General features: G+C 40.9%; 43 protein-coding genes (1 of these 43 only partly in view). 25 read left to right on the top strand and 18 right to left on the bottom strand.

Going from position 1 to position 57,671, the window contains the following annotated elements:
• Positions 1 to 146: 146 nt before the first annotated feature.
• A complete protein-coding gene (locus RMY31_RS13200) occupies positions 147 to 503 on the bottom strand; it encodes a hypothetical protein (RefSeq protein WP_322657558.1) in 357 nt (118 codons plus the stop codon).
• A 158-nt stretch (positions 504 to 661) separates the two neighbouring features.
• Here RMY31_RS13200 and RMY31_RS13195 point away from each other — a divergent pair, with 158 nt between their 5' ends.
• Both RMY31_RS13195 and RMY31_RS13190 read left to right on the top strand, forming a co-directional pair.
• Positions 662 to 850, top strand: a complete 189-nt coding sequence (locus tag RMY31_RS13195; RefSeq protein WP_322657559.1) for a hypothetical protein — start codon at positions 662 to 664, stop codon at positions 848 to 850.
• A gap of 234 nt (positions 851 to 1,084) precedes the next feature.
• Positions 1,085 to 1,717: a hypothetical protein gene (locus RMY31_RS13190; protein WP_322657560.1), complete on the top strand. Its 633-nt coding sequence runs from the start codon at positions 1,085 to 1,087 to the stop codon at positions 1,715 to 1,717.
• A gap of 55 nt (positions 1,718 to 1,772) precedes the next feature.
• Here RMY31_RS13190 and RMY31_RS13185 read toward each other — a convergent pair whose 3' ends face one another.
• The 3 genes from RMY31_RS13185 to RMY31_RS13175 form a co-directional block, all read right to left on the bottom strand.
• Positions 1,773 to 2,174, bottom strand: a complete 402-nt coding sequence (locus RMY31_RS13185) for a PIN domain-containing protein (protein ID WP_322657561.1) — start codon at positions 2,172 to 2,174, stop codon at positions 1,773 to 1,775.
• Complete coding sequence (locus RMY31_RS13180) at positions 2,171 to 2,371, bottom strand: type II toxin-antitoxin system VapB family antitoxin (RefSeq protein ID WP_322657562.1); 201 nt, start codon at positions 2,369 to 2,371, stop codon at positions 2,171 to 2,173. Before RMY31_RS13180 ends, RMY31_RS13185 begins: the two co-directional genes overlap by 4 nt.
• A gap of 267 nt (positions 2,372 to 2,638) precedes the next feature.
• Positions 2,639 to 4,042 (bottom strand): response regulator, encoded by a 1,404-nt coding sequence (locus RMY31_RS13175; protein WP_322657563.1) that lies wholly within the window; start codon positions 4,040 to 4,042, stop codon positions 2,639 to 2,641.
• Positions 4,043 to 4,218: 176 nt separating this feature from the next.
• Here RMY31_RS13175 and RMY31_RS13170 point away from each other — a divergent pair, with 176 nt between their 5' ends.
• The 23 genes from RMY31_RS13170 (at position 4,219) to RMY31_RS13060 (ending at position 33,485) form a co-directional block, all read left to right on the top strand.
• Positions 4,219 to 4,464, top strand: a complete 246-nt coding sequence (locus tag RMY31_RS13170; protein ID WP_322657564.1) for a hypothetical protein — start codon at positions 4,219 to 4,221, stop codon at positions 4,462 to 4,464.
• 496 nt (positions 4,465 to 4,960) lie between these two features.
• The gene (locus RMY31_RS13165; RefSeq protein ID WP_322657565.1) at positions 4,961 to 5,635 is read left to right on the top strand and encodes a vWA domain-containing protein; all 675 of its coding nucleotides are present in this window, start codon (positions 4,961 to 4,963) and stop codon (positions 5,633 to 5,635) included.
• Positions 5,636 to 5,683: 48 nt separating this feature from the next.
• A complete protein-coding gene (locus RMY31_RS13160; protein WP_322657566.1) occupies positions 5,684 to 6,466 on the top strand; it encodes a PP2C family serine/threonine-protein phosphatase in 783 nt (260 codons plus the stop codon).
• Positions 6,467 to 6,618: 152 nt separating this feature from the next.
• Positions 6,619 to 8,826, top strand: a complete 2,208-nt coding sequence (locus RMY31_RS13155) for a tetratricopeptide repeat protein (RefSeq protein WP_322657567.1) — start codon at positions 6,619 to 6,621, stop codon at positions 8,824 to 8,826.
• Between the two features lie 614 nt (positions 8,827 to 9,440).
• On the top strand, positions 9,441 to 10,214 hold the full coding sequence (rfbF, locus tag RMY31_RS13150) for a glucose-1-phosphate cytidylyltransferase (protein WP_322657568.1): 774 nt from the start codon (positions 9,441 to 9,443) through the stop codon (positions 10,212 to 10,214).
• Positions 10,215 to 10,408: 194 nt separating this feature from the next.
• A complete protein-coding gene (gene lhgO / locus RMY31_RS13145; protein WP_322657569.1) occupies positions 10,409 to 11,623 on the top strand; it encodes an L-2-hydroxyglutarate oxidase in 1,215 nt (404 codons plus the stop codon).
• 363 nt (positions 11,624 to 11,986) lie between these two features.
• The gene (locus RMY31_RS13140; protein ID WP_322657570.1) at positions 11,987 to 13,012 is read left to right on the top strand and encodes an SDR family oxidoreductase; all 1,026 of its coding nucleotides are present in this window, start codon (positions 11,987 to 11,989) and stop codon (positions 13,010 to 13,012) included.
• Positions 13,013 to 13,109: 97 nt separating this feature from the next.
• Entirely contained in the window at positions 13,110 to 14,135 is a 1,026-nt protein-coding gene (locus tag RMY31_RS13135; protein WP_322657571.1) for a glycosyltransferase family 2 protein, read from the top strand.
• 21 nt (positions 14,136 to 14,156) lie between these two features.
• Positions 14,157 to 15,026 (top strand): phytanoyl-CoA dioxygenase family protein, encoded by an 870-nt coding sequence (locus tag RMY31_RS13130; RefSeq protein WP_322657648.1) that lies wholly within the window; start codon positions 14,157 to 14,159, stop codon positions 15,024 to 15,026.
• A gap of 126 nt (positions 15,027 to 15,152) precedes the next feature.
• Positions 15,153 to 15,983, top strand: coding sequence for a phytanoyl-CoA dioxygenase family protein (locus tag RMY31_RS13125; protein WP_322657572.1), 831 nt, complete (start codon positions 15,153 to 15,155; stop codon positions 15,981 to 15,983).
• 72 nt (positions 15,984 to 16,055) lie between these two features.
• Positions 16,056 to 16,625, top strand: coding sequence for a dTDP-4-dehydrorhamnose 3,5-epimerase (gene rfbC, locus RMY31_RS13120; protein ID WP_322657573.1), 570 nt, complete (start codon positions 16,056 to 16,058; stop codon positions 16,623 to 16,625).
• A 142-nt stretch (positions 16,626 to 16,767) separates the two neighbouring features.
• Positions 16,768 to 18,081 carry an NAD(P)H-dependent oxidoreductase gene (locus RMY31_RS13115; protein WP_322657574.1) on the top strand — a complete coding sequence of 438 codons (1,314 nt, stop codon included), beginning with the start codon at positions 16,768 to 16,770 and terminating at the stop codon, positions 18,079 to 18,081.
• A 250-nt stretch (positions 18,082 to 18,331) separates the two neighbouring features.
• Positions 18,332 to 19,420, top strand: a complete 1,089-nt coding sequence (locus RMY31_RS13110; protein WP_322657575.1) for a glycosyltransferase — start codon at positions 18,332 to 18,334, stop codon at positions 19,418 to 19,420.
• A gap of 248 nt (positions 19,421 to 19,668) precedes the next feature.
• Positions 19,669 to 21,894: a GumC family protein gene (locus RMY31_RS13105; RefSeq protein ID WP_322657576.1), complete on the top strand. Its 2,226-nt coding sequence runs from the start codon at positions 19,669 to 19,671 to the stop codon at positions 21,892 to 21,894.
• An 855-nt stretch (positions 21,895 to 22,749) separates the two neighbouring features.
• Positions 22,750 to 23,514 carry a heterocyst development glycosyltransferase HepC gene (hepC, locus tag RMY31_RS13100; protein WP_322657577.1) on the top strand — a complete coding sequence of 255 codons (765 nt, stop codon included), beginning with the start codon at positions 22,750 to 22,752 and terminating at the stop codon, positions 23,512 to 23,514.
• Between the two features lie 161 nt (positions 23,515 to 23,675).
• Positions 23,676 to 25,526 (top strand): heterocyst formation ABC transporter subunit HepA, encoded by a 1,851-nt coding sequence (gene hepA / locus RMY31_RS13095; protein ID WP_322657578.1) that lies wholly within the window; start codon positions 23,676 to 23,678, stop codon positions 25,524 to 25,526.
• A 141-nt stretch (positions 25,527 to 25,667) separates the two neighbouring features.
• Positions 25,668 to 26,507: a hypothetical protein gene (locus tag RMY31_RS13090; protein ID WP_322657579.1), complete on the top strand. Its 840-nt coding sequence runs from the start codon at positions 25,668 to 25,670 to the stop codon at positions 26,505 to 26,507.
• 20 nt (positions 26,508 to 26,527) lie between these two features.
• Positions 26,528 to 27,652, top strand: a complete 1,125-nt coding sequence (locus RMY31_RS13085; RefSeq protein WP_322657580.1) for a glycosyltransferase family 4 protein — start codon at positions 26,528 to 26,530, stop codon at positions 27,650 to 27,652.
• Positions 27,653 to 27,734: 82 nt separating this feature from the next.
• Positions 27,735 to 28,736 (top strand): glycosyltransferase family 2 protein, encoded by a 1,002-nt coding sequence (locus RMY31_RS13080; RefSeq protein ID WP_322657581.1) that lies wholly within the window; start codon positions 27,735 to 27,737, stop codon positions 28,734 to 28,736.
• Positions 28,737 to 28,796: 60 nt separating this feature from the next.
• Complete coding sequence (locus tag RMY31_RS13075) at positions 28,797 to 29,813, top strand: glycosyltransferase family 2 protein (protein WP_322657582.1); 1,017 nt, start codon at positions 28,797 to 28,799, stop codon at positions 29,811 to 29,813.
• Between the two features lie 123 nt (positions 29,814 to 29,936).
• Positions 29,937 to 31,166: a glycosyltransferase family 4 protein gene (locus RMY31_RS13070; protein WP_322657583.1), complete on the top strand. Its 1,230-nt coding sequence runs from the start codon at positions 29,937 to 29,939 to the stop codon at positions 31,164 to 31,166.
• On the top strand, positions 31,084 to 32,019 hold the full coding sequence (locus tag RMY31_RS13065) for a glycosyltransferase (protein ID WP_322657584.1): 936 nt from the start codon (positions 31,084 to 31,086) through the stop codon (positions 32,017 to 32,019). The genes RMY31_RS13070 and RMY31_RS13065 overlap by 83 nt, the downstream gene beginning before the upstream one ends.
• A gap of 23 nt (positions 32,020 to 32,042) precedes the next feature.
• Positions 32,043 to 33,485, top strand: a complete 1,443-nt coding sequence (locus RMY31_RS13060; protein WP_322657585.1) for an O-antigen ligase domain-containing protein — start codon at positions 32,043 to 32,045, stop codon at positions 33,483 to 33,485.
• 303 nt (positions 33,486 to 33,788) lie between these two features.
• Here the strand turns inward: RMY31_RS13060 and RMY31_RS13055 are convergent, their stop codons facing one another.
• The 14 genes from RMY31_RS13055 to RMY31_RS12990 all read right to left on the bottom strand — a co-directional run.
• A complete protein-coding gene (locus tag RMY31_RS13055; RefSeq protein WP_409877903.1) occupies positions 33,789 to 35,477 on the bottom strand; it encodes a fasciclin domain-containing protein in 1,689 nt (562 codons plus the stop codon).
• A gap of 1,407 nt (positions 35,478 to 36,884) precedes the next feature.
• A complete protein-coding gene (locus tag RMY31_RS13050; protein ID WP_322657588.1) occupies positions 36,885 to 37,913 on the bottom strand; it encodes an NF038130 family PEP-CTERM protein in 1,029 nt (342 codons plus the stop codon).
• Between the two features lie 701 nt (positions 37,914 to 38,614).
• Positions 38,615 to 39,844 (bottom strand): hypothetical protein, encoded by a 1,230-nt coding sequence (locus tag RMY31_RS13045; RefSeq protein ID WP_322657589.1) that lies wholly within the window; start codon positions 39,842 to 39,844, stop codon positions 38,615 to 38,617.
• A gap of 183 nt (positions 39,845 to 40,027) precedes the next feature.
• Positions 40,028 to 41,794: an SBBP repeat-containing protein gene (locus RMY31_RS13040; RefSeq protein ID WP_322657590.1), complete on the bottom strand. Its 1,767-nt coding sequence runs from the start codon at positions 41,792 to 41,794 to the stop codon at positions 40,028 to 40,030.
• A gap of 75 nt (positions 41,795 to 41,869) precedes the next feature.
• Positions 41,870 to 43,021, bottom strand: a complete 1,152-nt coding sequence (locus RMY31_RS13035; protein WP_322657591.1) for a beta-ketoacyl-ACP synthase III — start codon at positions 43,019 to 43,021, stop codon at positions 41,870 to 41,872.
• Positions 43,022 to 43,097: 76 nt separating this feature from the next.
• Positions 43,098 to 44,015, bottom strand: a complete 918-nt coding sequence (locus tag RMY31_RS13030) for a hypothetical protein (RefSeq protein WP_322657592.1) — start codon at positions 44,013 to 44,015, stop codon at positions 43,098 to 43,100.
• Positions 44,016 to 44,207: 192 nt separating this feature from the next.
• Positions 44,208 to 47,225: a peptidase domain-containing ABC transporter gene (locus RMY31_RS13025; protein WP_322657593.1), complete on the bottom strand. Its 3,018-nt coding sequence runs from the start codon at positions 47,223 to 47,225 to the stop codon at positions 44,208 to 44,210.
• Between the two features lie 112 nt (positions 47,226 to 47,337).
• Positions 47,338 to 49,773 carry an SBBP repeat-containing protein gene (locus RMY31_RS13020; RefSeq protein ID WP_322657594.1) on the bottom strand — a complete coding sequence of 812 codons (2,436 nt, stop codon included), beginning with the start codon at positions 49,771 to 49,773 and terminating at the stop codon, positions 47,338 to 47,340.
• 23 nt (positions 49,774 to 49,796) lie between these two features.
• Positions 49,797 to 51,332 carry an MFS transporter gene (locus tag RMY31_RS13015; protein ID WP_322657595.1) on the bottom strand — a complete coding sequence of 512 codons (1,536 nt, stop codon included), beginning with the start codon at positions 51,330 to 51,332 and terminating at the stop codon, positions 49,797 to 49,799.
• Positions 51,333 to 51,337: 5 nt separating this feature from the next.
• On the bottom strand, positions 51,338 to 52,558 hold the full coding sequence (locus RMY31_RS13010; protein ID WP_322657596.1) for an MGDG synthase family glycosyltransferase: 1,221 nt from the start codon (positions 52,556 to 52,558) through the stop codon (positions 51,338 to 51,340).
• A gap of 124 nt (positions 52,559 to 52,682) precedes the next feature.
• A complete protein-coding gene (locus tag RMY31_RS13005) occupies positions 52,683 to 54,248 on the bottom strand; it encodes a GMC family oxidoreductase (RefSeq protein WP_322657597.1) in 1,566 nt (521 codons plus the stop codon).
• Between the two features lie 57 nt (positions 54,249 to 54,305).
• Complete coding sequence (locus RMY31_RS13000) at positions 54,306 to 55,139, bottom strand: SDR family NAD(P)-dependent oxidoreductase (RefSeq protein WP_322657598.1); 834 nt, start codon at positions 55,137 to 55,139, stop codon at positions 54,306 to 54,308.
• A gap of 151 nt (positions 55,140 to 55,290) precedes the next feature.
• The gene (locus RMY31_RS12995; RefSeq protein ID WP_322657600.1) at positions 55,291 to 57,579 is read right to left on the bottom strand and encodes an NAD-dependent epimerase/dehydratase family protein; all 2,289 of its coding nucleotides are present in this window, start codon (positions 57,577 to 57,579) and stop codon (positions 55,291 to 55,293) included.
• An 87-nt stretch (positions 57,580 to 57,666) separates the two neighbouring features.
• Positions 57,667 to 57,671: the 3' portion of an MGDG synthase family glycosyltransferase gene (locus RMY31_RS12990; protein ID WP_322657601.1), read on the bottom strand. 1,174 nt of this gene lie beyond the right edge of the window; 5 of the gene's 1,179 nt are visible here — the last part of the coding sequence; the start codon falls outside the window, past its right edge; its stop codon occupies positions 57,667 to 57,669.

The following is a 57,671-nucleotide window of genomic DNA, read 5'->3' as shown; positions in this document are numbered from 1 at the left end:
TCAGCACTGGACTACCGATTATTTTGGGCAAGAATTAATTATAATATGTCTCTCTATGCCTCATATTCTCTAAGTTATTAGAGTAATACTCATAATCCATAAAAAAAGGGGATATCCCCTCTTGTACGCTCCACAGTTTTAATTGCCTATTGGGAACTCAGAAAATCTATCACCTGTTCTAGATGATTCTTGGCTTTCCAGATTGCAATCAATTTTTCTTGGTTGTATCTGTCTGGATATCGCTGTATTCTTCTACCCTCAAGTGAGATTTTAATCAGTGCTGATTGTTCATCTGTAGGTGTAGCAATCTCATCTAAGCAAGTTCCTAAATTCTGAACACAAGCAAATGAAGGTGATTTTAACCCTCTTCCTTCTTCTAGTTGTTGTAGTGCTAGCGCTGGAAATGCCATTAGAGATGTAATCCAGCTTGTCTTGTATCCTGGGTTCCCGGTTGGTTTCAGTCCATACCTCAAGCACAAAACTTTTAAATCTTGAAGTGTCATAACTTCAAGTTCAGACCTTGTGAACATAAAATAGAGATTGCCTCTTTTCAAAAGTGGTATCAGTGGTGAACTAGTTTGTCAGACGGGTCTCACCACTGAATAAATACTCTATTCGATTGCTAGCAATCGATTCAATCGATGTTTATGTTTCTACACAAATGCCAAATCCGAGGGGAACACCTGAGAATTTAGAACCGGGAAAGAGAAAAGGTGAGGAACCATTGACCGAACAAGTTAATCTTCGTGTCACCAAAGCTATGAAGGAGGAGATACAGCAAAAAGATGACCCTCCTGAATTTTGTAGACGTGCTATCCAGAAAGCGTTAGATGAGGATAAGCAGAGGTAGTTAAAAAAACTACAGAAATAGGATGACGTAAATCAAGATGCCTAGTGGTGCGATCGCAGCATCAAAACCCCATACCATACAGCAGTTGGTAAATGAAGTATGGGCATCTTTCATATTTCGGAATTGATATAAATCTTTTGTTTCTTAATCCTAATACAGTAAATTCTAGAAAACTTTAAAGAGAAACCTAGCTTATACCTGCATAATTCCTATTATTATGCAATTTTAAATACCATGAAACGAATTCTTCCACTTCTCATCTGGGCATGTTTCACACCCCTAAGCGCATCTGCTCAATGTGCATCACCCATAGAAGATCCCAGCTTTTTATTTCAACCGAGTTCTAAAGTCTCAGGGTATTGGGTAGGCGAGGGCAAAACTGGTATTAACCAAAATCCAAGTAAGAATGTTTGGTTAGGAACTAACCCTCAACGTGCTACTTCGCAAAACGAGAATGTGAGAACTGTGGTTGGATTTCCTCGCATCCTAAACAGGGTTGACGGCAGCTCTGTTGAACCACGAAAATATCCCCAATGGAGCGCAATCCGACAAACGGTTCAGCTTCGCCCGAATACTAACTATACTCTTACAGTCAGTCTAAATACTTCCAGTGAGATTGATAATCGCAATGCAAGTGATATTAGTGATGGGTATTTTGGCGTGCGGAGTGCCGACCAAAAAGTCTATCAGGAGATGAAATTTGATACGTATCTAGTTAGGAATTTATCAAGAAAACTAACACTTCGCTTTCGTACAAATGATGCTACAACATATAACGTATTTGCAGGATTTTGGGCAAAAAGTGCAAAAGAATGGATAAAAATATATGAGTTCCGTATGAGCAGCTCCTGTCCCGATACTGAATAAAGTAATGAGTATTGATCTTAGTCTTTCTTGCTTGAGATAAGATGAAAAATTTGATTTATTGAACTAACTTGATCGGAATATATTGACTAAAGTTCTCAAAATCTTTGTCTATAGTCAGGATTCTGTAATTTCTACGAACGGCTGCGGCACAAATGAGGAAATCAGTGTTTGTACCTGAAATACTATGGTGATGGCAAGTGTTATAAAACTCAGAAGCAAGTTCGTAGTCTTCGACATCTAACTCAAGATTAGGAAATGCGTGAAGATAGTTTTTCAGCATATTGTATTGGTCGATGTGACGAATCCCTGAAAGTATTTCTTGCCGGACAGCACCTAGCAAGGCAACTCGACCATCCGTAATTAAATCTCGAAACAATACAATATGGGAGGAATTCTCAACTTTGGAATTGTTTCTGAGAGCTAAAGACCAAACTGATGTATCAACAATGACTTTCACATTCTTTGGCGCTGTTCCTTAAAGTCATAATTATCATCGTATTCAATCGTGCCGAATAGCTCCATAATTTTTAACTGCTTTCGACGCTGCACATACTCTCGTAGTGCCTCTTCAATAACGGCACGCTTAGTAGTCTGACCGCCAAGTTCTAGGGCTTCTAGAATTAAGTTTTCGACAACTTTTAGATTAGTATCCATGAAAATATTCTCCCATACAATGTGCATGGGGAACGATGTCTCTTGACTCATCGCTCCACGTACGTACCTATGAAATCCTAGAAGTTTCCTATATAAAGAAATAATTGACGTTACTTATTACCTTTAAAAAAGCTATATCTCTCCAAGTTTGTGCAGGCGAACTACCCTGCGGTAAGCCGCAAAGCGTCTACGTTTGTATAGCCGCGATTTCCAATCGTCATAGCAAAGCAAGATAATAGTTTAGTTATGTATTAAACAAAAGTTTCATCAAGTCAAATGCATAAAGACAATCTTTAATAATTCCGCTCGCGTAAAAGGTTTAGTTAAATAACCAGATGCTCCGACTAATCTTGCTTTCACCTTGTCTACAATTCCTTTATAACCAGTGACAAAAATAATAGGAGTATTTTGAAACATTGAGTTATTTCGTATAAGGCGACATAACTCATAGCCATCAATGCCTGCCATGTTAAGATCCAGTAAAATTAAATCTGGTTTATGTCTAATAATTGACATCACAGCTTTTAACGGGTCATCAATAGCAACCACAGAAAAACTTTCACTCTCTAAGAAACGACTAATTTCTTTAAGAATTGTGGGGCTATCATCGACAGAAACAATTTTATAGACCTGTTTGGCGGGTACGGTAGCAGCCGTTACTCTTTCAGGAAGAAGATTTATGTTATTTGATATTGTTAATTCCTGAATATTGTCTCTTGGAGGAGTAGAAATCTGTGCTAACTCCCGTACAGTGGCTATATGTTCTATAGGAATGTTGGCAAAAGTTTGAGCAACATTGTTACTTACTTCTACCACTACTGTGTCAACTAATTCTCTATCAAGTAATGCTGTTGTATATCTAGGAGATAATAACAAGTCTGCCAAATTCTTTGGTAATTTATCAAAGGGTGGATCTGGTTCGTGCAATATAATCCCGCCTTTGATAATGTAAGGGTATAAATTTTTAGCCAGTTGTATTTCATCTTGATTCATAATGACAGCAAGATGACGCAGGCTGAAACCTTTCATCCAACTAGTTAAATTTGGCTGGATATCTGGAAAATGTTTGCTGTGCATCTCACTACTAATCAACAGGTATGGACGCTGATAGGGAGAAGAAATGTGGGGCGATAAAGACTGCCAATGCTGTATTTGCATTTGACAGCGGTCTATGAGTTTTTCTACATCTAGCCTGCAAATTTTTGGTACTGTCTGCTGTGAATTGCTTAATGAAAAGGTGCCTGTTTTGATTAACAGAAATGATTCCATCACTTCTTTAACCAATTCCTGAATCAGGGCTGTAGCTTGTGTAGTGTCTAAATATCCTTCATTAATCAGCCAGTGAATAGCTTGATATTCAGAAGGCTGACTCATTTCATTAGTACGGTCTTCTGTCAACTGATGTGAGTCAGTTTCAAACACCAAACGCAGTTGGACACGAGTTTCACTGGTAAGTCTAGGAATTTTATCGCTAAGGCGACGCAGATGGCGTTCAAGTCGATCGAAAGGTTCTACCGAATGGGTGGCATAGGTTATTGTCCCTTGCTCTAAGTAAATAGACCAAGTAACTAAGTTACTCAAAGCTTGCAAACAAGTAGTTTCAGAACAACTAGATAACTGTCTTAACAAACTCTGGGGACGTAGTACCGTGAATGTACCAAAATTATTCATGTTTTGGAGTTGTTTTGAGAAAAATTACAGGAGATAGGTATGAACATGCGGTATTTTATTAGTTGTAATTTTTATATAGAAAAAAAATATTCTGATTTTGAAGAATATGTACATATATTAAAAGCTATGACAATTACAGCCAAAGTAGCCATCATGAACTGCGTACACGAGAACAAATGAAAGTCTACCTGACTGACTCATTGACTTTATCCTTAGCAATGTCGTTTGACGGCATTTGCTACAAAGGCAGTCCGTTCGGTCGCCAGACTTGTAGACGCGCTCTAAGTGGCTACTTTACTCTTCTTTTAAGGTCGCCGTTGGGCGTAACTTGCTTCCTCGCAGGGGCACGAGAACAGCTTTGCCGAATGAATTTTCCGTTCGCGTTAGCGTCTCTGTTAGGAGAAGCAGTACCCGCAGGGTAGGAACCACCGTTAAAGCAACTGGCGTTTATTAGTCCCTATTTTCAAGCTAATTAGTTGTATGTAGCGCGATCGCTGTAGACAGATATCTTTTTTCGGCTAAAGTTCTTAAGGGAAGACGCTGAGAGTTTTCATGGTGATGAGGTTAATTTGGATCGATTTGTTTTATACAAAAAATAAATTCTCTACATAAAATCTTTAAGATTTTGCTTACGTAAATCTGCCTATTATTGATTTATGTTCTGTGTTTTCTCTATATATAGGTTAGTAAATTTACTCATTTAAGTAATATTAACCCTTGATAAATTATCTTACGGCTAGACTATGCTCAAAAATTTCTTAAATATTGTAAAAAATTCGCTAAGAAAAACAACATTAATAAAGATTCCAACAGCTACGACCAAACATCTACCTTTAGGCTCGTAGGCTCCGGAAACTAAACTATATACTTTGAAAAAAGGAAAATAAAGCTTTGGACTATAACATAACACAAAAAGTTATGCATGATACCTTAAGACTTGATGAAGTAGTAGAGTTTGCTGAAAACCCAGAACCACGTTGTCCTTGTGTGCTATTGCTAGACACATCCGGTTCGATGCAAGGAGATGCCATAGAGGCTTTGAATCAAGGGTTGTTGACCTTAAAGGATGAATTAGTGAAAAATTCCTTGGCATCCAGACGGGTAGAGGTAGCGATCGTCACGTTTGATAGTCATGTGAATGTAGTGCAAGACTTCGTGACTGCCGATCAATTCAATCCTCCAATCCTGACAGCGCAGGGATTAACGACTATGGGTATGGGGATTCATAAAGCTTTAGACATGATTCAAGAGCGCAAATCCCTGTATCGTGCCAACGGCATTGCTTACTATCGTCCTTGGGTATTCATGATTACTGATGGAGAGCCGCAGGGTGAACTAGAGCATGTAGTAGAACAAGCGTCACAGCGCTTGCAAGGAGATGAGGCGAATAAACGCGTAGCTTTTTTCTCCGTGGGTGTGGAAAATGCTAATATGGGTCGCTTAAATCAAATAGCTGTGCGTACGCCTCTAAAGCTCAAAGGACTGAACTTTATTGAGATGTTTGTCTGGTTATCGGCTAGTATGTCAGCGGTTTCGCATTCCCAAGTAGACGAACAGGTAGCACTACCACCTATTGGCTGGGGGTCTATTTAAATGCGATCGCGGCCTCATACTCACACAGCTAGCTGTTGGAACATATCTATGAACACATCAAAACAGATTTCTCATTGGCGGGTAGTCGCCGCATCTGTCTGTGGTACAAGCCACATCAAAAACAAGCAGCTGTGTCAAGATGCCCATCACTGGCAGGTATTGCCGGGTAATGTGTTAGTGGCCGCCGCAGCCGATGGTGCAGGTTCCGCCAGCCAGGGAAAAGTGGGAGCAATGGTGGCTGTGGAAGCAGCAATAGAAAACTTATCAATTCAAGAAATCACTAGAGACTCCCTCAGCGATGATGCGATTGTGCAATCGCTGTTACATGAGGCCCTACTAGCAGCCAGAAAAGCGGTGGAAGATGAGGCGGCGGCTTGCAGGAAACAGCCTCAAGACTTAGCAACTACCTTAATTATTGCGATCGCGACACCAGACATGGCAGCAGCGGCACAGATTGGTGATGGGTTGGCAGTCGTAAAGGATCGTAAGGGTAACTTAGTGGCGCTGACCGTACCTAACAATGGCGAATACATCAACGAAACGACTTTTTTGACTTCACTGGATGCCATAGATACAGCTCAAATGAGATTGTGGCGCGAAGCAATAGTCAATGTTGCTGCTCTGACTGACGGTCTACAAATGCTGGCTTTGAATATGGTTGTTGGCGAACCTCACAAACCGTTCTTTTTTCCTTTATTCGACTTTGTCGAGAATACCGAAGATAGGACACTCGCAAAAGAGCAGTTGGTGAAGTTTTTAAATTCCGAGCGGATTACGCAACGTACCGATGACGATTTGACGCTCATTATTGCTGCCTTCAACAACACATAAACCTTTAGGAGTGATAATTACTGAGTGCTGAGTGCTGAGTAACAATAGCTCCTCTGATGCCACCGATTCCGAATCCTCATACCACTCAGCAATCTTTTGAGGATTCTGTAAATCTAGTCTTTTAAATAACTCCCGTTAAGTGTAATTCTATCATGCAGGTACTTCGTTGTCTTCCTAAAGAAATTATCAATCTCAGCGTCAGTCTAGGGCGTGGCGGTGAAGCTTGTATCTATGCTGTGCCGTCTGATGGTGACTTAGTAGCCAAGGTTTATCACAAACCAACAGTTGCTCATGCTTACAAACTCCAGGCGATGCTGGCTAACCCACCAGAAAATCCGACAGCTAGCTTAGGACATATTTCCATCGCTTGGCCACAGGATTTATTACTAGCAGCAGATATCAACGACACCTCTGGCGATGACAAAATCAAGGGCGAACGCATCATCGGCTTTTTAATGCCACGGATTCGGGGAATGCGTCCGATCATCGACTTTTACAACCCCAGAACCCGTCGTCAACACTGTCCTTTATTCAATTATCAGTACCTACTCCGGACTGCGCGTAATTTAGCAGCAGCATTTGCAGCTTTGCACAACAGTGGATATTGCGTTGGCGATGTGAATGAGTCCAATATCCTCGTCAGCGACACAGCATTAGTCACCTTGGTAGACACAGACTCCTTCCAAGTACGCGAGCCAGACAATAATGTTGTTTATCGCTGCCCAGTAGGTAAACCAGAGTTTACCCCACCAGAACTACAGAATAAGATTTTTGCTCAACACGATCGCGAAGTCACCCATGACTTATTTGGCTTGGCAGTGTTGATATTCCAATTGTTAATGGAAGGCACCCACCCCTTCTCTGGCATATTTCAAGGTAATTCTGAACCACCGCCCTACGAAGCGCGCATTGCTGGCGGACATTTCACTTATAGTCAAAAGCGGCAAGTCCCTTACCTGCCTACACCCATTGCACCCGCTTGGGAAATTCTGCATCCCAAATTACAAGAACTGTTTGTACGTTGTTTTGAGGAAGGTCACAACGATCCACAATTACGCCCCAGTGCCCAAAATTGGCTATCGGCAGTAGCTGAAGCCGAAGATAGCCTAATTACCTGCATCACCAATCCCCAGCATCGCTATAACAACCACCTGCACGGCTGTCCTTGGTGCGAACGCGCTTTGCGATTAGGCGGACGCGATCCGTTCCCATCACATCGAGCAATAGAAAATAGAGAACATCTCAAGCCGAGAATTCAACCAAAGCGGCGTTACACCCAAGTTCCTGGTTTACCACAGCCAGTAACACCATTACACCAATTTAATTATTGGCAGCAAGCAAACACCGCTACCTATTCTCCACGCAAACGTTCCCGGAAGGCGAAGTTTTATCCAGTGGTTTTTGGCTTGCTGGGTTTTGGGATGTTGGGATATCTGGACGTAATGATTAAATTTACGCGTCCGTTTGTTTCCCAAAATGCATACACTCAACAATCGTTGATGACTCGTTCCAAAACTAACAATCCCAATGCCAACTTCGCTGATTACTACAAGCAGGGTCATGCTGCTTACCAAACACGAGACTACGAGCAAGCGGTTGAAAATTTTAGCCAGGCCATAAAACAGCAACCTACATATGCCAAAGCTTTTGTGAACCGAGGCAATGCTCGCTACAATCTCAAAGACTATGAAGGTGCGCTTGTAGACTATAACCAAGCTGTGCAAATTAATCCTAATGAAGTCAAAGGTTTTGTAAATCGAGCCAATGCTCGCTACATGCTTGCTGAGTATAGTAACGATCCCGATCGCGAGTACAGACAAGCGATCGCCGATTACAATCATGCCCTAGAGCTTAACGATAAAGAAGTCGAAGCTTATTTGAGAAGGGGTGTTGTTCGTTCGCAAATGGCTAAATACAGTGGCACAGCTATAGAAGATTTCAAACGAGCAATTGCGGATTTGACAAGGGCGATCGCACTCAATCCATCTAAAGGAGAAGCTTATTTTCAGCGTGCTTCTGTGCGCTATCAAATGGCACAATATAGTGGTGATTACAGTCAAGAATATCAAAAAGCACTTTCTGACTTTGACCAAGCGTTACTGATTAATGACAAACTACCGAAAGTTTATCTCAAACGAGGTATGCTACGGTATGAAATTGCCCAATATATTAGTAGCAAATCAGACCAAAATCATCAGCAAGCCATTCAAGATTTAAACACAGCTGCTAAACTTTCCCTAGAACAAGAAGATACAGAAAATTACCAACAAGCACTTAGCAGTCTTTGTGTCATAGAAGAAGATAAATGTAATAATTTATTCCAAGGTTCTAGTATGTGGAATAATATCAAATCACACTAGATGGCTGGGGACTGGGGAACTCGGGACCCCCTCTGGGGATTAGGGGCAATGGGGATTTATTTCATCTCCTTCATCTCCCCCTACCTCCCCGAAGTTTGCTTGGAGGGAAACCCTCCGACGCTCGTGACGCTCGTTCGCGTAGCGTCTCCCCTTGGGAGAAGACTCGCGCTTCGCTACACTATGGCAACTTCTCTTCCTGCTCCCCTTGTCTTTGGTAGACCTCCCTACGAATTCGCCAATAATATCATTTATTTGTTGGAGTTACTCTACTTGAAAGTTAGTAATTTTTGCCACAATTTATTACTAGTATTATTGGGCTAGTAATTGTAAAAAAACCTTGCATAATAGGGTTAGCTTTCGCTAACCCTAATTATTTTTTAGGTATTATTTTGATTTATTTAAATTATGCAATTTTTGCTTTTTAGATATTCATAAATATTTTACACATAAAAGATTTTTATTTACCTGCTCTTTACATTCTTGTGATGAATTTTCGTTAGATTATGTACGGAGAAAAATACATTTGAAGAAAAAATTTTCTCCCTACCACGTGCATCTTCCTCATATCGAGAAATTCAAATAATAATCTCCCTGCAAATCTCCGAGGTAATTGCATGAAAGCGGTGATTTTGGCTGGAGGGCTTGGTACGCGCCTCAGTGAAGAAACCAGTATCAGACCCAAGCCGATGGTAGAAATTGGTGGTAAGCCAATTCTCTGGCACATAATGAAAACTTACTCTGCCCACGGTATTAATGACTTCATCATCTGTTGCGGCTATAAAGGTTACATCATTAAAGAGTATTTTGCTAACTACTTTTTACACATGTCAGATGTTACATTTGACATGCGTTTTAATCAGATGAATGTGCATTCTGGGTATGCCGAACCTTGGCGTGTCACCTTAGTAAATACAGGCGACCACACAATGACAGGCGGACGCTTAAAGCGAGTTTGCGAGCATCTTGGCAATGATACTTTTTGCTTCACCTATGGAGATGGTGTGAGCGATATAAATATCACAGAGCTAATTAACTTTCATAAAGAACAAAGGAGCTTGGCGACTCTCACAGCCGTTCAACCAGCAGGACGGTTTGGCGCGATTTCCCTAGGACAAGAGCAAACTAAAATCAATAGCTTTCGGGAAAAACCTGAAGGTGATGGAGCTTGGATTAACGGCGGTTATTTTGTGCTAGAACCGGAAGTACTCAACTTAATTGCTGATGACTCCACCGTTTGGGAGAAAGAACCATTAGAAAAGCTAGCTGATATGGAACAGCTATCTGCTTTCAAGCATAATGGTTTTTGGCAACCAATGGATACTTTACGAGATAAAAACTATCTAGAAGACCTGTGGAAGAGCGGTGAGGCTCCTTGGCAGGTGTGGTAATAAGTTATGAGTTATAAAAGTGGTAAGTAATGAGTTATAACTTGAATTTAACTACTAACTGTACAGACGCGTAGACGCTCGTAAGAGCGGCTTCTCGTAAGAGTATAATCGCTTCTCTTAAATATTGTACAGACGCGATTAATCGCGTCTCTACTCCTAACTTTTTTGTCGTCGTTTCGAGTGCAATAATACCAATGTATGATTTTGCTATTGTCGGTGGGGGAATAGTTGGCCTGTCTACAGGGATGGCTTTAGGCAAACGCTATCCCAATGCCAAAATTTTAGTACTAGAAAAAGAGAGCAACTGGGCATTTCACCAAACCGGCAATAATAGTGGAGTGATTCACTCTGGCATTTACTATAAGCCAGGCAGTTTCAAAGCTAAATTCTGTCGTGACGGTAGTCGCTCAATGGTAGAGTTCTGCCAAGAGTATGGCATTGAACACGAAGTCTGCGGTAAGGTAATTGTTGCAACAGAGGAACAAGAACTACCGCGCCTAGAAAACCTCTACAAACGTGGCTTAGAAAATGGCATAGAAGTCCAGAAAATTAGCCCAGAAGAAGTTAAAGAAATTGAACCTCATGTGAGTTGCGTAGGTGGAATTAAAGTATTTTCGACTGGTATTGTTAATTACAAACAAGTTTGTTTAAAATACGCTGAGTTAATTCAAAAGCAGGGGGGAGATTTACGTCTGAATACAAAAGTCCTGAAAATCTCCCCCAGTGGTAAAAATCAGGTACTGGAAACCAACAACAGCAGCTTTGAAACACGATTTGTCATCAATTGTGCCGGATTGCACAGCGATCGCGTTGCTAAGTTAGGTGGGGTCGAACCCGGTGCGAAAATCGTACCCTTCCGGGGAGAATATTACGAACTCACCCCAGAAAAACGTTATCTAGTCAAAACTCTCATTTATCCGGTTCCCAATCCCGATTTTCCTTTCTTGGGTGTCCACTTTACCCGCATGATAGATGGTAGCGTCCATGCCGGGCCGAATGCAGTTCTTAGCCTCAAACGCGAAGGTTACAAAAAAACCGACTTTAACTTGGGCGATTTTGCTGAAGTCATTACCTACCCTGGTTTTTGGAAATTGGCAGCCAAACACGCCCCTGAAGGCATTCAAGAAATCATTCGTTCCTTTAGTAAAGCAGCCTTCACGAGAAGTTTGCAACAACTAATTCCCGAAGTCCAAGCAGAGGATTTAGTCCCCACCCATGCAGGAGTCCGCGCCCAAGCATTGATGAACGATGGTTCTCTGGTGGACGACTTTTTAATCGTTCCCGGTGAAAATTCCATCCATGTTTGCAATGCGCCTTCCCCAGCTGCCACTTCTTCTTTGGAGATTGGCAAAGCGATCGTCGCACAAATTCCTCAACAATCGCATCTTGAGGCTGTAGTAACTGCATAGATAGGAGGGCAGGGGACGCGGTGAGGAAGTCGGAGTCTTGGATGCCACTTCCTCCACTTGGGGAAACCCCAAGACCGCGCTGCCTCCCCGTTGTAGCAACTGTCCTCCTCGTAACTCTTTCCCTGCTTTGGTCAAGTAGAGTCTCGACACATTAAACTGCTGCTGTCGCCCAATCAGTAAGCTTGCAAAAAGTTTCAGTCACTACGCATATGACTCAATCCTCACTAGTGCAAGGATGTCTCTCGTTGAGATGCGTCATAGTTCGTTGCGGCGTTCATGAAGGGCCTTACTGTATTGACTTATAAGGTAGCAGTAATCTTAGTGTGACTATTAATCGCAACAATCAACATTTTTTAAACACAAATGAAAGTATTAGTAACCGGAACAGAAGGCTATTTAGGTTCTTTATTACCTCCTCTGTTAATCGAACGAGGACACGAAGTTATCGGTGTAGATACAGGTTTCTATAAAGTTGGTTGGCTGTACAACGGTACTGAAGTCACAGCCAAAACTCTCAACAAAGATATTCGTCACATCACCCCTGAAGATTTGCAAGGTGTCGAGGCAGTGGTTCACATGGCGGAACTCTCCAACGATCCTACCGGACAATTAGCACCCAATATCACCTACGAAATTAATCATCTAGGTTCTGTTCGTTTGGCTAATCTAGCTAAGACAATGGGTGTGCGTCGCTTCGTATATATGTCTTCGTGCAGTGTCTACGGCATTGCAACCGAAGGTGATGTTACAGAAGATTCTCCTATTAATCCTCAAACAGCCTATGCAGAATGTAAAACTCTCGTAGAAAGAGATGTCAAACCGTTAGCTGACGATGATTTTTCTCCTACGTTTATGCGGAATGCCACTGCCTTTGGCGCTTCCCCCAGGATGCGGTTTGATATTGTCTTAAACAATTTGGCAGGGTTGGCATGGACTAGCAAAGAAATCAAAATGATAAGTGATGGTACACCTTGGCGACCATTAGTTCATGCACTAGATATTTGTAAGGCAATTGTCTGTGCTTTAGAAGCACCCCGCGACATTGTACACAACCAAATTTTTAATGTAGGAGATACAACGAACAATTATCGCGTTAAAGAAATTGCAGAAATTATTGCTGATATTTTCCCAGGCTGTAAATTGTCCTTTGGTGATAATGGTGCAGACAATCGCAGCTATCGAGTATCTTTCGAGAAAATTAACGCTATCTTACCCGGATTCAAGTGTGATTGGAATGCCCAACGTGGTGCCCAGCAATTATTTAATTTATTCAGTCAAATTGATATGACTGAAGATACTTTCCTATTTAGAGGATTTACACGGTTAAAACAACTAGAGTACCTGATTCGTACCCAGCAAATTAACCAAGACTTTTTCTGGAATAAGTAGATTGGCTATCTAAACAGCATCCCACACTGTATTTTATATTCCGAATCAAAAATATTTGATTCGGAATTATCACACCTAATAAGTGATGCTTTTAACAATGAATAAATTACTGACCATTGCCCTTCCTACTTATAACCGTGCCGATTTACTGGATAAACAGTTAGCATGGTTAGCTCAAGCTATCAAAGGATTTGAATCTGAGTGTGAAATTTTAGTCTCTGATAATTGTTCTACTGACAATACTCAGTGTGTAATTAAAAAATGGCAAGAAATTCTCAGCGATTTTACTTTTAAAGTCAATAAAAATCCGGAAAATTTAGGCGTAATGAGAAATATTATGTACTGCCTAAATTCAGCAACAACAAAGTATGTCTGGACAATTGGCGATGACGATCCAATCCAGCATAGAGCTATTACTTATGTCATTGATAAAATTAAACAACATGAAGATTTATCATTATTATTTCTTAACTTCTCTGGCAGAAATAAAATTACTGGTGAAGCAGTACATCCACCGACAATAGTCGGAAACCGCTGGTTTGATGCTGACAGTGAAGATGCTTGTGGCGATGGCAAAGCCATATTTGAACATTGTTTTTCAAAAAGTGTCGGTGCAGTGATTTTCCTAACTGCTACTGTCTATCGTACTGACTTAGTAAAACGTGCGCTACAAATTTGGCCAGATGCTGCCACTAATTGGATATCTTTAGCATACTTAGCTGGCTATTGTGCCGCTAATGGCAGCGTAATTGTCACCAAAGAAACCTATTTAGAATGTATTGTGGGTGTGAGTTATTGGCAGAAAGAACCAAAATCTGCCCTGTTAATGCAATACAAACATATACCCGAAGTGATTTTAAAACTTGAGGAAAGTGGATATTCTAAGCAGTTTTGTAGGCGAATGCTTTTGCAAAACTCTAAAGATGTTAGCTGGAAAGTTTTCTTAGGTGCTTTAAGAAGATGGCCTGTATATGCCATCAAGACAGTAGTACCTTTTGTGGCTTTGGTCAGCATTTCTGCTTTTGATGTCGGAGTTTTTAAAGAGTTGAAAGTTGCCGAAGCCAATGAAACATCTACTCAAGAAGTGCGAGCAAATAACAATAATCGCTCCATCAATCTATAATCACAATTAAGTAATCATATGATGATTAACAATATTCAAGAAAAGGTTTCATCGTTAAATTATGAGTTAGATTATCGAGTTAAACTTAGGCAACATGTAAAAAAATTACCTCCATTGGAAGAACGCGATCGCCGAATTCTTAAGTCTCTCAAGAACGAAGGTATTTACATTACAACCATCACAGAACTAGGATTTACATCAACCTCACAAATGCTTGATGCTGCTCGCAGTCTATTACCAAGCATGGGAACAGCTAACTATAACGATTTAGTCGAAAATCCGCCTGAAATTTGCATAGTTACAGATTTACCAGAATTTTATAACTGGGGAAAAGAACAAAGACTGCTCAACATCATTGAAAATTACATTGGTCTTCCTATTGCTTATCATGGCGTACATCTCCGCAAAGATTTTGCCAACAAAAATCAGTTTGCCACACTGCTATGGCATAGAGATATAGAAGACCGCCGAGTTCTGAAAATCATGATTTACTTAAATGATGTAGAAGAAAAGCATGGCCCTTTTGAATATGTGCCGTCGCATCTTACCTCCAAATATCAACTTAACTATTATCGAATTAAATATAAGATTAAAAATTCCGGAGGAATCAATGATGAAACGCTAAATCAAATTATCCCCAAATCAGCTTGGAAGCCTTGTCCGGGAAAAGCAGGTACAGTCATTATTGCTGATACAAGAAGACTTTTGCATCATGGCACTCTTCGCACGCAGGAACGGTCAGTGCTATTTTTTGCCTACACTGCTAACCCTCCTAAACAACCACAACTTTGTACTCATTTCTGGGATAATTCTTATCCCAGACCGGAGTTTTATCTAAAATCTGATGAAGTTAAATTGGGTACACTACCCACCTTAGGGACTTCCAAATAAAAAAATAATCAATCGCTTGGGTGAGCAGGGGAGGCAGGGGGAGAAGAAATTGGATACTGGTATTGGATGCAGGAACTGAGTAATTTAATTATTGGATGTCCCTTAACAAAATAAGTTAGCTATACTGTGCTGAAGATGCTTGAAGATAAAATATTGGCATTGAAATCTGAGTTAGGTTATAGATTAGCACTTTGGCAGTATAGGAAAAATTTACCTGCATTAGCAAGACGCGATCGCCTGATTCTTGATTCTCTTAAAAAAGACGGAGTTTACGTTACCACACTTGCTGAGTTAGGATTTCCATCTAACTTAGAATTGCTCAAGGCTGCTAACGATCAAATGTCTGGAATGTTAGTAACCGATAGCGACCGAACCCAAAAACTGCCGGAAATTTACACAGTTACAGATTTACCAGAATTTGTTGCTTGGGGAAGTGAAAAAAGACTGCTGCATATCGTTGAAAATTACATCGGTCTTCCCGTTGCTTTTCAAGGCGTACATCTACGCAAAGATTTTCCCAATCAACATCAGTTTGGGACGCTGCTATGGCATAAAGATTCTGAAGATCGCAAGATGGTTAAAGTAATCATTTATTTGACCGATGTAGAAGAAAAGCACGGCCCTTTTGAATACGTTCCGCTATCTTTAACCTCTTTCCCAGCTTTAAATTCTTATCGAATTAATTACAAGCTATGGCAGTCTGGATATTTAGGTATCAACGATGCACAACTAAAAGAAATTATCCCAGAATCAGCTTGGAAATCTTGTCCTGGGCCAGCAGGTACAGTGATTATTACAGACCCCAGAACTACTTTACATCACGGCACTCTGCGTTCACAAGAACGGTCAGCGCTATTTTTTGTATACACTGCCAATCCTCCCAAGCGACCAGAACTTTGTACGCAATATTGGGACGATACTTTCGCCAGACCAAAAGTAGTTAAAGTTCCTGTTTAATGCATTTTCTAGTGTAAATACTAAGCAGTTGTCGACTATTTTCTCTACTCAACATTCATATTAAAGGTATCCATGATTTTTACCTCTACAGAACTCCAAGACGCATTCATCATTGACTTAGAAGAAAAACGCGATCGCCGTGGTTTTTTTGCTCGTGCTTTTTGCGCTAAAGAGTTTGAAGCACATGGTTTAAAGCCAATAGTTGCTCAATGTAATCTGTCTTATAACTACATCAAAGGCACATTACGAGGAATGCATTATCAACTAGCACCAGCAGCAGAAACAAAATTAATTCGCTGCACCAAAGGTGCTATTTATGACGTAATTATTGATATGCGTCCTGAATCACCCACCTTTCTATCACACATTGGTGTGGAATTAACAGCAGCAAATCGTCGCGCTTTGTATGTGCCTGAAATGTTTGCTCACGGTTATCAAACACTCACAGATGACACTGAGGTTGTGTATCAAGTTGGTGAATTTTATACACCAGGATATGAGCAGGGGCTACGCTATGATGACCCATTTTTTAATATTGAATGGCCCCTAGAGGTGACTGAAGTTTCTGAGAAAGATTTAAATTGGCCTTTGTTGGAAACAATTCCTATTGGCAGTCCCGACCCTGTAGAAGTAACCATTTAATTGAGGATTAGGTGATTGGTATCACCTAATAATAGTTAATTAATATTTGGTAAAAGAACTGCCAAAGACGTAGAGGAAGAGATAGCCCCAAACTTCTGGCGGTAAATCCGAAAAATAAAGAACTAATAGAGGAATCTAGCTAATGATTATTATTGATAACGCCCTACAAGCACGCGCCGCAGCAGGTAATCCTATCAAAGTGGGGATGATTGGTGCTGGTTTTATGGGTCGAGGTATTGCTAATCAAATTATCAATTCAGTTCCGGGAATGGAATTGGTTGCTATCTCCAACCGTCAGATTGATGCTGCTAATAGAGCTTATGTAGAGGCTGGGATTGAAGATATTCAAGTTGTAGCGACTGCCAGCGAATTAGAAGATGCGATCGCAAAAGGCAAATACGCAGTCACTGAAGATGCCAAATTATTATGCCGCGCCGAGGGCATTGAAGCCATCATTGAGGTTACAGGCGCAGTCGAATTTGGCGTTCATATCGTCATGGAAGCGATCGCCCATCGCAAGCATGTAATTATGATGAATGCCGAACTCGACGGCACGATTGGCCCCATCCTGAAAGTGTATGCTGACAAAGCAGGAGTGATTCTCAGCGCTTGTGATGGCGACCAGCCAGGCGTGCAAATGAATCTTTACCGATTTGTCAAAAGTATTGGTCTGATTCCGCTATTGTGCGGTAACATTAAAGGACTCCAAGACCCCTACCGCAATCCGACGACCCAGGAAGGATTTGCGAAACGCTGGGGTCAAAAAGCCCACATGGTGACAAGCTTTGCCGATGGGACGAAAATTTCCTTTGAGCAAGCGATTGTTGCCAACGCCACAGGAATGAAAGTTGCCAAGCGGGGAATGTTGGGATATGACTTTACCGGTCATGTCGATGAGATGACCCAAATGTATGATGTAGAACAACTCAAGCAGCTAGGTGGCATTGTTGATTATGTAGTTGGTGCAAAACCCGGCCCTGGTGTGTTCGTATTTGCCACTCACGACGACCCCAAGCAACGCCATTACCTCAACTTGTACAAGTTAGGTGAAGGCCCCCTCTACAGCTTCTATACTCCTTATCATCTCTGTCATTTTGAAGTCCCACTGTCTGTTGCTCGTGCTGTACTGTTCGGTGATGCCGTTATGTCTCCACTAGCAGGCCCGTTAGTAGATGTAGTCACCACAGCCAAAATCGACTTGAAAGCAGGAGAAACTCTCGATGGCATCGGCTACTACATGACCTATGGACAGTGTGAAAATTCCGATATTGTCCAAGAGCAAAAACTTTTACCAATGGGTTTAGCCGAAGGATGCCGCCTGAAACGAGATATTCCTCGCGATCGCGTTCTCACTTACGATGATGTACAGTTGCCTGAAGGCAGACTGTGCGACCAACTCAGAGCTGAACAGGATGCTTATTTTGCTCCAGAGAAAATTCTGGCAACTGTTGGATAGTATCCAATACTTTTTCGATAAGCACTAACAACTCTCGTTAATTTGGGGAAAAATAGGGTGGGCATCACAATGCCCACCCTACAAACAACGAACCACTCAGTCATCCGTCATCCCTCAACAGATATTTCTAGGGATTATTTTTGTCAAATAATCTCTATAAAAAGAATATTTATACAGAACACTGAAATTTCTCATAATAACTTGCTGGGAAGTGTTCAAACAAAATTCTGACGCACATTAGATCGAGCCTATGAAAATTGCTCTAGTCCATGATTACTTGACCCAGCGCGGTGGGGCTGAGCGCGTATTTGAATTGCTTTGTAAGCGCTACCCCCAAGCGGATATTTTTACCTCTCTATACGATCCGCAAAAAACTATTGATATGGGTGAGCGGATAATTAAAACGACTTGCTTGCAAAAAATTCCCGGTGCAGCAAAGTATTTTAGATTAATGGCTCCTTTTTATTTTCCTGCCTTTCGTGCCTTGGATTTGCAAGACTACGATTTGATTGTTAGCAGTAGCACCAGCTTCGCCAAAGCAGTACGAAAACGCCCGGATGCACAACACATTTGTTTTTGCCATAATGTTACCCGTTTCTTGTGGGATACAGCAACTTATTTACGGGAGTATGGAGACTATAGATATTTTGCGCCTTTAATCGAAAAGATTTTTCAAGTAATGAGAAAGGTAGACCTAAAATACGCGCAGGAACCTGACCTTTACATTGCTAATTCCAGCGTTGTTGCCCGTCGCATTCAAAGTATTTATGGTAAACCAGCAATTGTAGTTAACTATCCAATTGATACCAGTAACTTTGTTTTTTCGGAGATAAAAGACGAATATTATCTGGCCTCAGCCAGAATGATTAGCTATAAGCGTCTGGATATAATAGTCGAAGCTTTTAATTGGCTGGGTTGGCGGTTATTAATATCAGGTGATGGGCCAGAAAAAGAACGCTTAAAATCCAAAGCATTAGATAATATTGAATTCTTAGGACATGTCAGCGATAAAGCGCGCAAAGACTTATTTTCTAAAGCCAAATCCGTCATAGTCGCAGCCTTAGAAGACTATGGATTAGTTCCAGTAGAAGCAAATGCTAGTGGAACACCAGTCATTGCCTATGGAGCAGGTGGCGTATTAGATACACAGATACATGGTCAGACAGGAGTGTTTTTTAAAAGACAAACACCCGAATCTTTGCAAGCTGCACTACTAGAGTCCGGACAAATAGCTTGGGATTATGAAAATATTCGTAATCATGCAGTGAACAATTTTTCGGAGCAAGTATTTTTTAGCAAGGTTGAGAAAATTATTAATCAAACCTGTAGCGTCGCTTAAAGAGAAGTCAGAATTCAGAAGTCAGAATGCAATTAGTGAGGATTTATACTTACCACTAATTGAAGATTGCCCAATCTTCGATTTGGTGAAATAGTACTGGTTCACTCTTTAGGTGACGCTAGGAGTGTCGCTAACACCAGTTACCTACAGAGGGAAATTCTTCTGAATTCTGATTCCTGACTCCTGAATTCTTTCTTGTCAAATTTGTTAGCTGTTCGCGGAGCGTCTCGCCCAGAAGGATAATAAACGTGGTTCAAACTAGTCTAAATCCCAGTCCAAATTCAGTTTCTGATTCAGAACCTAGTTATGGGCAACTGTTTACAGTATTTATTCGCAGATTTCCTTGGTTCTTAGCTGTATTTATCGCTTCAATTGCGATCGCAGCTTTTGTAACTGCTAGAACAAAGCCTACATATAAAAGCTCAATGCAGTTGCTAGTAGAACCTAATTATCAAGGCAAAAAAGAAGGAGCGGGGTTAGAAAGTCAGTTTATAGAACCTGATGTTCAAATAGACACGGCAACCCAGCTGAATCTGATGCAAAGTTCGGGACTTATCCAAAAAGCTGTTGATAAACTTCAGTCTGACTATCCCGACATCACAGTAGATGAAATTAAAAATGCTTTAGCCTTAAATCAATTAAGGACAAAAGAAGATAATGTTGCTACGAAGATTTTCCATGTAGACTATACCGATACAGATCCAGAGAAGACACAGAAAGTTCTGACTGCCATTCGGCAAGTTTATGTGGAATATAACAAACAACAACAGGATTCGCGTTTACAAAAAGGTCTGCAAGTTATCAGGGAACAGTTAAGCAAGGCTAGTGACGAAGTAAACGCAGCTGAAACAAACCTCCAACGATTTCGCAGAAACCAAAATTTAATCGATCCGGAGTCACAAGCAAAAGCGCTTGAAGAAGCTTTAAACAAGATTGAGCAGGATCGCCGTGCAACTCGTTCTGAATATGAAGAAGGTGTGGCACGCCAAAAATCATTACAAGAACAACTTAACCGTTCTCCACAAAATGCTCTAGTTGCTTCGCGGTTGAGTCAGTCTACTCGCTACCAAGGCTTACTCAACGAAATCCAAAAAACAGAACTAGCCCTAGCTCAAGAGCGCTTGCGCTTCACGGATGCGACTCCGAGCGTGCAAAAGCTTAAAGAACAACTTCAGAGCCAGAAAGAACTATTACAACAAGAAGTAGGCAGGACTTTAGGTATACAGTCTGCTAACGTATTCGGTTCCAAACAACCTTTGCTCGAACAAGGACAGTTTGGTGAAATTGACCTCACCCTTGCTAGCCAGCTAGTAGAAACGCAGACATCTCTAGTTGCTTTAAGTGCCCGCGATCAAACTTTGGCACAGAAAGAGAGTCAACTGCGTTTTGAAATCAAACGTTTCCCGCCTTTGTTGGCTTATTACAATCGCATACTACCGCAGTTGCAATTTAGCCGTGAAAGGTTAGAACAGCTTTTGCGGGCAGAACAACAATTGCGACAAGAACTTGCCAAAGGTGGATTTAATTGGGAAGTTGTGGAAGAACCTCAAAAAGGCGCACAGTTAGGGCCTAACCTCAAACAAAACCTCTTGTTGGGTGCGGTAGTTGGGTTAATGTTAGGAGGCATTGCCGCCTTCATTCGGGAAGCATCTGATGATTCTGTTCATACCACTGCCGAGTTAGAGAAGCAGGTTCCCTTACCTTTGTTGGGTACGACTCCCAAGCTACCACCAGCCAGAACCAGAGAATCAACGATCAAGTTGCCTTTTGGTAAGCCAGAAGTGTTAGCTCCTTGGACAGTTGAGGTGTTGCAATCTCCACCACGTTGGGAATCGCTGGATCTGATTTATAAAAATATTGAGCTTTTGAATTCTGTTCCCAGCTTGAAATCTTTGATGATCACTTCAGCTTTGGCTGATGAGGGTAAGTCAGCTCTGGCATTGGGCTTAGCAATGAGTGCTGCTCGTTTACACAAACGGGTACTACTAATTGATGCCAACTTACGCGACCCTAGTCTACACGAACAACTCAATCTTCCTAACGAACAGGGACTTTCAACTTTACTAGCCAGTGATGTCACTCTACCCAATCAGATTGGTATTCATTCTCTAGGCTCAGCTTACATCGATATTTTGACCGCTGGACCAAAGCCTGCTGACCCAGCAAATCTTTTGAGTTCGCCACGGATGAAGCAATTGATGGCAGCATTTGAGGAAAACTATGATTTGATACTCATAGATGCCTCGCCTGTTCTTGGGTTGGTGGATGCCATGCTCACAGCATCATCTTGTCGTAGTGTGGTACTAGCAGCAAGCATTGGCAGAGTAACTCGCAGCCAAATTGTTCAAGCTACAAGTATGCTCAGCAAGTTAAATCTCATTGGGGTTGTGGCAAATGGTGTATCTAATGGTAGTACCTATGTACAGTATCCTAAGCAATATCGATTTGCCCTACCGCAAGCAGTGGAAAAATAGCTAGCAGGCAGGAGGCAGGAGGCAGAAGGCAAAAGGCAGAAGAAAAATTTTGCAATCTTGCTACTTAACTTCATCCTTCACCCTTTAATTGGTTTGTGGATAGTGCGATCGCCTGACTAAAGATGCGATCGCACATATACTTTTTTGTAGATTTCAAAACAACACTCTATAAGAAATTATGTCTCTACAGCTTATTAGTTGGAATTAAATACAATACGTAGTCACTCTTTACTTATAGCTTTCTTTTTAATTTGTTTAATTATCTTGTTTGTAATTATTAAACTATTTTAGGGTAAAATTTAGTCATGCTCTTATCATCTATAAGATCAGTATATTTATGTTAACTTTATAATTACTCAGAAAAGCCTTGGCTATTTAAAGAGTAAATAAAGAATCGTCTGAACGTATCATCATTTCTACAGAGTCTTATATCCTTAATATTGAAACTCCTTACAAACAACTAAAAAGTAAGAGTGAACTAGTTCTGTCAGATTTATCCAAACAATAGGTAGGTAGACACAATCAAACGTATGTACGGAGTTATGGGGCTATAGAGTAACGGGATGACTTCCACTTTCCTCTGCATCTCCCTACTGACCCTAATCCCCATCCTAGCAAGCTTTAGATATAGTTTTTTTGCTAACTATCTACTTCGTATATTTGTAGTTTGTACGTCTTTCAGCAACATAATTCTAAAAGATGTCTACTTGCCTGGATAGCAAGTAAAAATTGTATATTTTTGCACGCAATTATCTACAGATTGTGTCAGCAAAACAGAATTCAAATCCGAGTCTTTGGCATTAATAGCCTTTGATATCAGCCCAGCAATTCACTATTGTGTAAATCCAAAGACATATGACAATTGCAATAATTCCTCCTCTACAGAATTACTATACCGCGACCCCCCAACACCACAACAATCACTCTCCATACTGTACGCTCCAGTGGCGACAAAATCAACTTTGGGTGAAGTCTAGCACTGAAGAAAAACAACCGTATCTCCCTTCTCTAGATAACGAGCAATTATTAGTAGAATGCTTGAAACATTCCCCAGTCAAATTAGTAAGCATAGATCCAAAACTGGGTGAAGCTTCGCTGCGGTTTTGGGCTAGGGCGTGCGAACAAGCTCATAAGCCAACATTTCTCCGCACATCTTCAGGCAATCAACTATTCAAACAAAGTAGCCAACCTTTAGGATGGTTGCAGCGCACAATTGACTGGATTATAGCTTTAGTGTTGTTGCTCTTAGTTAGTCCATTAATGTTGGGATTGGTTGTACTGACGCAAGTTTACTCGCCAAAATCACTTTTTTCTTATGAATGGTATGTGGGAGAGCAGGGTAAACTCTTTCGGGCTATCAAGTTTCACACAACTGCAAACCATAACATTACACCCTTGGGGCATTGGATGTGTAAATATGGTTTGGATGGTCTGCCGCAGTTATTGAATGTGCTGCGAGGTGAAATGAGTTTGACGAGTTCTCGGTATTGGACTTTAGAAGATGCAATACAGCTAAGTTTAGAAGGACAACATCAGCTCAATAAACTACCCATAATTCAGAATTCATGGGAAGTACAAACAGATTCTGAACTGTTGCATTTGGATAGCCAAACACTGTAATTTGCCACCTACATATTTTATTTAACTAGTAGGGGCGCAAGGTCTTGCGTTCCTACAGATTTAAACCGGAAACCACAGATAGAATCTAAATTTATTAATTACGAATTAGTATTAGCTATAGCTATCTATCTGAATTGTCAAAATATTGTTCAAAATTACTCATGATTTTTCAACTTCCTGAACCTCTAAGTAATCCAATCAAAGCTACTAATTTTTGGCAAAAAAACTATTTGATATTGCGGGAATTTCAATATTTCAAAAAAATTGCCATTTTTGCTTTGGTATTCTCATTTTTAGCAGCAACATTTGAAGGGTTTAGTATTGGTTTTCTCCTTTCCTTCTTACAAAGTCTAACTACTCCCAACGCTGAACCAATTCGCACAGGATTTGAGTGGTTTGATATCTGGATATTAGCTGCTAATACTTCAGCCATTAATAGACTATATCGAATATCTTTTCTAATTTTATTGAGTACTTGGATGCGTGCTGGCTTCAATTACTTAGCACAGGTGTACACGGAAATGACCCAGCTACATCTAGCCGATCGCTTGCGTAAACGAATTTTTGAACAGTTGCAAGGATTGCCACTAAGTTACTTTGCTAAAATTCGTTCTGGTGAGCTAATTAATACTATTACAACTGAAATTGAGAGAGTAAAGCAGTTATTCAGTGGTTCAGCATTTTTGATGACTAGGGCAATGACAGCCACTGTCTACTTCATCTCTATGTTTTTGCTATCGTGGCAGCTTTCAGTTACTTCTTTCTTCCTATTTACACTTATGGGAGTAGGATTATCAACACTAAATAAACGGGCTAGGGAAACGAGTTTTAGCACTTCAATCGCTAACGGTCACTTTACCTCAATAGCAATAGAATTTATTAACGGAATTCGGACAGTTAAAGCATTTGCTACTCAAGAGTTTGAGCGGCAACGTTTTTATAGTGCCAGCGATAAAGTAGTAAGCACTTCAACTAAAGTTGTATTGACCTGGGCACTTGTCAGACCTTTAGCTGAAAGTATAGCTAGTACAATTCTCATTGGCATGATTATTTTTGCGTTTACTGTTTTTGTTGTCAATGGAACTTTACAAGTTGCTTCTTTGCTGACATTCTTTTTTGTACTTTTTCGGGTTGTACCAATTGTCCAAGATATTAATGGTACTAGAGCGCATTTGAGTACATTACAAGGAGCGGCAGATAATATTAAAGAACTGGTAAGAACTGACAATAAAAAGTATTTATCAAATGGCAAACTTAAATTTACCGGGTTCAAGCATTCCATTGATATAGTATCTGTGGATTTCGGCTATGAACCTCAGAATTTAGTGCTAAATAATGTTACCCTGAGCATTGAAAATGGCAAAACGACGGCCCTAGTTGGAGCAACTGGTGCAGGTAAAAGTACATTAATTGATTTAATTCCCCGATTTTACGATCCCACAGAAGGTAATGTATTGATTGATGGAGTTGATGTGCGAGAATTTGACATCAATTCGCTGCGACGCAGAATAGCTGTTGTCAGTCAAGATACATTTATTTTCAACACTTCTGTCACGAATAATATTGCTTATGGGACACGGGGAGCGCGTGAAGTAGAAATTCGAGAAGCTGCTCGACTAGCAAACGCACTCGAATTTATTGAACAAATGCCCGAAGGCTTTAATACCCAATTAGGGGATAGGGGCGTGCGATTATCTGGAGGTCAACGCCAGCGAATTGCGATCGCGCGGGCTTTACTACGCGACCCAGAGATTCTGATTTTGGATGAAGCCACAAGTGCCCTGGATTCCGTAACCGAGCGCTTAATTCAGGAGTCATTAGAACAGCTTTCCGTAGGTCGAACAGTAATTGCGATCGCTCACCGTCTTTCTACCATCGCCAAAGCAGATAAAGTTGTAGTCCTAGAACAGGGACGAATAGTAGAGCAAGGCAAATATCAAGAGTTACTAGACTGTCAAGGTAAGCTCTGGGAATATCACAAAATGCAGTACGAAATGGGTCAAGCGAGTTAGTCATTAGTACAGACGCGATTAATCGCGTCTGTACAGTAGTCATAGAGACGCGATTAATCGCGTCTGTACAGCGATCAGTAGTTATTCTCTGCGTCGGGAGCGTCTACTCATCCTCCTAATAGTTTTGCAAGGTAAAAATCAATGGTAAATGTAAGTTACCACTCTGCTAGAGTTCAAGGAAGAGTTAATCGTCAACTATACAAAGCAGTACTAGCTCAGATAGCTAGTTTCCCCATCCAAACAACTCGGAAAGTGCCGATTAGTGTCTACACTTTTTCATGCGAGCGAGATTTACCAGAACAAGTAGCAAGTATTCGCTCATTCCTCAGCCATGTTGGTATTCCAGATACATTCACTGTAATTTCTGATGGAAGTTACACTGCATCTAGCTGTAATTTACTATGCCGCATCCATCCTTGTGTTGAAGTAATTCCCTTAAAGAAACTGCTGATAACAGATTTGCCGCAATGTGTTTCTGATTATGCCCGACTTCATCCTATGGGTAAAAAATTAGCGGCATTGATGTCAATTCCTGTTAATGGTACAACCATCTATACAGACTCAGATATTTTATTTTTCCCAGGTGGAACTGACTTAATTAATTTAGCTGATTCAAATACTAAATATTCTTTTTATCTACCTGATTGCTCAGTGTCAGTAGACGAACGAATTATTTATGATGATAGAGAAAAATCGAATCCGGTCAATGGAGGATTTATTGTATTTAGGCACAAATTAGATTGGAGTTTCGCTATTGAACGTTTAGCAAAACTTCAAGAAATTCCTAGTTATTTTACGGAACAAACAATAGTACATTTAACAATGCACCACAATCAGGGGATGCCTCTCTGCTCAGAGCAATATGTGCTGAATGTAGACGATCAGTTCATTTATCCAGATAGATTTGCTGGTAAAAATATTGCTTTAAGACATTATGTTAATGATGTCAGACATAAGTTTTGGATGAATGTAGGTCTTTAAGTTAAGTAAGCAAATTCAATATGAATTATCAACTACTCGATCGAAAAATGATTTATCACTGCTCTCAAGCTGATATTAGAGGAGGCGGTGGTATTGAGACTTATGTAGCTTCTTTAGTATTTTCTCAAATTCCTGAAGTTAGCCATCGCACCATCACTGACTTGAAAAATGTTGACCAGAGTCAGTTTCAGTTGCTTCACGTTCACGATTCAGATATGTTAATGGATCTGCGCTTAGAATGTCCGGTAATATTTACTCTGCACAATCACTCTAGTTACTGTCCCAGTGGTACAAAATATTTAGCAGATCGCGGCAGACTTTGCGATCGCCCTATGAACCCCTTAGGATGTACTTGGGGCCATTTAATAGATGGCTGTGGTAGCCGCCGACCGCAAAATATTCTTCAAGACTGGTGGAACGCTTATCATCCTTTAGATATACTCAAAAAACTAAGAATTCCCGTAATTGCTAATAGTGATTATGTGCGGGAACAAGTCATAATGAGCGGTTTATCACCTAAGCGGGTGTTTACACTTCGCTGTGGCGTTCAACCACCCAAGAGCGCTACTACATCTTTAAGCTGGGAAAACCATCAAAATCAGCGAATTTTGTTTGCAGGTCGTATCGTTCCTTACAAAGGCATTGAATGGCTAATTAAAGCTCTAGCAAAAACCGATTCACAAATCCATCTTGACATAGCTGGTGAGGGTTGGGGTAGGCCAAGTATGGAAAAATTAGCACATAAGATGGGGTTAAGCGATCGCATTACTTGGCATGGTTGGTGTAATGGCGACAAGTTAGAAGCACTCTATCAACAATGCTTTGCTGTGGTTTTTCCCAGCGTCTGGCCTGAACCAGCCGGTCTTGTGACTCTGGAAGCTTACGCTCGTTATCGACCTGTAATTGCCAGTGCAGTAGGAGGAATTCCAGAACATGTGCAAGATGGCAAAACAGGTATTCTCGTACCACCAAATGATATTCAACAATTAGCTGCTGCTATTAACGAACTAGCATCAAACTATCAAAAAAGCCGACATATGGGTGAAGAAGGTCAAGCTTGGTTCCAGGAAGAATTTACTATTGATATTCACATTCGGCATTTAGAGAAAATTTACGAAAGAACTATCGCTGAGTTTCATGCTTGATATTTTAAGGGATTGAAGACTGAGAACGAATTCATTTAATCCCAATCCCTATTTTTTATTTATTGAAATATCAAAATCAAAAATGGAAAGCCAAACACCGAAAATTGTAGTCATTACTCCTGTAAAAAATGAAGCCTGGATTTTAGACCGCTTCTTATCTGTTACTAGTGAATTTGCTGATTACATCATTATCGCTGACCAAAATTCAACTGATAGCAGTCAAGCTATTTGTAAAAAATATCCCAAAGTTATCTTAATTGAAAATAAATCAGAAAAATTCAACGAAGCCGAACGACAGTTGTTATTGATTCAGACAGCAAGAGATTTAATATCAGAACATAAAATTATCTTGGCTTTAGATGCTGATGAAATATTAGCTGCTAATGCTATGAAAACCCAAAGCTGGCAAGCAATGCTCAAAGCCAAGCCAGGAACAGTATTATTTTTTGAGAAGCCAGATTTATTTGTAACGACGCATCAATGTATCAGAACTGGTATTCTTACACCTCTTGGTTATGTTGATGATGGAGCCGAACATCAACCGCAATCTATTCATAGTGTGAGAATTCCAGTACCGGAATATGCTACAAGGTTGCATATTCATGACATTAAAATTCTGCACTATGCTGTAACTCGCTTAGAAGCACATGCTTCCAAAATTCGGATGTATAGTGTCATAGAGAATGTATTAGGGGTTGGTAATGCTATTGCTAGGAGGTCTCGCTATACCTCAAAACAGGATTACTTGAAGCTTGGCAAAGTTGAAACTGCTCCTAAAGAGTGGTTTACTGGCTGGGAAGAAAAGGAAATTGATATGCATACAGTTATTAAACAAAAATATTACTCTTACGATTTTGAAGTTCTTCATTACTTCCATAAATACGGATTGCATCGCTTTTGGATGGAAGATATTTGGAAATTTGATTGGGAAGCTTGTCGTCAATATGCTAAATCACAAGGGATGCTTGATATACCTGATTATAAAATTACCAAACAATCTAAATTCTTGAATTTAATTGCGGATATTAGTGCTAAATCATATGCTCAAACCAGAGCAATATTAAGCCTTTTACAGCTGGTTTAAGAAGCAATTATTAATTAAAAACGGACAAATATAGTAAATATTAGCAATAATGCAGACAATATGTTTGAGAGTAGTAAATTAAACGAACCACTGGTTAGTGTTATTATTCCTACCTATAATAGACCAGAGTATTTGCAGCAAGCGATCGCTAGCGCTATTAAACAGACTTATCAAAATATCGAAATTATCGTTTCTGATAATTGTAGTGCCGAAAATCCAAGAGCGATTGTCGAATCTTTTGGCGATCCGCGTATCAAATTTTGGCGGCAAGAACAAAATATTGGGATGCTTGCTAATCAGGTACATGCCTGCAAAATGGCGCGAGGCAAATACATTGCTAGCCTCCACGATGATGATATGTGGAACGAAGACTTTTTAGTAAAGCTTGTACCATATCTCGAAGCAAATTCCGAATTAATTATTGCTTTTTGCGATCAATATATCATCGATGCACAAGGCGAAATTAATCATGGTCTAACCGAAGAAAATACAAAGGCTTACAAGCGAGACAAATTAGCACCAGGAGTTTATCAAAATTTTAACCAAATTGGCTTAGTAGCTAAAAGTATACCCACCGCCGCAGCTTGTGTAATTCGCAATGATTTTATTGATTGGGATAGTATTCCCCCAGAAGTTGGTGGAATGTGGGATTTATATTTAACCTACCTTTGCTGTATATCTGGTCGTGGTGCGTACTATTATCCTGAAAAATTGACGCGATATCGCACCCACGAGCAAACTGATACTATGCTCAGTGGTAGTAAGGACGCTCAAGCAAAAATTCGTAAAGCTAAAAGCGAAATGTTTTGCTACAAAATATTTAGTCAAGACCAGCGTCTAAAAGAATTCCAACCATACTTTCAACAAAAATGGTTAGAAGCTCATACAACTTTAGGTATTGGTTTATTACGAAGTCAACAAACAGCAGCAGCACGTCCCTATCTTTGGTGGGCACTAAGCCAACAAAAACTTAACTTGCGAACTCTAGCAGCACTTACTCTCAGTTTTACTCCGCGACCTTTAGCAAATAAATTACTTGGAGTGTCGAAATATGAAGGTAAGGATTTCCTCACGTAGAAACCAGATAGGTATAAAGTGTTTATACATCAAATTCTTTCTTTGTATCTTTGTGGGTCATTTATGCCAAGTATTTTTCACAAAAAATATATAACTGCTATATCACTACAATTTCATCAATAAATGAAACTTTGCATTGTTACCCACAAACTTAAAAAAGGCGATGGTCAAGGTCGAGTCAACTATGAAATTGCCCAACAAGCAATTCGTCGCGGTCATCACCTAACATTATTAGCAAGTGAAATAGCACCAGAACTAGAGCAAAATAGTGCCGTAAACTGGATTTCAATCCCAGTCAAAAACTACCCCACAGAATTTATTCGTAATTTCATATTTGCTAAAAAAAGTAGTGATTGGTTACATCAACATCGCTCTGAACTTGATTTAGTAAAAGTTAACGGAGCAATTACTACAGCTGCTGCCGATGTAAACGCTGTACATTTTGTCCACAGTTCTTGGTTGAACTCGCCTGCTCACACTTCCCGCGTCCGCCGAGATTTTTACGGCTTTTACCAATGGTTATATACAGCTTTAAATGCCCATTGGGAAAAACAGGCATTTCAAAAAGCAAAAGTCGTTGTCGCAGTATCTGAGAAAGTCGCCCAGGAATTAGTCAACATTGGCGTACCTCGTTCTCACATCCGCGCGATCGTCAACGGCGTTGATTTACAAGAGTTTGCTCCCGGTGTAGCCTCCCGACAACAATTAGGTCTACCGAAAGACGTAACTTTGGCCCTATTTGCCGGAGATATCCGCACGCCAAGGAAGAACTTAGATACGGTGCTGTACGCCTTAGCCAAAGTTCCCAATTTACATCTAGCAGTGGTGGGTGCAACCGAAGGTAGCCCCTTCCCACAGTTAGCAGCCTCTCTAGGGTTAACTCAACGAGTGCATTTTCTCGGATACCGTCGTGACATCGCCGAAATCATGCGGGTAGTGGATTTATTTGTTTTCCCTTCCCGATACGAAGCTTGCACGCTGGTATTGTTAGAAGCCCTCGCTTCTGGATTGCCCGTAATTACTGCCACGGCAACCGGCGGTGCAGAAATAGTCACACCGGAGTGCGGCATCGTTTTGCCAGACACGGACAACATTGATGCTTTAGCAGCAGCTTTGTTGTCTTTAGTGGGCGCAGACACAGAGGGGCTTGTCGTTAGACATCGCCCATTAATGCAACGCATGGGTAAAGCAGCGCGTACAGTAGCAGAACAACATAGCTGGACAATTATGGCACAAACCTATGTGGATCTATTTGAGGAGTTAATCAAGCATGAGGAATACCGTTCTCATACCAACCTATCGCCGTCCTCTGGATCTATCACGCTGCCTTTCGGCGCTACAGGTACAAACTAAACCAGTCGATCGAGTGATGGTGGTTGTCCGCGATACGGATGCTGAAACTTGGCAATTCCTCTCAGAATTCAACCCACAAAATCTACCACTACATATTGTAAAGGTGACACAACCGGGGGTAGTAGCAGCCCTGAACGCCGGACTGGCAGCAGTAGAAGGAGATATTGTTTCGATTACTGATGATGATGCCGCACCTCATGCGGATTGGTTAGAACGAATTAACGCTCACTTTGTCTCAGATAGTTGCATTGCTGGAGTCGGTGGACGCGATTGGATACACCGCGACACCAAAATCGAAGATGATTCCCGCCAAGTCGTTGGGAAGTTGCAGTGGTTTGGACGAGTAATTGGCAACCATCACTTGGGAGTGGGAAAACCTCGCGAAGTCGATGTTCTCAAGGGCGTAAACATGAGTTTTCGTACCCAAGCAATTGGGCAACTATGCTTTGATGAGCGGATGCGCGGTACAGGAGCGCAAGTACACTTTGAAATGGCGTTTACTCTGGCTTTAAAGCGGGCTGGTTGGAAGATGATTTACGATCCTAACGTTGCGGTAGATCACTATCCAGCACAACGTTTTGATGAAGACCAGCGTCATAACTTTAATGAAATTGCCTTTATTAATTTAGTTCATAATGAAACTCTCGTTTTATTAGAACATTTGCCACCTCTACGTCGGGCTGTATTTTTGTTCTGGGCCGTATTAGTAGGCACAAGAGATAGTTTCGGCTTAGTACAATGGCTGAGACTTTTACCTAGCCAAGGCCAACTAGCAACTAAAAAGTGGCTGACATCATGGCGTGGGCGTTGGCAAGGATGGCAGACATATCAACAATTAAAAATTCAAAATTAAAAAATCTAAAATCCAAAATTGGTATGATTTCCAATCAGGTACTTTTTAATAGTTTTTTAAAAGCACATTTTTCTCCTAAAGAGCGATCGCTACAGGGTTGGATAGTCATCCTCGGCTTCGTATTTCTGTCAGTAGCTTGTTATTTCGCGGGTGCTGCTGCCATGCTCCGCCTCCTCTATCCAGCAGCAGCCCTCGTAGTAGCCGTATTTTTATACTTACGACATCCTATCTTATACATCGGCTTTAACTGGTGGGTATGGTTTCTCACACCTTTAGTTGTGCGTTTAGTTGACTATCGAGTTGGCTGGGATCCCACCCGTCAGATGCTCATAGCACCATATTTAGTGTCTTTTGTGAGCATAGCCACCTTCTTGCGATACCTTCCCAGTGCTGCTCGTCAAGGAGGCTTACCTTTTATTTTGGCTGCTTTAGGGGTTTGCTATGGCTTTCTAGTAGGTATAATTTATAATCAGCCCATCCCTGTAGCACGCAGCTTGCTGGACTGGCTTAGCCCAATCATCTTCGCTTTTCACTTATTTATTAACTGGCGAGATTATCCCAGCTATCGCCAAAACATGCAGCGCACATTTTTTTGGTGCGTGTTACTTACAGGAGCTTATGGTGTATATCAATTTGTAGTAGCTCCTGAGTGGGATCGTTACTGGCTGATAGAATCAAAACTATTTACAAGTTCTGGAGATCCCGTACCCTTTGGGATGCGCGTGTGGAGTACAATGCACTCAGTCGGGCCATATGCAACTGTGCTGCAAACTGGTCTATTGTTAATGTTCACTAGTCGCCAAGCGTTTTTAACTTTCCCCGCTTCAGCATTTGGCTATTTGTCATTCTTACTTACCCAAGCACGTAGTAACTGGGGAGGCTGGTTACTCGGTGTGATTATGATTTTCGTGTCAGCGAAGGCACGTATTCAAATGCGTTTAATAGGAATAATTTTGGTAATGGCCATGTGCGTTGTGCCATTAACAACCATTGAGCCAATTTCTGAGGTTGTGGCAGATCGGATGGAAAGTTTTTCCAATCTCCAAGAGGACAGTAGCTTTAAAGATAGATCGGGCAACTATGATAGAAACCTGAATTTAGCCTTGACTAATGGTCTTGGTAACGGTTTAGGAAATATTTGGAAGGTCAACGAAAAAACTGGTAAAATCGAAGTTTTTGTGGTTGACAGCGGCATTTTAGATATGTTTTTCACCTTGGGCTGGTTTGGAGCCATTCCTTATATGGGTGGATTAATCTTGATAGTTTTTAGCGTCTGCAAGTATACAGAAGCTCGTTTTGATAGTTTTGTCAGTGCAGCCCGTGCTATTGGTATAAGTTCTTGTGCCCAGTTAATTATTAGTAGCGGGATGCTGAGTGTGATGGGCATGATTCTTTGGGGATTTTTGGCGATGGCTATGGCAGCACATAAGTACTATCAGCATCAAGGAATTACTACATCTAAATAAGTGTATGTTGTCTTGGGGCTAGGGGCGATCGCTATTATCTACAACTTTTCCAATATCCAGGCTTTCGACTGCAATGCATAACAGCCATAATTAAAATGGGCGTTGCATAGTTGCGGGATGATTTAGCAACTTCTAAAATTCTCCCCCTGCTTCCCCTGCATCCCCTGCCTCCCCTGCTTACCCCAATTCATCCCACTGTTATGCAACGCTTTAAAATGTATTCCTGCTCAATTGTATAAATAATTTCACAGGTAAACCCGAAGGGCAGAAGGAATACTGCCCTCTGCCTTTCTTGTTAACTTCCTAGAAGTTGAATCCAACTCCGAGTTGCAGCCCGACATCAGTGTCATCTATAAAAGCTGCATTTACAGCACCTGTGGCTGTAAAACGAGAACCTAAAGGAACATCTATACCACCAGTTACCAGGAATCCGACATCAGCATCGTCATCAGTTTTAATAGCTACGCCAGCACCTAAGAAAGGAGATATCGGAAATGTTCGTTCACCAGTGGGATTTACTGAACGTGGGTTAAAATCGAATGTCAGGGGAACCAGAACTACTGTACCATCCCCAAAAACTGCTGAAGGCCGCGCTGATATACTGCGTGTCAACCCGATTTTGCTAATCACCGCAAAGTTAGTTTCGCCGAGAGCCGTTTCATCACCACTCAAACCAATGTTGCCTGCAACCCCAATGTAGCTTGAGCCACCACGAGTAGCTCTGCCTGGTGTAACCTCATTACCAGTTCCTTCTGATGGTTGCTGACTGACGTTAAGGTTAGGTGGTATGAGGACTGCATTGATTGGATAGATCACGCCATTGCTAGCTTGGACACCAGGCTGGAGAACTGTAGCATTGTTTACCGAAACTTGATTAGTGGCGCTATCAACTTTAATGTTGAGAGATGCGTCTTCAGCTGTTTTCACTTCTCCGGTGGAGAGTTGACTGGCAGTTAGTTCAGCGGGAACCACATGATATCTCAAAACCTTAATCAAAATTTCTCTATTTTCCGGCTGCTGTAACTGCTGTAAAGTTTCGGCAGGCAAAGCAGCAAACGCTTCATTAGTAGGAGCGAACACTGTGTAAGGGCCTGGTTGTTGCAGAACATCTGTTAAACCTGCTGTCTGTAATAAAGAAGTCAGGGTGGAAAAGGAATTACTAGATGCCGCAAGAGAAACAATGTCACCGGTAGCTTGGTTGCCACCAGTAGTTGCACCTGCTATGTAGTTAGCCGCTGCAACATTGCTACCAAGGGCCTGTAACTGTCCCTGCTTAACCAAAGCTTGATACAAAAGTGCCGCTGCTTCAGCACGAGTCAGCGACACTTGGGGATTAAGTTGATTCACATTGGGGTAGTTGACGACAATCCTGGCTTGTGTGGCTGCTGCAACATTATTAACGGCATAGTTCGGGATGGCTGAAGCGTCCGTATAATAGGTACTGTTAATATTTGATGCATTGTCGTTAGCACTCAAACCTAAACCACTTGTCAAAGCAACGAGTGCTTGAACCTTGGGAATTTGCTGATTTGGCTGAAACAAGTCTCCTGGATAGCCTGTCAAAAATCCAGTTTCATAAGCTTCTCTAATTGCATCTGCTGCCCAGTAGTTAGCGGGAACATCTCTAAATCCACTAGAACTTAATTGCCGAACTGGGTTTTGGTTAAATGCTTTTTGAATCAGTGCAGCAAATTCCGCACGAGTTACAGATTGATTAGGCTTAAATGTGCCGTCAGGAAAACCAGTAATTACACCTCTTTGGGCTAAGGCTTGGATAAACGGAAGCGCCCAGTAATCTGAGCTTACATCAGTAAAGTTAGAGGTTGAAGTTGTCGATGGAGTCGTGCTTGGTTCTGTCGATGGAGTTGTGCTTGGTTCTGTAGTTTGAGCTGAGGCGACATCAGCAATTGTTATGGGAGCAATTGTAGCTGCTGCCATTCCGAAAATTAACAAACTTGTGGTTGCTGAAGACCAACGAAAGAAATTTAGCATGAAAATATTCTCCTGAAAAATTAGAGCAATTTAAGCAAGTACAAGTACATTGATTGACTATTGGCAAACTCTGCATGATGCAAGGCTGAATAGGCAAAAATTTACAGATATTTTTTTGTTTCATCTTGACATCAAAAGCATACATGTGACACTTTGACCGCTTCTTGAAAATCAACACTTGCGATCGCATAATTCTCTGCTAGTATTCAACAATACATACATAAGCTGATTAGTTTCACCATCTTGTGTAATTAGCAGAAGAATATGTATTGGATAGCCTTCTTTTCATAACTGTAGAAAAAGGCAGATACGATCAAGTTGGGTCAGCATGACATCTAGTAGTACTTGAGAGAAGAATTTCAGTCATATATAGGTTAGATTTTCGGGTTATCACCTTAATCGCGCAACTAGCTAGAGGTTAAGTTTTTAGAAAAAACTTTCAACCTTTAGATAGAAGACTGGAATGACAAATTTGAAAACAGTATACAATAAATTAGCGATCGCGCTTAAAATTTTCGAGCATATTCAATCAAAATTTTCTAATTTATCAGCTATACTGGCGAGCGTTGCAATTAATTCATCTGACCTAACTGATGCGGTAATGTTTAGTTTTGAACTGCCTGTTATTAGGTCTTCTTGCTACTGTTGGTCTGATTCATCATTAATTAATATAAGTCTCCTTTTTTACTATTTCCTACTAGTGATTAAATTATAAGTTCAATTTGCCAAAACAGAGTTTATTCTACAGTAAAATTGCAGTTTTTTTTCAATCCTACTTAAAATAGGCTTTTGTTGGAATGCATATTATTTATTCTTCTATAAAATAATAAAATTTATATTATCAAAAAGCTTATTATCTGAATAAATGAAAGTAGTTGTCACTGTGAGACTTTAAGTCGATCCTAGTTAAGTAAACTACTGTCGAAGGCGTAATCTAGTAGCAGTCCTAAATGATTTGTAGAATCTTGCATATCGGCTGTTAACAGGGGTACATCCCAGTTTTTATTTTTTAATGAGAGAATAGCTGTCATTGCGTTCGCGTAGTGTCTCGTAGAGAGGAGGAACGACGTAGGCAGAGCCTTCTCGCAGAGTAGCAATCCCATGGACTCGCTCGTAGTTTGGAGGATTTGGCGATTGCTTCGCTTCTCTTCTCCTGTCGGAGACGCTGCGCGTAGCTTGCTTAAGAGCAAGGGAAGAGAAAAAATAATTTGTATCAAGCTTTTGGTGAAATGGTATAAGTTCCCAAATCAAAGCAGATTGCTATATAAAAAAACAGTTAGTATCTTTAGTTGTTAGCTATTGCCATTGAGGCGAAAAACTAAAAACACTAACTATTTTGCAGGTTGATTTGATATTTTGGTATTTTCTAAAACTCTGACAGAATAATGCTTTCAGCCGTTTTAGGGATTATTGAGAAGTGAGTTTTTTTGCAACCTTGCGTCTTGCAACGACTAGACCACCAACAACCGTCAAACCAAGTAATGCAGAAGGTTCGGGTACTGATGCAGTTGTGTAACTCTTAGTCCAGGAGTAGATGCCAGTGTGAGATGTTTTGTCAATCGTCTTGTTGCGATCGCCTGCGATGGCACCTGAATCTATCGCTGCAAAACTAAAAGCATAGTTAACCTCGTTATTGAAAGTGACTTTGGCAATTTCACTTATTTGCAACGGTTTCTTTTGCAGAACCGCTGTTTGTGATATCTTAGCCAGCATCATATCCAATATTTGATTTCCTGTGGAATTACGGCTAGAAGTTGCTGGATTTAGATATTGTCCGCTCAGATCCAAGTGTCCAACTAAGTCAATTTTTAAATCACCAGTTTGTTGATTGTATGTTACATCCCCAATATTAGGATCGCCAGCCGAGTTGAAACCGTTAGTGCTGAGATAACCGACTAGGGAAGTAAAGTTAGCATCAAAAAGTGTGAGTAAGTTAGAACCACCCAAGGTGCTACTTGACAATAATCCACTATAAGCATTACGAAAACCTGTTAGCCATCCTGTTGCCAATTTCCCATCAGCCCAGTCAGCCTTAGTGACACTCTCTATCTTGATAGTTTTATTGCCTAGATTAGCAGTAAACCCAACGTGGTTTGTGACTGTTTCACCTGATGTAAACAGTTCAACGTTGGTAGCACTATCGTTATCTGTTAAAGCTGCGATCGCTTTATTAGTGTCGCCGTAGTTGCTGTAATCGTTTAAAACTCGTCGTTTCACACCGCCGATACCAGTGTTATCGTATACTGGAGTGCCAGGAGCATAAGTCCAGGTGTTGATGTTGGGTTTGTTTGCAGATGTGTTAGCCACATCGTTGGTAGTGAATTGAATATTAGTAGGTCTTGTAAGGTTGACAGCGAAAGCTGGAGTTGTGGCGATCGCGCTCATGCTTGCTGCTACCGAAGTGCCAATCAATAGTTTCTTGATATATCGTGTCATTTTTGTTGCTCGTAAAACTCAAACATCTCACTAGCTACTTTAGTTTTCTATCTTCTCTAATTGGGTAAAGTTAGAGTGAATTTATAGCAATTTTTAGTTCAATAAAAGCCATTTAAATACTGACAGTATTTAGTAGATATACGGGAACTTACCAAAAAATACTGACTAATAATTTTTAACTCATATAGCAACCCTATTTGAGTTGAGAAAATTACATTTACTGTGTCTAACTCTGTAGTTTATTGCAGATATCAAACCTAACTTGCAAGAAACTCAAAAAAATAAATTTTCTTGCTAACAGGTTTTGAATATTCACAGTTTAACAATAGTAAAAATAAGATGGTTGTCGAGCGATATGATGCCTTGACTCTTGGTTTCTCAAATCTAACGATGTGCCTTGAGGAGATAGAGCTTTTTGCGCTTATCGCTACAAGGCACTCGCCATCATTTGAATAATTTTATTCCCCAACTGTTAACAGCAACTTCACCGAATTTATCGTACTTTACTAGCCGGACTTAAACATTTTTTGGGAAAAAATAAGCCTCAAACCCATGTAGGGCAAGGAAAATATACCAAATACCCAAAAACGCCTGAAACCCAGATATATCAGGAAACTAGCAAAACAATTTCAAAGTCTCTGTGTATATACATTTGAGTTATTTTTCTAAGTATTTTTTGTCTAAGTCCCAATAATAAGTCTTTAACTGAACTTGATAGGAGAGCCGATAAACCTAGAGAATTGTTTCAAGAATTTGGTGTTACCTTGGATAGCCTTGTTAATCGAGCCTCCTGAAGCCATGACACGCATTTCGCGATTGATAGGCCACGTATAGTTTAGTTTGTCAAAAAACTTGCACAGATCTGATAAGAGGCGTTGGTGGTACTTCAAATTCAAATGCAAACCTTCGTGTTCGTGACAAAAACATTTCTCTATCCAATAGAGTGCTTCTAGGGCAGACATATCAAATAGAGGAGTTTGTAGTATCTTGTAAACTAAGGGTATGATAAACAGTTTATCTGGAGAAAAACTTGCAACCGCCCCAGCAGACAGCCCATTGAGAACAGTAAGTTGCATCATATAGATTGACAAATTAGCCATGAATTTCTCGTAGGCTGTTGGCTTCGGAAAGTCCTTGTACAAATCTTGAGCGATCAACTGGGAAGTTGTAGTGTGGAAAGATTCATCCAAGAAATGGTAATGAGAGACAGCCGCGGGAGCTGGAATAAATTCGCCTTTTTTCTCTAAATTCTTGAAATACTGGGAACGGGGGTGTTCTGTAAGCTTGAGAATCATATTGGCGATGAAGCGTAAGGCATAGTACTGGGAAGCCAAGAAAGGCGTACCTCCCCAATTCAAGCTAAATAAGTGTCGCAAAGGCCCAGGTGATAAACGCCCAATCAGACCCTTTTGAATCACCTGAGATTCATTCCCTGTAAGGAGGTTGCCAATTATTACCTGGCCTAGTAGACTCATCTCCGTCATGTTACCAATCGTGCGAAAGGCATGAATGTGGTGGCGTTCCTGGGAAGTTTCAACATCCAGTTCGTGGCAGAGAGTTCCGTAGTCACTCATACTGTAAAAAACGCTGCCTGTGACCTGATTGTAAAGCACTGTATTAGTTTCGCTAGCAGCAGTAAGGTTGTAACCTCCAACCCAAAAAAGATGATTGAGAGCAATCTTTTGTGACAAGGAAGCTGCTTCGTAAAGTGGGGTACCGTACAAGAGGGAAAACTCAGGTTCGCTCCAATAACAATCTCTGTTGCTGCTATAGTTAAAATTCTTATCCAACTCTGTTATTTTTTCAGTGTAATCGGATTCTGTGTTACGTCGATAGTTGATTTCAGTCAGTTTTAAATGTTTCTTGACCTTTACCTGAGGTTGGCTCGGAGATTGATTTTTTGTCTCTAATTCTTTGGTGTTATCTGTCATATATCCCTCTTAGATATTGGTATAAAATCTGAGTTATCATCTGCGGCACTCAGTAATTGGATATCAGTTACACTTCGTTCTACTCACAATGACATATCACAGCCGATGACACTTGCTTCAACGGGGTGGCTCACCGCAACTAGCTCCTCCTGACTGCTGAATCTGCTGTATTATTACTAACTCTCAAGTACTACTGAAGTCTTGCAGAGTTCCCGACTCCGAATCAAGCTTTGCGATCCAGCTATCGACAGACCCAGCATTGGTATTTCCAAAAGATCCCTCAGTAATTCCTGTAACGTAGACGTTACCAGTGTTGTCAACGCTAACACTGGTGGCGGCATCATCACCGCTAGTGCCAAACTGTTGAATCCACTGCTGGTTACCATTACTGTCATACTTAGCAATCCAGGCATCATTAGATCCAGCATTCTTTCCCCCCAAATCTTTGTCGGTATATCCCGCCAGGAAGATATTGCCATTTAAATCAACCTTCATGCTTAAGGAGGCATCATCACCGCTAGTGCCAAACTGTTGAATCCACTGCTGGTTACCATTGCTGTCATACTTAGCAACCCAAGCATCATCAGACCCAGCATTTTGTCCCCCCAAGTTGCCTAGGGTCCATCCTGTCATGTAGACATTGCTTTGACTGTCTGTACCAATCCCCCTTGGGAATTCATAATCCTTAGTGCCAAACTGTCGAATCCATTCCAACTGACCATTGTTGTCGTGCTTAGTAAGCCAGAGATCGTATAGTCCAGCATTCTTTCCTCCCAAGTCACCTAGGGTCCATCCTGTAGAGTAAATACTGCCATCATTACTGACATCAACAGCGTAAGCTTCGTCTAAAGCCGAACTCCCAAACTGTTGAAACCATTGCTGGTTGCCATTGCTGTCAAATTTGGTTACCCAAGGATCGTCCGCGTAGCCATCAGGCTGAAAAATTAGCCCATTCTGCTGTTGTTTAATACTAAATCCTGTGAGGTAGACATTGCGATCGCCATCGACCTTCATGCTAAATGAGCTATCAATCAGACCGACTCCAAACTGTTGAATCCACTGCTGATTGCCATTGCTGTCATACTTGCTTACCCAAACATCATAATTATCTTGGCCTTGATTGAAACCTTCCAAATCGCCTTTGGTTAATCCTAGTAAGTAGAAGTTATCCTTATTGTCGGTGGCAACACTAGTGGCAAAGTCAGCCTTAGAAGTACCAAACTGTTTAATCCACTGCTGATTGCCATTACTGTCATACTTGGCCACCCAGACATCATCAGACCCAGCATTGGCTCCTCCCAAAGAGTCATTAGTCAATCCTGCTACATATAGGTTGCCACAGGTATCCGTGGCTGAACTTGCAAGCAAGTCAATACCAGTAGACCCCAATTGCTGAATCTCGCCTTGTACTGGTTCTGGTGGCGTGTAACCCTCGTACTGGAAGTAGTTAGCCTCAAGACTCAAACGATCGACTCCAGGCAAAAAGGTGATGAGATCGGGTACAATTTCCTGCTTCCAAAATATCGCTGTTCCCAAAGGAGATTCTACCAGTTGGTAGTCTTCAGAGGTGCCATGTAGCTGAATGATATCTTGCTTGTAGTTAAAGTCTAAAATTAAGGCAAATTGGTTTAAACCGAAGTTGAGTCCTTTCCCATCAACATAGTATGGCTGTTTCCAATCACCAATAACAAATCTGTCATCCCAAGTAAGCTGACTGCCCTCGAATGCTCCTAGTAAGTCACTATCACCGAGCATAATATCAATTTGCTGTTCATGGGAATTATTATTACCTAAGTTATTACCAAGAAAAATATCGTTTCCAGAGCGACCCCACATCAGTTCACTGTTTTCACTCTTGAAAAGCAAGTCGCTGCCAGGTGTGGTTACATTTAAAACTTTTAAAATTTTAGGAATGATGTCACTTTCTGATGTGGTCAATCTATTTTCCATACTCAAAACTCACTCCCACCTGAAATACTCTTAAGAAAATACTTATTCTTCTTGGTCGGCATTTCGTCTGACAAATTAAATGGCTGTCAAGTGCATATAAGCGTATGAGAATCTAGCGCTCTCAGGAACTAAACAAAATATTTTATCGCCCCGTTCAACTTTGCCTGATGACATCAATTCCTCCAACATCACAAAGATAGAGGCCGAGCCTGTATTACCCTTATAGGTTAGATTAGTAAACCATTTATCAAACGGAATATGAAATCCAATTTCTACCAACTCATCGTAGAGTGACTGCTTGAAATGTTCTGATGAGTAATGGGGCAAATACCAAGTGATATCATCTGGTTTCAGGTTGTGTTTATCTCGAACTTGTGTAAAGCCTTTTTGAATTCCATACGAAACTACATTTTCGCCTAGCAATTTTGCATCCTGCTTGAGGGCAAAATAACTCTCTTGCCATACTTCTTCTGGATTTTCGACTTCCCGCCAGCCTTGTAAAGAACCATCTGCTTTTTTGATAGCTCCCATATACATACAAGTATCGAGTTCATTAGCAAAAGATATGATATCAATCCAGTCTATTCTCAGTGAAAGACCATCTTGACGAGGAGTATCTGTTATTAACACCGCAGCAGCAGCATCGGAAAGCATCCATCTTAAAAAATCCTTCTCGAAAGCTATGATAGGTTTTGTTTCTAAATCCTGAATTTTTGCTTCTATTTCTGGTTGAAAGTAAATCCCTGTAAGTGCATTCGAGACTAATTCTGACCCTGTTGTTACAGCATTTTTGGTCAATCCAGACGATACACTCATATATCCATACTTGAAGGCAGTCACTCCTGCACAACAGACACCACTTGTGGCTATAACCTCACAGGGAGGACATCCAAGCTCCCCATGCACCATGAGAGCATGGTTAGGAATAAATTGATCCGGGCCTGAGGTTCCACAGACCAAACATTCAATTTTCTCTAACGGCAAATTATAGTCTTTAGAAAGATTATGCACTGCTTCAGCTGTTAATTGTGCATTATTATGAGTTTGCTTGCCAGTCTTTGGGTCTATTGCATAATATCGAGATTTGATACCGTTGTTTTTTAGGATTCGACTTTTAGACCGAGACGGTTTTCCGTTGACTAACCCAAGAACGTTTTCAATCTCCTCATTATTTATCGGTTCATTAGGTAAAAACACTCCTATACCTGTAATGTATGCTGAAACCATAATGTCCTCCATACAAACTAACAAAATATGAAATTAACAAATGTGACTCTTTCAAAGCATGAGTTATGATTGACTTCTAACTCACACCTATTGGAGATTTTAGAACTTCAACATAAGACGCTATTTTTTTATGAATCAGCGGAGCAAAGAGAAATTGAATAACAGCGGAAAGTATCAGAACAATTGGAATAGCAAATACAAGATGAACTGCAAAGATGCAGATTATCGGTAGTCTGCTCCAACTTCCCTGTTGACCAAAAAACCGAGCTATTTTTGCCCAAGGACGGTATATTACTCGTCCAATTAGTTCTGGAATGACATAGCGTTGATTGACTTCAACAGCCCCAAGTCCATTAAATATTGGCTGATGAGAACAATCACTTAAGGCTGTAAGATTATTCGCTATCCGCTCCCCGAATCTTGATAGTGCATTAATCTCCTCATCTTTAACCCCCGCAGCAGATAATACTCCCAAAAATCTGTGTTTTTTACCCGTCAACAATGACCAGGGAGTGGTAACAAAAGTAGCCAAAGGAGGCCCTTGGTGAGTTATCACCACATTGTCAATATGAATACCTCTGACTTCAGTAATCATTTTCTTCATAGTTTCTGAGGCAGAGTGCCACATATTTCGACAGACTACTAAAGTAATAACTTTCGTATCCTGAAAAACTTTTGCATACTCGGACTTCAGAAAGCCCTGAATTGGTAAAGATGGTGCTAAAAACCAAACTTGATAAGCAAGAATTACTAGATCGAATTTGTCATCTCGATTGAATTCCGGCGGATAAATTTCTGGATATTCGCCGTTAACACATTCTGGGAAAACATCAAAAAACTTATATAGATTCCAAGGATAAGGATAATGAGATTTTGGTTTAATACACTCCCAGGTAAGCTCAATTTCTGGTGTATTGAGATATTTGGTAAAAGATTTGACTGCGCGAGCAACATCTCCCGAATGGGAGTAATAAATTATTAGTACACGTTTCATGATTTAACGCGATTAGTTAAAAAAATACTTTTCACAAAGTATCTAGGATTGCTATCAATTAGCCTACTCATTACTCTTACCGCCTATATTAGATTAATTACTTTCGTATTACAACTTATATGCAACTTCAAAACATTGTTATACAATTATATATTGTTGAAAAATGCTCTTGCAATCGCTTTCTCTTCCTCTTTACACTCCTACTACTTGTTGTTGATATAAGCAGTAATAAAGTCCTTTTAAAGCCATAAGTTCTGCATGATTTCCCTGTTCTACAATTCGTCCTTGGCTCATCATTAAAATCACATCGGCATTCTGAATTGTTGCTAACCTATGGGTAATGAAAAATACTGTCCTTCTCTGAAATACTTGTGCTAGGTTGAAACACACCTGACGTTCAGTGGCATAGTCTAAAGCACTCGTAGCTTCATCTAGAATCAAAAACGGTGGGTTTTGCAGAACAGTACGAGCGATCGCTATTCGTTGTCTTTGTCCCCCAGATAAAGCCGAACCCCTCTCACCAACACGAGTTTCATAACCGTTAGGTAAGTTCATAATAAAGTCGTGGGCACAAGCAACCTTGGCAGCTTCTACAATTTGTTCTGGCGTAGCATCGGGCATATTCAGGGCAATATTCTCTTGTACCGTAGTATCAAATAGTAAAGTATCTTGTAGCACCATACCGATTTGACGGCGCAGGGAATAGAGTTCTACCTTGCTAATGTCATAGCCATCGATTTTAATCCGACCGGAATCTAGTTCGTAGAGGCGAGCTAAGAGTTTGGTTAATGTACTTTTACCAGCACCACTTTGTCCCACAACTCCCACAAACATCCCTGCGAGAATATCAAGATGAACGTTATTGAGTTGGGGGTTAGAGTTTTTAGCGAAACTAAAGATAACATTTTCAAACTGAACAGCACCAACAATAGCAGGCATGGGAATTTGCGAAGAGGGAGAAGAGAGAAATTTATTCTTTTCTGCCACTCTTAGTTCAATTTCTTGAGGAGTATCTAAAATATCTGCTAGCCTTTCTAGAGATAATGCCGTTTGTTGGAAGTTCTGCCACAGTTGAATTAACCGTAGTAAGGGACTGGTGACATAGCCAGCGATAATGCGGAAGGCGATTAATTCTCCCAATGTGAGTTGTCCTTTTAACACCAGATATGCACCTACCCATAGCAGTAACAAACTAGAAATTTTGTTGAGGAAGTTGCTGAGGAAACTAGCAGTATTAGAAGTGAGAACATTTTGAAAACTAGCGCTAATGTAACGTGCGTAGCGAGATTGCCATTGCCAACGAGAGTTGAGTTCGATGTTTTGGGCTTTAACAGTTTGAATGCCAGAAACTACTTCTACTAAATACGATTGTGTTTCGGCATTGCGTTCGGCTTTAGTTCTAGCTTGGCTGCGAATAATTGGTGTGAAAATCAATGTGAGCAGTGCAAATAAAGGTACTGTTGCTAGTGCTACAATAGTCAGCAGCCAACTGTAAAACAGCATGACTACAATATAGATAACAGAAAAAATAGCGTCTAAAACAACGGTCAAAGCAGTACCTGTCAGAAAAGAGCGAATATTTTCTAATTCGTCGATTCGGCTTGATATTTCACCAACGGGACGCTTCTCGAAATAACGCAATGGTAAACGCAACAAATGGTCGATAACTTCTGAACCTAAAGATAAATCAATGCGATTAGTAGTATCGACAAAGAGATTGGTACGCAGCCAATTAATTACACCTTCTACCACAGCCATTGCTATGAGTAAAAAGCCTAAAACGTTGAGAGTATTAATACTGTTTTGAATGATGACTTTATCAATAATTACTTGGGTGATAATGGGATTTGATAATCCTAAGATTTGTACAAATAAAGACGCTATAAACACTTCTATCAGTACAGTGCGATGCTTTTTAATCGCAGGCAGAAACCACGATAAACCAAATCGCTTTTTGGGAGTTTCTTTGGTTGGTTCTAGAAGTAGTACTTGTCCTTCTTCTCCCCAAGTTTCCATAAAATCTGCTGGCTTTTTACGGACAATGCCTTGTTCTGGAATGGCAATAATTAATTCTTTTGCTGTGGCTTTGTAGAGAAGAGCAAAACTATCTTGCCAAGGAATCAGGGCAGGAGTTGGTAGTTTAGAGATTGCAACAGCAGGAACGCTAACTAGTTGTGAGGTAAGTCCCATTAATTCTGCCAAGGCACCGCATAATTGCATGGAAATACTACCCGTGCGCTTTTGATTGTTGACTAAGGCGCGGCGTAGGACATCTTGACGAAATGGCATTCCTAGGTGTTGCGCGACCATTTGAAAACAAGCAAGAGTGCCTTCTACAGCGCCGCGACCTGATATGTGGGGATATTTGACTTGTGCTTTGTGAGTTTCTTCTGGTTCTTCTGGGTATTCTGGGGCGAAAGGAACACGATCCCATTCCAGGGAGGGCGAGAGTGACAAAGTGTGGGAGTGAGGGAGGGAAAAAGAAGGGTCAGTAAAACCGATTAAACGAACTTTGCCAGTGATGTAAGCTTGCGCTTCGGCAAAGTTAAGGCGATCGCCCACAATATAATTAGAACCTGAACTACTAACTAGCCATAAAAGGTTAGGGTCTAGCTGTTGCAGAGATGTTTTACCAGAGGGTAAGTTGAGGATAGTAGTTTGACGTGCAGCCGCTATAGCTAGTTCTTTGAGATTGTCTGGACTCTGACCGCGGCGTTCTAATTCCGCACCCAACAAATCAAAAACTTCAATTAAGCTGCAAGAGTTGCGGAAATATGCAGCGAATCCTGATGAGGATTTGGGGATATGGGATGAGTTTTTGCCCCATCTGTTTATTTCCCCATCTTCTTGGAGTAGTGCCATAAAATCGGCTGCTTTCATCGCCAAACAAAGGGTTTCACACGAAGCGATCGCAGTTTCACAAGGAACGCCACGCACCAAGCTTGTCCAGCCGAGGATGTCTCCTGGTTTTAGTAGTTGCAGAGTTTCTGGAGTGCTAGCACCAGGAGCATGTGCCAATAAACGGGCTTGTCCCTGGTAAAGAATAATGACGTTAGTCGGAAGGGTTTCTTGTATGATAATTCCTTGACCCATCCGATAGCGCCGAGGTTCGAGTTTGGCGGCGATGCGATCGATAGTAGTTGTATCTAAGCGATCGAATGGACAGATACTAGCAAGGAATTCTCGAATGGTTGCAGTGCTTTGTGTCATCTTATAGCAATTTGGGATTTTAGATTTTGGATTAAAAGTCCTTATTAAAAGGCTGGGTATTGGGGATTAGGTATAGGTCTGTAGTTATTCCCCGTGTCCCCGTGTCCCCAGTTCAACTAATAATCTGGAAGTCTACTGCACTCAGACTGGGATTTCCATCTAAAGTTGCAAACAAACCACCACTACCAAAACCAGAAGCAAGACCATTTTCGTTATAGAACAAACTGCCATCTGTAGAGTTGTAAACAATCGCCGCATAGCTACTTTTAGCATCGGCACCGTTGGAGACTGTGGCAAAATCTAAGTCTGTCAGAGAGTTAAAAGCTGCTCCAATGGAATTTTTCAGAACAGTAAAGGTATTCGTATTCAAAAGAATCTTATCGGCAGTAGATGTGAAGTCCGTAATTTTATCTGTGCCAAGGTCACTTGTAACAAAAGGTTTGCCTGTATCAAATACGAAAGTATCGTTACCTATACCGCCAGTGAGCGTATCATTACCATAGCCACCAACAAGCGTGTCATTACCAGAGCCGCCAATCAGCAGGTCATTACTCTCTTTGCCATCAATGACATCACTGCCATCCTCTCCATTAATTTGATCTTTGCCAACAGTACCGAGTAGGCGATCGCTGTTGGCAGTACCAACAACTGGATTGATTTCTGGAGAGAAGGATGGATTAAATGTTAGCAGAGTGCCTGTATTAGCATCGAGCTTAGCTATCCAACTATCCATTGCTCCTGCATTAATCCCACCAAGAGAGCCTTCAGTAAATCCTGTAGCGAAGATATTACCAGCATTGTCAACACTAACATCTGTACCGTAGTCAAGTTGTGCAGATCCAAACTGTTGAATCCAACGTTGGTTACCATTAGAGTCATAAGAAGCTACCCAACTATCGAAATCCCCAGCATTCACACCTCCTAAGTTACCGTTGGTGTATCCAGTTAAATAGATATTGTTATTTGAGTCGACTGCTAGACCCTTCACGTAGGAACCATCATCGCCGCTAGTACCAAACTGACGTACCCATTGTTGGTTACCATCAGGAGAATACTTAGCCAACCAAATATCATAAGACCCTTGATTTGTTCCTCCTAAATCTCCTGTAGTCCATCCTTTAACGTAGATGTTGTTTTGGCTGTCAGTTGCAACACCCCATGAATAGTCAATACCTTGATTTTGACTGCCAAACTGTTGAATCCACGCCACTTGACCGCTGGTATCCACCTTTGCCAACCAGGCATCGTACTTCAAAAGCTGTCGAGACGGATCTGACTCTTGGACTAAGCCTTGACTCCATCCTGTAACGTAGGTGTTACCATTGCGATCGATGGCAAGGTCATAAGATTCGTCAAAATAATAACTTCCAATCAGCGTAAACGACTTTTGGTTACCATTACTGTCGAACTTAGTTACCCAAGTATCATCTTGAACAGCAAAACTGAAGATGTCTGTTCTTTCATTGTTTTTAATTCCTAATCCCGATAAGTAGATGTTGCCTTGTTCATCTACATCAAGACCAAAGGCAGGATTAGAATAAGCAGTTAAATCAGCTCTAAACTGCTTACCCCACAACAGATTTCCATTGTTGTCATACTTAGCTAGCCAAGCATCTTGATATTCTGATTGCTTGGTTGAAAATAAATCGCCCCCCGTGGTTCCCGCTAGGTAGAAGTTACCGTCCTTATCTGTGGCGAGGGCATAGGCTATGTCAGCATCGGCAGAACCAATCTGCTTACCCCACAATCGATTGCCATTGTTGTCATACTTAGCTACCCAGGCATCTGTCAAACCTTGATTGGGTCCTTGCAAAGAACCGCTGGTAGAGCCTGTGAAATATACATTACCCGCAGGATCGACAGCAGTATCATAACTGAAATCGATACCGATACTCCCCCATTGCCCAATCTTTTCTGGCGCTAGTTTTGTTTCTGATTTTGTATCAACAAACTGAAAATATTTGTCCTGTAGATTTAAATCTGCTTCAGGAGGTGAAATCAGAAAAGCAACCAAGTCAGGTGTTCCCTGTTGCAGAGAAAAGATCGCCTTTCCAATTAAAGGTTGGTTGAGTCCTGAGATTTCTAATCCATTAATTGCTACTAATGAATAATCTTCCGGTTTACCGTGCAGCTGTATGGTGTCACTATTTGGATCGAAATCATAAATTACAGCAAACTCGTTAAAACCAAGGGTGTTGGTTGTAATTAAATTGTAGGGGTTACCACTATTATCTGTATAGTAGGACTGATTTGCATCTCCAAGAACAAATCTGTCTGACCCAACCGATGGTATTTTGTTATTTAGTATTGATAGTAAATTACCTTGGGTGATATCAGTTATAGTTTGAAATTCTTGTGCAGAGTTATCAAATATGTCACCAAACAAAACATCAATATCTTGCCTACCAACATTACTTGCACCAGGATCGTAACCATAAATAACATCATTTCCAGCACGACCGAAAATGCCTTCAAAGTTGGCTTCGGGATCTCCGGTGACTATATCGCTGCCAGGAGTCCATAATGAAATGAGAAATTGCTGATCCATTTTATTTAAGTTCTTTGACTGATTTAAATTTTTTCGACTTTTTTAGTAGCTTCGTTTGCAGTTAACCCTACAAATGCCAAAATCAAAAATGCTCCTGCTAGCAGGGCAAAGCTAGCCACTAGCACAACTGCGTGGAGACCAGAGATGAATGCATTACTCATGATTTGATGCAAAGCAGAGGGAGTGATGCTGGCTGGGAGGTTAATAGGGAATTGAGTTCCACCATGCAAAGCATAGGTAATGACTGTGTCTTGGAGGTTTGAAGGTAAATTCCAAGCAGAGAGCGATCGCTTCAAGTCTGAGGCTAGCCGTTGTGTAAAAATTGTTCCCTGTAGAGAAATTCCCAAGACACCACCGAGACGGGCACTGGTGTTGAGTACTGCTGAAGCAATTCCCGCTTGTGCCCTAGGTGCAGAACTCATTGCTGCTGCTGTTAAGGGCGCGATTGTCAAGCCACTACCGAAGCCACAGAGAACAAGGTTCCACCAGATTGCTGCATATTCGGTATTGCTACTAATTCTGATAAACGAAAATGTCGCCAAGCTCGCCACTATCAATCCTGTAGTGACTGTAAAGCGCCACCCTAGCTGAGCAGCAAACCATCCAGAAACCAGCGATGCGATGACAAAAGCTGCATTCATCGGTAGGAAGCGCAGACCCGCTGCTGCTGCCGAATACCCTTGCAGTTGCTGCAAGAACAAGCTGAAAATGAACAACAAACTGATGATGGTGAAGAATATTAAAACCTGAACGACATTAACTACAGCAAAAGTTGAGTTTTTAAACAATTTTAGTGGCAGCATCGGGTGGCTGCTGCGGGACTCAACAAGCAAAAATACTAGAAAGCTCAATCCAGTGAATAGCAACAGACAGATAGTAAGTGGTGATTGCCACGCCTCAGCATTACTCTCGGTCAGTGCATAGGTAAGTGAAGCCAGCAAGATGATACTCAGCAATAACCCTGGTACATCTATACTCTGCTTGCTCGGATTTGCAACTTCTTTAACAACACAGGAGGTCACGCAAAAAGCGATCGCGCCGAGTGGTACATTCAGAAAGAAAACGCTCTGCCACCCCAAAAGATCCACAAGTAGTCCGCCTAACATCGGGCCAGCAACCAGAGCAAGTCCTGATATTGCAGACCAGATAGCGATCGCTTTCATTTTCTGCTTTGGGTGAGAGAAGGTATCAGCGACGATAGCAAGAGAACTGGGCACTAGGGCAGCAGCACCAATTCCTTGAAAAGTTCGCCCAGCAATCAAAATACTCAAATTGGGGGCCAGACCACAAACTGCGGAGGCGATCGTGAAAATGACCAGTCCTGTAAGAAAGATTCGCTTGCGCCCATAAATATCTCCTAGTGTGCCACTCGTCAGCACCAGACTAGCTGCGGGCAGAGTGTAGGCATTGAGAATCCACTGCAATCCTGACACACCAGCGCCCAAATCGATCTGAATCTTGGGGAGTGCTAAATTCACAACGGTGTCGTCGAGATAGGACATAAAGAGGGCGAAACACATCGCCGCCAGTATCATAGCTTTCACACGAGCTTGATTCATCGCTTTTACAACCTCGGCTCAAGAGCTTCTGCCACTGTTGTCTTATAGCTAGTAGCAAGAATCTTTTGCAAGATATCAGGAATTTCAAACACCGCTCGATTATCTACAGCAGCAACATTCGCACGGTAACGAGCAAAATTTTCCGGCTGAAGAAACTGCTCAACTGCAACAGCAATATTCCGAAAACTGGGGATAACTAAACCTACTTCCTGCTGTTGAATCCAGTCTGTGTTGTATCGTTCGTGTATGAGTGTGGCAAAATTACGTTCCACAATTACTGGTAGCTTCATCACTAACGCCTCGCTGATGCTACCCGGACCTGGTTTACCAATAAAAAAATCGGCAAGATGCATATAGTAAGGTATATCTTCAGTAAAGGTGGTAACAAACCTCTTCTGCATACCTGGATTCTCCCGTAGAGCCAAAGCTAGTTCTTGATTGCGTCCGCACAGAAAGATCAGTTGAAGTTTTTGTTGAAAACACTCCAGACGCTTGGCAATTTCTAGCATTACTTTGGAGCCATGACCACCGAATAATACAATTCCAGTGGGACAGTCTGGGTCTAAACCCAAACGTTGCCTCTCAATACGGCGATCGCTACACATAGGTTCGTAAAAACGAGGGTGAATTACCATTCCCGAAGTTTTGATAATCCGCTCTGGTTTCACTCCCAGATCGCGAGCTTGCTCAACTGCTTTTTCAGTTCCACAAACCACATAATTGTCTGTTTTTGGTTCTATCCAAAACGCAGGCGGAAAATCAGCAAAATCTATCATAATTGTCACTAAAGGCGTACCTGGCTGTACCCTCTGCAAACTTTCCCCTAGTCCTTTATTACACATAGTTACTAGAGAAATTACTAAATCTGGCTGTTGTTCGCGCCAGTAGTTCTCAAAAAATCTGACACCAAGATCGTAATTTAATCTGAGAAGTAGTTGAGAAAGGCGCATCTTCAGAGGCCAAATCCATGTCCAGCCACTTTTCAGCATCAGATTGTACAATTCATGTCCAGAAAATCCCAATAACTTATAGGCATTCGCTGTCTTTTTTCGTTCTGATAAGCTATCTGCTATTTCGTCTATATCGGTTACATTGAGATGCCAAGGTAGTTTTTGCCGCTCAATGATTGAACGTAGCGCATTATACGTAGCATAATGCCCTCCACCACCCTTGCCGACGATAATATTAATCAATATCTTTTTTTTTAGATATGATGGCGATCGCATTTCCATAAGCTCCTATCTACTTACTGTTGTTTAGTAGATGTTATTTTTTTTATTCCTATGGTGTTAAGTGTCAGGAAAAACCTGAACCGGACGCAAAGCATCATCTGGAATTTGAAATCTTATCTTAAGCAGCCTGTCCCGTTTGAAGTTGGTAGCCTTGTACATCACAATTCAGTCTTGCAAGCAGATGCTCTCCGACCCGCAAAGCGTTCGCTATAATCGTTAGCGTTGGGTTCAAAGCCGCACTGGATGGGAAAAAACTACCATCAACAATGTAAAGGTTATCAACATCATGGGTGCGACAATTTAGATCGAGTACAGAAGTTTTGGGATCTTCTCCAAAACGGCACGTACCACATTGATGACCAACGGCTTCCAAAGAGACTTTTGTAGTCACATAAAATGAAAATGGCTCAATAGACTTTAATACTTGATTCCAGCGATTGATTAAGCGATTAAATGCTTCTTCATTGTTATTAGTATAATCGAGAAAAATTTTCTCATCCTTAATACGCACTCGATTGTTGGGATCTGGCAAGTCTTCAGTAATCAGGAACCAAGCAACAGCACGATTGTTTATTGCCCTATACATTATTTTGGGTATAAAAGGTGGTCCATTCAAAGCAGCTCTATCTTCAGAAATAGTGCCGAGCGACTGCACGTTTCCCATTGGGTAAGCAAAATCTTTCTCTCCCCAATAAAAATCATTGATAGAAAGCGTTTTGGGATAAGCTATCGGATTGGATTTTATGCTCATAACTGCAACCGATGCCATCTTATGCATCATGTAATAACGTCCTACCAAATCAGAACTATTGGCTAATCCATTCGGATGCTGGTCATTAGCCGATCTGAGCAACAATACTGCTGAATTAATTGCACCACATGCAACAACAACTATATTCCCAGAGAACATTTGACGCTGACCTCCGATTTCAGCTTCCACAACCGTGACCTCACGACCCGATGCACTCATATGCAGACGCAAAACTTTTGCTTCGGTTATCAAAGTCAGATTGGGATATAGCATTGCTGGACGTACACAGTTAATGTCAGCATCAGCTTTGGCATTGATAAAACATGGAAAGCCATCGCAAGTATTACAACGAATACAAGCGCTTAAAAAACGATTCACTTCATTTAGCTTGATACCAAGCGGCTGATAAGAGGGATGAAAGCCCTTATTCTTGAGAGCATCATGGATTCGTTGCATGTAGGGTTCATGGCTGATTGGTGGAAAGGGATAATCTTCATTGCATGGAGGTTCGGTCGGATCAAGACCTCGCTGACCGTGTACGTCATAGAGTCTTTCAGCCTGAGCGTAGTAAGGCACAAAATCTCGATACTTCAATGGCCATTCTGGAGAAATACCATCTTTATGAATGACTTGTTCAAAATCTCGCTCGCGAAATCTGTACAGCGCGCTACCATAAAATTTGGTGTTGCCGCCAACGTAATAGTGTGTGTATGGATGGACTGGTCTGCCTTGTTTGTCAAACCACACTTCAGAAGTTTGATAGCACTTTTTTCGTTCGACTTCTTTAGGGTTCCAATTTGCTTTTTCTTTGGGAAGAAAAGTACCTCGCTCTAAAACCAAAACTTTCTTGCCACTGGGTGCTAAAACACGTGCTAAAGTTCCACCACCTGCACCCGTACCAATAATGATGACATCGTAATGCTTGTTAACCATTTTGCTTTGTTTTTAAAGTAAGTTGTGTATTAACCAAGTAAGGAACTTGAGTTCAACTTAATTTTTTACAATATTCTCAGCTTGCATTTGCTTTTTTGCACAGTTTTGGTTCAGATTTACCACACCAAGCTGTCGAAAAATCCTATCTCCAAACTGTGGAGATAGTTGTGTAATTGCAGAGAAGATTTTGGAACTAGTTCCATCGAGTATCACTTCTTTTTGGTTTTGTTTAATAGATTGAAGTACTGCATTTGCCACTTCCGTTGGTTGAGCAACACGCATTCCATTGGGCGCTGAAACCCCAAGCGCACGAAACATTCCTGCATCCGTATATCCAGGACAAATCGCTGAAACCCCTATATTGGTATCAGCTAATTCCTGCCGTATCGCATCTGACCACATAATCAAACCAGCTTTACTAGCTGAGTAAATGCTGTTGTAAGGCGCTCCCTTCTTGCCAGATCCAGAGGCAATATTCACAATGTGACCGTTATTGCGACCTAACATACTTGGCAGTACTAAACGTGTTAATTCCATTGCTGCCAGCAGATTAGTCGTCAATATGGATTGGATATCTTGTAATGAGTAATCATGAAAAGACCGGAATTTTTCTATTGCAGCATTATTAATCAAAATATCGATGTGACCTGCAAATTTGGTAATTTTCTCTACTAGCAGTGGTAATTCTTCTAATTTTTGAATGTCAAATGAAATACTTATCCCTTTACTACCTGTAGCTTTGATTTCAGCACATATCCGATCTAGTCCCTGCTGAGAACGAGAAATACTGACTAAGTTTACCTGCTCTTTTGCTAAAGCACGGGCAATGTATACTCCAATCCCACCTGAAGCACCAGTCAAAACTACTGTTTTACCTGCTATATTTCTCATTATTTTACGCTCCTGCTTTGCATTTGGATTAATCATATAAATGATTGTTTGCGCTTTAATTCAATACAGAGGAAGAAAAACGTTCAGAACATCATCAAATTAACGAAATAGCTACCTGATTTTACGCGAAACTTAATGAGTTAAGAGAGGGTTAAGGATTAAAAAATTTGTCAAGATAAGGATTGTTGAAAATGCCATTTGGATCTAACTCTTGGTGTAATTGAATGAAATCATCCCATTTTTCATATTGTTGCTTTAGATATTCTCGATCCGCTGATATGTGTTTACCCCAATGACAACGAAAATGAAATGGCCGAAGTAATTCAATTATTTCCTCAAAAAAATCACCTGAGTAAGGATATTCCCAAAATCCTAACCAACAGATATCTTGTTTATAGGCAGGACTTAACCAGAAATCTTCTTTAGCAGCACAACGAATATGGATGTAAGTGTTGGGGTATTTCTGGGTTTGATGAAAATGATTTCGGAGGACGGTGAGTGCAGCAGTTGCTTGTATATATGGAATGGCAATCTCCATCTCATGCATGGAAATTGGATCGTCAAGCATGGGTTCAAAATGAGTTAATACAAAATCGCTTCTACCGGATGGGCAAGCGTATAATGTTCTTTCATGTTGTTGTATACTCCATTGTTGAAGCCAATTAAATCTGCCAGAACGAAAAAGACGCAGCATTAATTTAGTAGCGAATTTTTCTACCATCCGTTTTAGTTTCGTCTGTACAATAGGATTCCATTCTCCATGCTGCTTTACCGCTTCCACATCTGCATTTATTAATAATACCTGGGCATTATCTGTAATGGGTGCGTACTTTATGTCTACATGCTGATTGTTTTGATGAATTTCGTGAAATCTCTGAAGTAGAGAATCCATCGACATAGGATAATTTTTAGATTTTAAATAAAATGCTGGAACACAGTTGAATGTTACAGTGGAGATAATTCCAAACAATCCCATTGAAATAACTATTGCATGAAATATCTCTTGCGAGCAATCGACTTGTAAAACACTTCCATCCGCTCGAACGATCCTTAAAGTACGAACGTAACTACTGAGACTTTTATAGTGGAGGGAACTACCATGAGTACCTGTAGAAATAGCTCCAGATACTGTTTGTTTATCGATTGCTCCAAGTATTGGTAATGCTAAGTTATGTTTTGCCAAAATTTCATTAAGTTCCCAAATCTTTATTCCTGCTTGTACGGTTACAAGGGAACCTTCAATCTTAACAAGATTTTTGTATTTATCGAGAACTATGCACACACCATCTGTTGATGGTACAGGAGCAAGAGAGTGTAGAGAACCTATAGCTCTAACTTTCAGACCTTGTTGTACTGCTTCTTGAATTATCTGGACTATTTCTTCTTCTGTAGTAGGGTGAAGTACTACGTAAGGATAAAAACTGTAGAGTGGAACTGCACCTTGAAAAGCATGACGTTTTGCAGGAACATAATGCTCAGTCCGAAGCCAAAATTCCGTCTTTAACATACCTATTATAAGAGGAACTTGTGGAGTATAACCTAATAGTTCCTTTGCTTTTGTAGATGGATATTTTTCTGATTTTTCATGAAGTTCAAAATACCACTTTAAACTTTTTCCCAATTCTTTATGAATGCTGGCGACACTCGCCACAACATTCGCCATTTCCTTGGAAATATGTTGAATAGACCGTTGTAGCATCCGACCATAATAAGAATAAAGTTCTTTACATGTTATGCTCTCTCCTCCTATATTGAATATTTCTCCATTAGCTTTTGTAGAGCGAGCTGCTAAAAGTATAGCTCTGACGACATCATCTACATATACAACATCCAGCAGTCCTTCTCCATCTCCGAATATAATTGGTAACCCTTTTTGAATTATATTTAGAGGTGTCATAGTATATGAATTTATTGCTGGCCCATAAACACAGGTGGGACGCAAGATTACGTATTCTAAATTGTGCTTTTTCGCTACTTCCTTGAGCACTGTTTCAGCACGCAACTTTGTCAGGCAGTATAACTCCATTGTTGGATATTCAATAGTTGTAAGCTCTTCTGTGTAGACTTTCTCTGGATTTGGGGTACTACTATATACAGCTATAGAGCTTATATGGATAAATCTTTGACAACCTGACTTTACAGCAGCTTGTGCCAGCCTCCGAGTTCCTTCCACATTAACTTCATGTGCTTGTTCTGAAGACAAACTACCAGTAAGTGCCGCACAATGAAAAACAAATTCAGTTCCAGCCACTAACTGCATAAGCGATTCTTCATTTCTTAAATCGCCCAATATAATTTGACATCCTCGCTTCTTCCATTCATCAGTTGTAGTATTTTCTTTTCTAAAAAGAGCCTTGACGTAAAAGCTCTCTAATAGATGTTTCAATAAGTTTTGACCGATACCACCGCTTCCCCCAGTTACACATACTATTTTCTTCATGATTTTTTGCTTTACACTTATTGCTGAACAACTTCCACTGAATACTTATGGAAGGTAAGCAGCTAAGCACAGTGTTTTAAACATAAATTAAA

Source organism: Dendronalium sp. ChiSLP03b (genome assembly GCF_034531165.2).
Lineage (GTDB): Bacteria > Cyanobacteriota > Cyanobacteriia > Cyanobacteriales > Nostocaceae > Dendronalium > Dendronalium minutum.
The sequence above is the reverse complement of the archived record's forward strand: the minus strand, read 5'-3'. Positions and strand labels throughout refer to the sequence as shown.

Coding starts and splice junctions, on each gene's coding strand:
- RMY31_RS13200 (WP_322657558.1), bottom strand. CDS start 503: ATGACACTTCAAGATTTAAAAGTTTTGTGCTTGAGGTATGGACTGAAA.
- RMY31_RS13195 (WP_322657559.1), top strand. CDS start 662: ATGCCAAATCCGAGGGGAACACCTGAGAATTTAGAACCGGGAAAGAGA.
- RMY31_RS13190 (WP_322657560.1), top strand. CDS start 1,085: ATGAAACGAATTCTTCCACTTCTCATCTGGGCATGTTTCACACCCCTA.
- RMY31_RS13180 (WP_322657562.1), bottom strand. CDS start 2,371: ATGGATACTAATCTAAAAGTTGTCGAAAACTTAATTCTAGAAGCCCTA.
- RMY31_RS13175 (WP_322657563.1), bottom strand. CDS start 4,042: ATGAATAATTTTGGTACATTCACGGTACTACGTCCCCAGAGTTTGTTA.
- RMY31_RS13170 (WP_322657564.1), top strand. CDS start 4,219: ATGAAAGTCTACCTGACTGACTCATTGACTTTATCCTTAGCAATGTCG.
- RMY31_RS13165 (WP_322657565.1), top strand. CDS start 4,961: ATGCATGATACCTTAAGACTTGATGAAGTAGTAGAGTTTGCTGAAAAC.
- RMY31_RS13160 (WP_322657566.1), top strand. CDS start 5,684: ATGAACACATCAAAACAGATTTCTCATTGGCGGGTAGTCGCCGCATCT.
- RMY31_RS13155 (WP_322657567.1), top strand. CDS start 6,619: ATGCAGGTACTTCGTTGTCTTCCTAAAGAAATTATCAATCTCAGCGTC.
- rfbF (WP_322657568.1), top strand. CDS start 9,441: ATGAAAGCGGTGATTTTGGCTGGAGGGCTTGGTACGCGCCTCAGTGAA.
- lhgO (WP_322657569.1), top strand. CDS start 10,409: ATGTATGATTTTGCTATTGTCGGTGGGGGAATAGTTGGCCTGTCTACA.
- RMY31_RS13140 (WP_322657570.1), top strand. CDS start 11,987: ATGAAAGTATTAGTAACCGGAACAGAAGGCTATTTAGGTTCTTTATTA.
- RMY31_RS13135 (WP_322657571.1), top strand. CDS start 13,110: ATGAATAAATTACTGACCATTGCCCTTCCTACTTATAACCGTGCCGAT.
- RMY31_RS13130 (WP_322657648.1), top strand. CDS start 14,157: ATGATTAACAATATTCAAGAAAAGGTTTCATCGTTAAATTATGAGTTA.
- rfbC (WP_322657573.1), top strand. CDS start 16,056: ATGATTTTTACCTCTACAGAACTCCAAGACGCATTCATCATTGACTTA.
- RMY31_RS13115 (WP_322657574.1), top strand. CDS start 16,768: ATGATTATTATTGATAACGCCCTACAAGCACGCGCCGCAGCAGGTAAT.
- RMY31_RS13110 (WP_322657575.1), top strand. CDS start 18,332: ATGAAAATTGCTCTAGTCCATGATTACTTGACCCAGCGCGGTGGGGCT.
- hepC (WP_322657577.1), top strand. CDS start 22,750: ATGACAATTGCAATAATTCCTCCTCTACAGAATTACTATACCGCGACC.
- hepA (WP_322657578.1), top strand. CDS start 23,676: ATGATTTTTCAACTTCCTGAACCTCTAAGTAATCCAATCAAAGCTACT.
- RMY31_RS13090 (WP_322657579.1), top strand. CDS start 25,668: ATGGTAAATGTAAGTTACCACTCTGCTAGAGTTCAAGGAAGAGTTAAT.
- RMY31_RS13085 (WP_322657580.1), top strand. CDS start 26,528: ATGAATTATCAACTACTCGATCGAAAAATGATTTATCACTGCTCTCAA.
- RMY31_RS13080 (WP_322657581.1), top strand. CDS start 27,735: ATGGAAAGCCAAACACCGAAAATTGTAGTCATTACTCCTGTAAAAAAT.
- RMY31_RS13075 (WP_322657582.1), top strand. CDS start 28,797: ATGTTTGAGAGTAGTAAATTAAACGAACCACTGGTTAGTGTTATTATT.
- RMY31_RS13070 (WP_322657583.1), top strand. CDS start 29,937: ATGAAACTTTGCATTGTTACCCACAAACTTAAAAAAGGCGATGGTCAA.
- RMY31_RS13065 (WP_322657584.1), top strand. CDS start 31,084: ATGAGGAATACCGTTCTCATACCAACCTATCGCCGTCCTCTGGATCTA.
- RMY31_RS13060 (WP_322657585.1), top strand. CDS start 32,043: ATGATTTCCAATCAGGTACTTTTTAATAGTTTTTTAAAAGCACATTTT.
- RMY31_RS13055 (WP_409877903.1), bottom strand. CDS start 35,477: ATGCTAAATTTCTTTCGTTGGTCTTCAGCAACCACAAGTTTGTTAATT.
- RMY31_RS13050 (WP_322657588.1), bottom strand. CDS start 37,913: ATGACACGATATATCAAGAAACTATTGATTGGCACTTCGGTAGCAGCA.
- RMY31_RS13045 (WP_322657589.1), bottom strand. CDS start 39,844: ATGACAGATAACACCAAAGAATTAGAGACAAAAAATCAATCTCCGAGC.
- RMY31_RS13040 (WP_322657590.1), bottom strand. CDS start 41,794: ATGGAAAATAGATTGACCACATCAGAAAGTGACATCATTCCTAAAATT.
- RMY31_RS13035 (WP_322657591.1), bottom strand. CDS start 43,021: ATGGTTTCAGCATACATTACAGGTATAGGAGTGTTTTTACCTAATGAA.
- RMY31_RS13030 (WP_322657592.1), bottom strand. CDS start 44,015: ATGAAACGTGTACTAATAATTTATTACTCCCATTCGGGAGATGTTGCT.
- RMY31_RS13025 (WP_322657593.1), bottom strand. CDS start 47,225: ATGACACAAAGCACTGCAACCATTCGAGAATTCCTTGCTAGTATCTGT.
- RMY31_RS13020 (WP_322657594.1), bottom strand. CDS start 49,773: ATGGATCAGCAATTTCTCATTTCATTATGGACTCCTGGCAGCGATATA.
- RMY31_RS13015 (WP_322657595.1), bottom strand. CDS start 51,332: ATGAATCAAGCTCGTGTGAAAGCTATGATACTGGCGGCGATGTGTTTC.
- RMY31_RS13010 (WP_322657596.1), bottom strand. CDS start 52,558: ATGCGATCGCCATCATATCTAAAAAAAAAGATATTGATTAATATTATC.
- RMY31_RS13005 (WP_322657597.1), bottom strand. CDS start 54,248: ATGGTTAACAAGCATTACGATGTCATCATTATTGGTACGGGTGCAGGT.
- RMY31_RS13000 (WP_322657598.1), bottom strand. CDS start 55,139: ATGAGAAATATAGCAGGTAAAACAGTAGTTTTGACTGGTGCTTCAGGT.
- RMY31_RS12995 (WP_322657600.1), bottom strand. CDS start 57,579: ATGAAGAAAATAGTATGTGTAACTGGGGGAAGCGGTGGTATCGGTCAA.